The 56876-nt window shown below is 62.9% G+C and carries 54 protein-coding genes (1 of these 54 running past the window's edge); 26 read left to right on the top strand and 28 right to left on the bottom strand.

All coding sequences use genetic code 11. The features are described from left to right. From ACNA1V_RS07695 to ACNA1V_RS07665, 7 genes are all read right to left on the bottom strand, one after another. Positions 1-292 carry the 5' portion of an alpha-2-macroglobulin family protein gene (locus tag ACNA1V_RS07695; protein ID WP_415833009.1) on the bottom strand. It extends 4667 nt beyond the left edge of the window, so the window shows 292 of its 4959 coding nt (coding positions 1-292); it begins with the start codon at positions 290-292; the stop codon falls past the left edge of the window. An 80-nt stretch (positions 293-372) separates the two neighbouring features. Beyond that, positions 373-1377, bottom strand: a complete 1005-nt coding sequence (lipA, locus tag ACNA1V_RS07690; protein ID WP_415833008.1) for a lipoyl synthase — start codon at positions 1375-1377, stop codon at positions 373-375. A gap of 160 nt (positions 1378-1537) precedes the next feature. After that, the gene (lipB, locus tag ACNA1V_RS07685; protein WP_415833074.1) at positions 1538-2194 is read right to left on the bottom strand and encodes a lipoyl(octanoyl) transferase LipB; all 657 of its coding nucleotides are present in this window, start codon (positions 2192-2194) and stop codon (positions 1538-1540) included. Between the two features lie 65 nt (positions 2195-2259). Continuing rightward, on the bottom strand, positions 2260-2529 hold the full coding sequence (locus ACNA1V_RS07680) for a DUF493 family protein (RefSeq protein WP_415833006.1): 270 nt from the start codon (positions 2527-2529) through the stop codon (positions 2260-2262). A 21-nt stretch (positions 2530-2550) separates the two neighbouring features. Further along, positions 2551-3444: a D-amino acid aminotransferase gene (locus ACNA1V_RS07675; RefSeq protein ID WP_415833004.1), complete on the bottom strand. Its 894-nt coding sequence runs from the start codon at positions 3442-3444 to the stop codon at positions 2551-2553. 165 nt (positions 3445-3609) lie between these two features. After that, positions 3610-4824, bottom strand: a complete 1215-nt coding sequence (locus ACNA1V_RS07670; RefSeq protein WP_415833003.1) for a D-alanyl-D-alanine carboxypeptidase family protein — start codon at positions 4822-4824, stop codon at positions 3610-3612. A 256-nt stretch (positions 4825-5080) separates the two neighbouring features. Beyond that, positions 5081-5743: an alpha/beta hydrolase gene (locus ACNA1V_RS07665; protein WP_415833002.1), complete on the bottom strand. Its 663-nt coding sequence runs from the start codon at positions 5741-5743 to the stop codon at positions 5081-5083. Positions 5744-5891: 148 nt separating this feature from the next. Between ACNA1V_RS07665 and ACNA1V_RS07660 the strand changes: the two genes are divergently transcribed. Together ACNA1V_RS07660 and ACNA1V_RS07655 are read left to right on the top strand one after the other, a co-directional pair. Then, positions 5892-6752: a biotin--[acetyl-CoA-carboxylase] ligase gene (locus ACNA1V_RS07660; protein WP_415833001.1), complete on the top strand. Its 861-nt coding sequence runs from the start codon at positions 5892-5894 to the stop codon at positions 6750-6752. Further along, positions 6749-7567 (top strand): type III pantothenate kinase, encoded by an 819-nt coding sequence (locus ACNA1V_RS07655; protein ID WP_415833000.1) that lies wholly within the window; start codon positions 6749-6751, stop codon positions 7565-7567. Before ACNA1V_RS07660 ends, ACNA1V_RS07655 begins: the two co-directional genes overlap by 4 nt. Before the next feature lie 52 nt (positions 7568-7619). Here ACNA1V_RS07655 and ACNA1V_RS07650 read toward each other — a convergent pair whose 3' ends face one another. The 7 genes from ACNA1V_RS07650 to ACNA1V_RS07620 form a co-directional block, all read right to left on the bottom strand. Then, the gene (locus ACNA1V_RS07650) at positions 7620-8909 is read right to left on the bottom strand and encodes a 3-deoxy-D-manno-octulosonic acid transferase (RefSeq protein WP_415833073.1); all 1290 of its coding nucleotides are present in this window, start codon (positions 8907-8909) and stop codon (positions 7620-7622) included. Between the two features lie 258 nt (positions 8910-9167). After that, positions 9168-10172, bottom strand: a complete 1005-nt coding sequence (waaC, locus tag ACNA1V_RS07645; RefSeq protein WP_415832999.1) for a lipopolysaccharide heptosyltransferase I — start codon at positions 10170-10172, stop codon at positions 9168-9170. Positions 10173-10478: 306 nt separating this feature from the next. Beyond that, on the bottom strand, positions 10479-11342 hold the full coding sequence (locus ACNA1V_RS07640) for an endonuclease/exonuclease/phosphatase family protein (protein ID WP_415832998.1): 864 nt from the start codon (positions 11340-11342) through the stop codon (positions 10479-10481). Between the two features lie 36 nt (positions 11343-11378). After that, complete coding sequence (gene aspS / locus ACNA1V_RS07635) at positions 11379-13169, bottom strand: aspartate--tRNA ligase (RefSeq protein WP_415832997.1); 1791 nt, start codon at positions 13167-13169, stop codon at positions 11379-11381. A gap of 311 nt (positions 13170-13480) precedes the next feature. Further along, positions 13481-14743, bottom strand: a complete 1263-nt coding sequence (locus ACNA1V_RS07630) for a putative Na+/H+ antiporter (RefSeq protein WP_415832996.1) — start codon at positions 14741-14743, stop codon at positions 13481-13483. A 108-nt stretch (positions 14744-14851) separates the two neighbouring features. Next, positions 14852-15121, bottom strand: a complete 270-nt coding sequence (locus ACNA1V_RS07625; protein ID WP_415832995.1) for a hypothetical protein — start codon at positions 15119-15121, stop codon at positions 14852-14854. A 373-nt stretch (positions 15122-15494) separates the two neighbouring features. After that, entirely contained in the window at positions 15495-16754 is a 1260-nt protein-coding gene (locus tag ACNA1V_RS07620) for a TIGR03862 family flavoprotein (protein ID WP_415832994.1), read from the bottom strand. A 190-nt stretch (positions 16755-16944) separates the two neighbouring features. Between ACNA1V_RS07620 and trmA the strand changes: the two genes are divergently transcribed. Together trmA and ACNA1V_RS07610 are read left to right on the top strand one after the other, a co-directional pair. Next, a complete protein-coding gene (gene trmA / locus ACNA1V_RS07615; RefSeq protein WP_415832993.1) occupies positions 16945-18033 on the top strand; it encodes a tRNA (uridine(54)-C5)-methyltransferase TrmA in 1089 nt (362 codons plus the stop codon). Positions 18034-18219: 186 nt separating this feature from the next. After that, positions 18220-19158 carry an Rpn family recombination-promoting nuclease/putative transposase gene (locus ACNA1V_RS07610; protein ID WP_415832992.1) on the top strand — a complete coding sequence of 313 codons (939 nt, stop codon included), beginning with the start codon at positions 18220-18222 and terminating at the stop codon, positions 19156-19158. A gap of 85 nt (positions 19159-19243) precedes the next feature. On the opposite strand, the gene ACNA1V_RS07605 is transcribed toward ACNA1V_RS07610, so the two are convergent. The 6 genes from ACNA1V_RS07605 to ACNA1V_RS07580 all read right to left on the bottom strand — a co-directional run bounded on the left by ACNA1V_RS07605 (position 19244) and on the right by ACNA1V_RS07580 (position 25117). Continuing rightward, on the bottom strand, positions 19244-20557 hold the full coding sequence (locus ACNA1V_RS07605; RefSeq protein ID WP_415832991.1) for a TRAP transporter large permease: 1314 nt from the start codon (positions 20555-20557) through the stop codon (positions 19244-19246). A 1-nt stretch (position 20558) separates the two neighbouring features. Further along, positions 20559-21068, bottom strand: a complete 510-nt coding sequence (locus tag ACNA1V_RS07600) for a TRAP transporter small permease (protein ID WP_415832990.1) — start codon at positions 21066-21068, stop codon at positions 20559-20561. A gap of 76 nt (positions 21069-21144) precedes the next feature. Further along, complete coding sequence (dctP, locus tag ACNA1V_RS07595; RefSeq protein ID WP_415832989.1) at positions 21145-22215, bottom strand: TRAP transporter substrate-binding protein DctP; 1071 nt, start codon at positions 22213-22215, stop codon at positions 21145-21147. A gap of 92 nt (positions 22216-22307) precedes the next feature. After that, positions 22308-23048 carry an SDR family oxidoreductase gene (locus ACNA1V_RS07590; protein ID WP_415832988.1) on the bottom strand — a complete coding sequence of 247 codons (741 nt, stop codon included), beginning with the start codon at positions 23046-23048 and terminating at the stop codon, positions 22308-22310. After that, a complete protein-coding gene (locus tag ACNA1V_RS07585) occupies positions 23045-23962 on the bottom strand; it encodes an NAD-dependent epimerase/dehydratase family protein (protein WP_415832987.1) in 918 nt (305 codons plus the stop codon). Before ACNA1V_RS07585 ends, ACNA1V_RS07590 begins: the two co-directional genes overlap by 4 nt. Before the next feature lie 204 nt (positions 23963-24166). Beyond that, positions 24167-25117, bottom strand: coding sequence for a LysR family transcriptional regulator (locus ACNA1V_RS07580; protein ID WP_415832986.1), 951 nt, complete (start codon positions 25115-25117; stop codon positions 24167-24169). Between the two features lie 212 nt (positions 25118-25329). Between ACNA1V_RS07580 and ACNA1V_RS07575 the strand changes: the two genes are divergently transcribed. Then, a complete protein-coding gene (locus ACNA1V_RS07575; protein WP_415832985.1) occupies positions 25330-26121 on the top strand; it encodes an SDR family NAD(P)-dependent oxidoreductase in 792 nt (263 codons plus the stop codon). Here the strand turns inward: ACNA1V_RS07575 and ACNA1V_RS07570 are convergent. Continuing rightward, positions 26118-26816 carry a creatininase family protein gene (locus tag ACNA1V_RS07570; RefSeq protein WP_415832984.1) on the bottom strand — a complete coding sequence of 233 codons (699 nt, stop codon included), beginning with the start codon at positions 26814-26816 and terminating at the stop codon, positions 26118-26120. The genes ACNA1V_RS07575 and ACNA1V_RS07570 overlap by 4 nt on opposite strands. Positions 26817-26902: 86 nt before the next feature. On the opposite strand from ACNA1V_RS07570, the gene ACNA1V_RS07565 reads away from it, so the two are divergent. Continuing rightward, the gene (locus tag ACNA1V_RS07565; protein WP_415832983.1) at positions 26903-27631 is read left to right on the top strand and encodes a DoxX family protein; all 729 of its coding nucleotides are present in this window, start codon (positions 26903-26905) and stop codon (positions 27629-27631) included. Positions 27632-27730: 99 nt separating this feature from the next. Here the strand turns inward: ACNA1V_RS07565 and ACNA1V_RS07560 are convergent, their stop codons facing one another. Both ACNA1V_RS07560 and ssb read right to left on the bottom strand, forming a co-directional pair. After that, positions 27731-28171, bottom strand: coding sequence for an acyl-CoA thioesterase (locus tag ACNA1V_RS07560; RefSeq protein ID WP_415832982.1), 441 nt, complete (start codon positions 28169-28171; stop codon positions 27731-27733). Between the two features lie 241 nt (positions 28172-28412). Beyond that, a complete protein-coding gene (gene ssb, locus ACNA1V_RS07555) occupies positions 28413-28925 on the bottom strand; it encodes a single-stranded DNA-binding protein (protein WP_415832981.1) in 513 nt (170 codons plus the stop codon). A gap of 72 nt (positions 28926-28997) precedes the next feature. On the opposite strand from ssb, the gene uvrA reads away from it, so the two are divergent. The 3 genes from uvrA to ACNA1V_RS07540 are packed head-to-tail and all read left to right on the top strand — an operon-like array spanning position 28998 to position 33683. After that, positions 28998-31859: an excinuclease ABC subunit UvrA gene (uvrA, locus tag ACNA1V_RS07550; RefSeq protein WP_415832980.1), complete on the top strand. Its 2862-nt coding sequence runs from the start codon at positions 28998-29000 to the stop codon at positions 31857-31859. 49 nt (positions 31860-31908) lie between these two features. After that, positions 31909-32808, top strand: a complete 900-nt coding sequence (locus ACNA1V_RS07545) for a 4-hydroxyphenylpyruvate dioxygenase (protein ID WP_415832979.1) — start codon at positions 31909-31911, stop codon at positions 32806-32808. Then, positions 32805-33683 (top strand): sugar phosphate isomerase/epimerase family protein, encoded by an 879-nt coding sequence (locus ACNA1V_RS07540; protein WP_415832978.1) that lies wholly within the window; start codon positions 32805-32807, stop codon positions 33681-33683. The genes ACNA1V_RS07545 and ACNA1V_RS07540 overlap by 4 nt, the downstream gene beginning before the upstream one ends. Before the next feature lie 46 nt (positions 33684-33729). On the opposite strand, the gene ACNA1V_RS07535 is transcribed toward ACNA1V_RS07540, so the two are convergent. The 3 genes from ACNA1V_RS07535 to ACNA1V_RS07525 are packed head-to-tail and all read right to left on the bottom strand — an operon-like array spanning position 33730 to position 36698. Beyond that, positions 33730-34908, bottom strand: coding sequence for a deoxyguanosinetriphosphate triphosphohydrolase (locus ACNA1V_RS07535; RefSeq protein ID WP_415832977.1), 1179 nt, complete (start codon positions 34906-34908; stop codon positions 33730-33732). Next, a complete protein-coding gene (gene aroB, locus ACNA1V_RS07530; protein WP_415832976.1) occupies positions 34905-35996 on the bottom strand; it encodes a 3-dehydroquinate synthase in 1092 nt (363 codons plus the stop codon). Before aroB ends, ACNA1V_RS07535 begins: the two co-directional genes overlap by 4 nt. A gap of 33 nt (positions 35997-36029) precedes the next feature. Then, the gene (locus ACNA1V_RS07525) at positions 36030-36698 is read right to left on the bottom strand and encodes a shikimate kinase (protein ID WP_415832975.1); all 669 of its coding nucleotides are present in this window, start codon (positions 36696-36698) and stop codon (positions 36030-36032) included. 124 nt (positions 36699-36822) lie between these two features. On the opposite strand from ACNA1V_RS07525, the gene ACNA1V_RS07520 reads away from it, so the two are divergent. After that, a complete protein-coding gene (locus ACNA1V_RS07520; RefSeq protein WP_415832974.1) occupies positions 36823-39279 on the top strand; it encodes a penicillin-binding protein 1A in 2457 nt (818 codons plus the stop codon). A 112-nt stretch (positions 39280-39391) separates the two neighbouring features. On the opposite strand, the gene cyaY is transcribed toward ACNA1V_RS07520, so the two are convergent. Continuing rightward, on the bottom strand, positions 39392-39724 hold the full coding sequence (gene cyaY, locus ACNA1V_RS07515; protein WP_415832973.1) for an iron donor protein CyaY: 333 nt from the start codon (positions 39722-39724) through the stop codon (positions 39392-39394). On the opposite strand from cyaY, the gene lptM reads away from it, so the two are divergent. The 3 genes from lptM to ACNA1V_RS07500 all read left to right on the top strand — a co-directional run bounded on the left by lptM (position 39692) and on the right by ACNA1V_RS07500 (position 42461). Further along, on the top strand, positions 39692-39907 hold the full coding sequence (gene lptM, locus ACNA1V_RS07510) for an LPS translocon maturation chaperone LptM (RefSeq protein WP_415832972.1): 216 nt from the start codon (positions 39692-39694) through the stop codon (positions 39905-39907). The two genes, cyaY and lptM, sit on opposite strands and share 33 nt — an antisense overlap. Beyond that, on the top strand, positions 39904-41217 hold the full coding sequence (gene lysA, locus ACNA1V_RS07505; RefSeq protein ID WP_415832971.1) for a diaminopimelate decarboxylase: 1314 nt from the start codon (positions 39904-39906) through the stop codon (positions 41215-41217). The genes lptM and lysA overlap by 4 nt, the downstream gene beginning before the upstream one ends. A 269-nt stretch (positions 41218-41486) precedes the next feature. After that, on the top strand, positions 41487-42461 hold the full coding sequence (locus ACNA1V_RS07500; RefSeq protein ID WP_415832970.1) for a DUF6607 family protein: 975 nt from the start codon (positions 41487-41489) through the stop codon (positions 42459-42461). Between the two features lie 32 nt (positions 42462-42493). Here ACNA1V_RS07500 and ACNA1V_RS07495 read toward each other — a convergent pair whose 3' ends face one another. Further along, positions 42494-43078: an Rrf2 family transcriptional regulator gene (locus ACNA1V_RS07495; protein WP_415832969.1), complete on the bottom strand. Its 585-nt coding sequence runs from the start codon at positions 43076-43078 to the stop codon at positions 42494-42496. A 280-nt stretch (positions 43079-43358) separates the two neighbouring features. Here ACNA1V_RS07495 and ACNA1V_RS07490 point away from each other — a divergent pair, with 280 nt between their 5' ends. The 13 genes from ACNA1V_RS07490 (at position 43359) to ACNA1V_RS07430 (ending at position 56661) form a co-directional block, all read left to right on the top strand. Further along, on the top strand, positions 43359-43784 hold the full coding sequence (locus ACNA1V_RS07490; protein ID WP_415832968.1) for a PAS domain-containing protein: 426 nt from the start codon (positions 43359-43361) through the stop codon (positions 43782-43784). Positions 43785-43789: 5 nt separating this feature from the next. Next, positions 43790-45334 (top strand): flavodoxin domain-containing protein, encoded by a 1545-nt coding sequence (locus ACNA1V_RS07485; protein ID WP_415832967.1) that lies wholly within the window; start codon positions 43790-43792, stop codon positions 45332-45334. A 156-nt stretch (positions 45335-45490) separates the two neighbouring features. Then, positions 45491-46570, top strand: a complete 1080-nt coding sequence (locus ACNA1V_RS07480) for an Rpn family recombination-promoting nuclease/putative transposase (protein WP_415832966.1) — start codon at positions 45491-45493, stop codon at positions 46568-46570. A gap of 59 nt (positions 46571-46629) precedes the next feature. Beyond that, entirely contained in the window at positions 46630-47253 is a 624-nt protein-coding gene (yihA, locus tag ACNA1V_RS07475) for a ribosome biogenesis GTP-binding protein YihA/YsxC (protein ID WP_068367617.1), read from the top strand. A 135-nt stretch (positions 47254-47388) separates the two neighbouring features. Continuing rightward, positions 47389-48405: a porphobilinogen synthase gene (gene hemB, locus ACNA1V_RS07470; RefSeq protein ID WP_415832965.1), complete on the top strand. Its 1017-nt coding sequence runs from the start codon at positions 47389-47391 to the stop codon at positions 48403-48405. 383 nt (positions 48406-48788) lie between these two features. Continuing rightward, on the top strand, positions 48789-49907 hold the full coding sequence (locus ACNA1V_RS07465) for an aromatic ring-hydroxylating dioxygenase subunit alpha (RefSeq protein ID WP_415832964.1): 1119 nt from the start codon (positions 48789-48791) through the stop codon (positions 49905-49907). Positions 49908-50032: 125 nt separating this feature from the next. Further along, a complete protein-coding gene (locus ACNA1V_RS07460; protein ID WP_415832962.1) occupies positions 50033-50812 on the top strand; it encodes a GntR family transcriptional regulator in 780 nt (259 codons plus the stop codon). Between the two features lie 26 nt (positions 50813-50838). After that, on the top strand, positions 50839-51846 hold the full coding sequence (locus tag ACNA1V_RS07455) for a PDR/VanB family oxidoreductase (RefSeq protein ID WP_415832961.1): 1008 nt from the start codon (positions 50839-50841) through the stop codon (positions 51844-51846). A gap of 145 nt (positions 51847-51991) precedes the next feature. Then, a complete protein-coding gene (locus ACNA1V_RS07450) occupies positions 51992-53185 on the top strand; it encodes an ABC transporter substrate-binding protein (RefSeq protein WP_415832960.1) in 1194 nt (397 codons plus the stop codon). A gap of 108 nt (positions 53186-53293) precedes the next feature. Continuing rightward, a complete protein-coding gene (locus ACNA1V_RS07445) occupies positions 53294-54172 on the top strand; it encodes a branched-chain amino acid ABC transporter permease (RefSeq protein WP_415832959.1) in 879 nt (292 codons plus the stop codon). Beyond that, positions 54169-55185 (top strand): branched-chain amino acid ABC transporter permease, encoded by a 1017-nt coding sequence (locus tag ACNA1V_RS07440; RefSeq protein ID WP_415832958.1) that lies wholly within the window; start codon positions 54169-54171, stop codon positions 55183-55185. Before ACNA1V_RS07445 ends, ACNA1V_RS07440 begins: the two co-directional genes overlap by 4 nt. Further along, positions 55182-55964, top strand: a complete 783-nt coding sequence (locus ACNA1V_RS07435) for an ABC transporter ATP-binding protein (RefSeq protein ID WP_415832957.1) — start codon at positions 55182-55184, stop codon at positions 55962-55964. Before ACNA1V_RS07440 ends, ACNA1V_RS07435 begins: the two co-directional genes overlap by 4 nt. After that, positions 55957-56661, top strand: a complete 705-nt coding sequence (locus ACNA1V_RS07430) for an ABC transporter ATP-binding protein (protein WP_415832956.1) — start codon at positions 55957-55959, stop codon at positions 56659-56661. Before ACNA1V_RS07435 ends, ACNA1V_RS07430 begins: the two co-directional genes overlap by 8 nt. Positions 56662-56876: the final 215 nt, after the last annotated feature.

Raw genomic sequence — 56876 nt, 5'->3', positions numbered from 1 at the left:
GCTGCGGATCCAGCGGCACGGAAAATGTCACCGACAGCGTTGCGCCGCCATCCTGCTGGATTTCAGAGATATCCAGCACCTCCAGCTTGCGCCCGGCATAGACGCGTGCCAGTTCGGCGCGTTCTTCTGCCGTCAGGGCACCTTTCTGCGCCGGGGCAGCGCCAGCAGCCGTCGTGGGCGCGGCGTCGGCCGCCGCACTGGCCGGCGCCGACGGCGCACTGCTCTCGGGCGTACGGTCGCAAGCGGCCAGAATCAATAACGACAGGGCTACAGCAAGCGTCCTGAGCGACATGGCGGGCAATTCCAGAAAAAGAAGGAGATCCAGTTTCTGGCCGCCATGGGCGGCCAGAAATCAGGAGCGACAGGAAGTCATCAATTCACGCCAGCAGCATTCGCCTGCTGGTCGGCATGGTAGGAAGAACGAACCATGGCGCCGACGGCAGCATGGCTGAAGCCCATGTCATACGCCTCGCGCTCGAACATGGCGAAGACATCCGGATGCACATAGCGCAATACCGGCAGGTGATGCTCGGAAGGCTGCAAATACTGGCCGATGGTCAGCATATCGACGTTGTGCTCACGCATGTCACGCATGACCTGCAGGATTTCCTCGTCGGTTTCCCCCAGGCCCAGCATCAGGCCGGACTTGGTCGGGATGTGCGGCTGGCGTTCCTTGAACTGGGCCAGCAGCTTGAGCGAGTGCATGTAGTCGGAGCCCGGGCGCGACTGGCGGTACAGGCGCGGCACGGTTTCCAGATTGTGGTTCATGACATCCGGCGGCGCGATATCGAAGATATCCAGCGCGCGCTCCAGGCGGCCACGGAAATCCGGCACCAGCACTTCGATGCGCGTATTGGGCGACAGCTCACGGATACGCTGGATGCACTCGACAAAGTGCGCAGCACCGCCATCGCGCAGGTCATCGCGGTCCACCGAGGTGATGACCACGTAGGAGAGCTTCATGGCGGCGATGGAACGCGCCAGGTTCAGCGGTTCATTGACGTCCAGCGGATCGGGGCGGCCATGGCCGACATCACAGAACGGGCAGCGCCGGGTGCATTTGTCGCCCATGATCATGAAGGTCGCCGTGCCCTTGCCAAAGCACTCGCCGATATTCGGGCAGGAGGCTTCTTCACAGACCGTGAACAGATTGTGTTCACGCAGGATCTTCTTGATTTCATAGAAGCGCGAACCGGGCGTCGCCGCCTTGACGCGGATCCACTCCGGCTTTTTGAGCCGCTCGACAGGCACGATCTTGATAGGGATACGTGCCGTCTTGGCCTGCGACTTCTGTTTCTGGGTGGGGTCGTACACCGGCTGCGCTGCACCAGCGGCAGCCGGCACGGCGGTGTTGACGGTTTCTGCGGATTGGCTCATGCGTCGGATCTTTTGCAGTGCAGCAAGCAAATGGCCGCACCGCGCAGGAAGAAAGAGGAATATCGCCAGTTTACTACCCCTGGCCGGCGATACCAGCCCCGGGGATCGTTACACAAGATTATAAGGCCATTCCCGCCAGCGGCCGCCCCGGCGCCGGGTGTCATGCATGCAAGCTCTGCCACAGGCTGAGGGCCAGTTCATCGCCCGCTGCCTGGATCTCGCGCCGAACCCCGAAATGCGCCAGATCCACGGTACGCAATCCGGCGTAGCCACAAGGGTTGATACGCTCGAAAGGCGCCAGGTCCATCGCCAGATTCAAAGATACACCGTGATACGCCCTGCCATTGCGTATCTTCACGCCCAGCGCTGCCACCTTGCCCACATTGGCTGCGGGCTGGCCTGGCAAGGCTGGCAACGGCGGCTGGCCATCCAGCGGCACATAAATACCCGGCGCCCCTGCCTGCCGGCAAGCGTCTGAAACGCCCCAGCGCGCCAGGACATCCAGCACCCCCTGTTCCAGCCGGTAAACATAGTCCCGCACATGAATGCCCGCGCGACGCAGGTCGAACAACACATAGGCCATCAACTGCCCGGGGCCGTGGTAAGTAACCTGCCCGCCCCGGTCGCACTGCACCACCGGAATGTCGCCAGGACACAACAAATGCTCCGGCTTGCCGGCCTGCCCCAGCGTATAGACCGGCTCGTGTTCGGTCAGCCAGATTTCGTCAGGGGAGCCGGCATCGCGCATGTCGGTATAACTGCGCATGGCCTCCCAGACCGGAAGATACGCTACCGGACCGGGCAGGCGCCGCGTCATGCATTCGGGGACGACGAGGCCGCCAGCCCCTGAAGGCGCTGCCGATGCTGCCGCGACTTCGTGCATCACAGCAGATAGACCACCATGGGATGCCCGTGCAGGGCGCGGTACAGATTGTCGAGCTGCTCACGCGAGTTCGCCCGTACGGTGAAGGTCAGCCCGACGTAATTGCCCCCGCTGCTGGCGCGCTTCTCTACCGTCGCAGGGTCAAAATCGGGGGCATGCTCAAGCACGACTGCGCTCAGCAGGTCTTCCAGTTCAGGGTGCTGGCGGCCCATCACCTTGATGGGAAAATCCAGCGGGAATTCAAGAGCAGGTTGCTGCGGGGTCGTCATGACTACGGCTCCAAAATAATTTCAATCGGCTTGAACCGGCGCTTGCGCCATCAAAGCCTCGATACGGGCATCATACGCCTGCGCCAAGCGGCGGAATACCGGGCCGGGCGTGCCTGCGCCCACGGCCACGCCGTCACGCTGCAGGACGGGCAGAACTTCCTTGCTGGCGGACGTCAGCAGCAACTCGTCGGCGGCCTCCACTTCTGCCCGCGTGAGATCGCGGGCCTCGAAGGCAATCCCGGCTTCCTGCGCCAGCTCGACCATCAGCCCATAGCGTATGCCTTCCAGCAACCGTGGCCCCAGCGGCGGCGCCAGCAAGGTGCCATCACGCACCACCCAGGCATTGCACGAGGAGGCCTCCGTCAGCAAGCCATCGCGATACTGCAGCACTTCGTCCACCCCGGCATCCACTGCGGCCTGCTTGGCCAGGACATTGCCCAACAGAGAAATCGACTTGATATCGCAGTGCAGCCAGCGCTCGTCGGTAATGCTGACCACCGCCAGCCCGCGCTCCCGCGTTGCGGCATCGGGCCGCTTGAACGGGGTGGCCATGGCAAAGACGGTCGGCGCCGGTGCGGGCACCGGGAATGGATGGTCGCGACGCGCCACGCCACGCGTCACTTGCAGGTACACAATGCAATTTTCAGCTGGCTGACGGGCGATCAGGGTGTGGACGATCTCACGCACCCCTTCCATGCCCATAGGCAGTTCCAGCCGGATCGCCGCGAGGCTGCGGGCCAGACGCGCCAGATGTTCGTCCATCCGGAACGGGCGGCCACGGTAAGCGGGCACCACTTCATAGATGCCATCGCCAAAAATGAAGCCTCGGTCCAGGACGGAAATCTTCGCTTCCCCGACAGGCAGGTACGCGCCGTTCAAATAAGCCAGGGTATCGGCTGCCATGCCAGGAATCATCGCTACTCCTCGCGGCCTTTCCTGCCGCGCCAACGGAAACGGGCCGCGGCAAACTGCCGCGGCCTCGCAGGGGATACCGGAATATCAAAGCAGCACGGCCGCCTCGGCCTCCGGTAAACAGCGGCGCGGGCCCCTTCCTGCCCGCACCTGCCGTCACTGGCTGACTCAGTCGAACCAGGACTTGACGTTATCGACCATACGACCAAAGAAGCCGGCACGTTCAACGTCCTGCTTGACCACCAGCGGCGCAGTCGTCAGCACCTTGTCGTCCAGCGACAGCGAAACGGTACCGATTTCCTGGCCCACATGCAGCGGTGCCAGCAAGGGATCCGGACGCGCGGCAACAGGTTTGACGTCCTGGGCGCGGCCACGCGGCACCGACAGCCACAGCGGCTCTGCCGTCCCCAGCTGCACCGTATCTTCCTTGCCTTCGCGCACCGGCACCACCAGGTTAGCGCTGTCGTCGGCAAACACCTTCACGGTATCGAAGTTCTGGAAGCTCCAGTTGAGCAGCTTCAGGCTTTCCTCGGCACGGGCGGCATCGCTGTCCGTTCCCACCACGACGGTCAGAATGCGGCGGTCGCCACGCATGGCGGTGGCGATCAGGCAGTAACCAGCAGCATCCGTGAACCCCGTTTTCATGCCATCGACCGACGGATCGGCCCACAGCAGGCGGTTGCGATTGGGCTGCGTGATGTTGTTGTAGGTGAATTCGCGCTGTTTGTAGAAGCCGAAATACTGGGGATAGTCACGGATCAGCGCCGTCGCCAGCGTTGCCAGATCCCGCACCGTCGTAATGTGCTGCGGGTTGGGCAGGCCGGTGGCGTTCATGAAATGGCTGGCATTCATGCCCAGGCGCTGCGCTTCCTTGTTCATCAGGTCAGCGAATACCGTTTCGCTGCCCGCCACGGTTTCGGCAATGGCGACAGAAGCATCATTGCCGGACTGAACGATCATGCCCTGCAACAATTCGTTGAAGGTCACCGGCTTGCGCGGTTCGATGAACATGCGCGAACCGCCGGTTTTCCAGGCCTGTTGCGATACCGCGACCTGTTGCTCAGGCGTCACGCGCTTTTCATCCAGCGCAGCAAAGGCCAGATAGGCCGTCATGACCTTGGTCAGCGATGCGGGCTCGACCTGCATGTCGGGCTGTGACGCAGCCAAGACCTGGCCGCTGGTCACGTCAATGGTGATCCAGGCGCGCGCGGCGATCACCGGCGCAGGAATGGACGACAGCTCGGCCACTGCCGCCGGGGCGCCGGGCGCCTGTGCCGCAGTGGTCTGGGCCGTGGCCAGCAGTGGCGCAGCGGCCAGCGCCAGCGTCACCAGGGTACGCCGCACGGGACGCCATGGGGATTTCTTGTGAAAAGCAGCTGTCATGGATAAAACACGGAAAAACGAATCCGGCGCCAGGCACCAGGCCAACGGCCTGTAAATACCCGCCCCGGATGGGGTTCAGGGTGGAAGCGGTTATTGTCTCACCTTCCCGCCAGCGCAAGAAAGCAAACGGCGGAAACCCTCTGTAACGACACAGCAACCGCAGGCGTAGCTCAGGTATAGAGCGGATGTAGCAGGGATATTGCACACTTGGCGTGTGACCCGACAATACCGGGCAAAGTTCCGGCGCCCTGCCGTTTCAGCCGCACAAGCGGGCAATATGCGCTTCCGCCAGGCTGCGCAGGGTAATCAAGTGCCCGTGAAAGAAATGCCCCGCACCCGGCACCACCATCACCGGCACGCCCTCGGGCCGCAGCCAATCGAACACTTCCGCCAAGGGCACGACATCGTCCACTTCGCCATGCACCAGCAAAGTCCGGTCCAGCGGCACCCGGCGCGGCTGTTCCTGCCCTTCCAGGGGAAAACGCGCCACTGCCGGACCGGCCAGCAGCAAAGCATCCGGCATGCGCTCGCGCTGTGCAAAGGCATCATAGACATGCGCTGCCACCGCCGTGCCGAAAGAAAACCCGCCCAGCGCCCAGGCGCCGGCAGCGGCCTCCGGATAGCGCTCATGGAACTGTTCAACCAGCGCGATCATGTCGCGCGTTTCGCCACGGGCATGATCGAAACTGCCTTCCGACTGCCCCACCCCGCGAAAATCCGGGCGTACGGCCACCAGCCCGCGCTGGTTCGCCGCACGCGCCATCGTCGTCACCACCTTATTGCCGCGCGCACCGCCATGCAGAGGATGCGGATGCAACACCAGCGCCCAACCCCGCACCTCGCCATCCGGCCAATCCAGTGCGCAATCTATGCGCCCGGCCTCGCCTTCGAATATGACGGTTTCCGTCCTTGCTGCCATGGTTCGTCCTCCTGTTCCCGCCAATGGGAATCCATACAGGCCAGATCATACCGGCGCAGCCGCGCGACATACAGGCCGGGCAGGCTGCCAGGCGCCGCTTTCGCCCGCCCAGCAGGCGGCCGCAGACAATTCCTATAAAATCGCCGCCATGAGTATGCCCACCGCCCTCTTTTCCCTGCCTGCCGCCGCAACGCTGCAATCTCAACTGGCCCCCAGGCTGGCTGACTTCGGCATGCTGCGCTGGGTCGAGGAGACCGGCTCGACCAACGCCGACCTGATGATGCAAGCCCGCGAAGCGCAGGCGCCCGCCCTGCCCTGGCTGCTGGGCGCGCATTTGCAGGTACAGGGCCGCGGCCGCGCCGGTCGCCCCTGGAATGCTGCGCCTGGCGCAGCACTGATGCTGTCCTGTGCGTTCGAGACCACGGCCGCGCCCGCCCTGCTGCCCAGCCTGTCCCTGGTTGCCGGCATTGCCGCCTGCGAAGCGCTGCGGCGCCACGCAGGTGACAATGCCGGCCAGGTGCTGATGAAATGGCCCAACGACCTGCAATACGGCGACGCCAAGCTGGCCGGCATTCTGGTGGAAACCACCCGCCAGCCGGCCACCGGGCAACGCATCGTCGTGATGGGCATGGGCCTGAACCTGCGCGACGCCGCCGCCATCAGCCAGCATTTCTGCCGTGCCGTCGCGGATTGGGGCCAGGTCATAGGTTCCGTGCCAACCTGTTCCCAGGATTGGCTGAACATGGCAAGCACGCTCGCGGCGGATATCGCGCGCGCCTGGCAAAACGCCATACGCTTGCATGCCACCGAAGGCTTCCAGCCGTTCCTGGCGCGCCACGCCAGCATGGATGCCCTGGCGCAACGCCCGATCAATGTCCTGGAAGATGGCCGCCTGCTGCTTGCGGGAACCGCCTCGGGGCTGGACGACCTGGGCCGTCTGCAGGTCCGCCACGATCAGGGCGTCACCGCCATTACCGTCGGTGAGATTTCCGTCAGGGCTCAGGCATGAAATTATTGATAGATGCCGGCAACACCCGGATCAAGCTCGCCGCCTGGAGCGCGCCCGACGGCCGGGCCAGGGATGTGCTGTCACTGGCCCACGAAGATATTCCCACCGTCCTGCCCGGCTGGCTGGCGGCGCAGCAAGCGCCGTTCCGGCAAGCCTGCGGCGTCAATGTGGCCGGCACGGCCCTGGGGCAACGCCTGACGGCCACCCTGGCCGACGCCGCCTGCACCCTGGCATGGCTCAAGCCCACCGCCAGCGCGCTCGGGCTGCAAAACGGCTATGACACGCCGGAACAATTGGGCGCCGACCGCTGGGCGGCCCTGCTGGGCATCTGGCACAAACACCGCCAGAGCGGCGCGCCCCTGTTGCTCGCCACCTTCGGCACGGCCACCACCATTGATGCCATCCACCCGGATGGCAGGTTTCTCGGCGGCCTGATCCTGCCCGGCGCAGCCATGATGCGGCGCAGTCTGGCCCAGGGGACAGCCCAGCTACCGCTGGCCTCAGGCGATCTGCGCCCTTTCCCCACCAATACCCATGATGCGATTTCCAGCGGCATGGCAGCGGCGCAGGCAGGTGCGGTCCTGCGCCAATGGCTGACGCTGCGCGAGCACTGCCGCGCCACCCCTCAGCTGTTCGTCTCAGGTGGCAACTGGCCCCAGTTGGCCGGCGAAGTGGAAAAACTATTACAAGACCTGGCCCAGCTGGCCGGCCTGGCGCCCATCGTGCCTCAAGCCGTTCCGCATGCCGTGCTGGACGGCCTGGCCTATCTGGCCGGCCACGCCTGCCTCCCGGCCACCCCGCAGACGGCGGACTGATCGCCCCCCGAAGGCCAATCAACAACCGCAAGGGGCGTTACGCCCCGCCTGCTCAGCGCGCCAGCCCCAGTGCGGCCATCATGCGCCCCGTGGCGCCGGTATGACTATCGGCCCAGTGCCGCGCACGGGCCGCCATGGCGGTACGGCGCGCGTCGTTACAGACCAGATCCCAGGCCAGGCGTACGGCCGCGTCGGCATCCCCTGCCCGCAGACAGGCGCCACAGGCCAGTGCGTCTTCCACCGCATCCTTGAAATTGAAGGTATGCGTGCCCACGATAACAGGCGCGCCCGCCAAACAGGCTTCGATCAGGTTATGCCCCCCCATGGGCTCGAAACTGCCCGCGACGATCGCCACATCTGCCGCGGCATAGAAAAACGGCAGTTCTCCCATGGAGTCTCCCAGCAGCACCGCCGTCTCCAATCCCGGCAAGGGAACTTCTTCGCTGGCGCTGCGCCGCAAATAGGGCAACTCCCGCTCCGCCAGAATGGCAGCCGCCGAATCGAAACGCTGAGGATGCCGAGGCACCAGGACAAACAGACAGTCCGCCGCCTGCAGATGGGTGCGCCGCAAGGCGGCTATCGCCTGCGCCATCAGTACGTCCTCGCCTTCCCTAGTGCTGGCGATCAGAATGACCGGCCGCCCCAGGCGGATACGCCATCCCCGGCCTGCCTGCAACTGGCGTGGCGGCACCTGCTGATCGAACTTGAGATTTCCCACCACCTGCACATTCCTGGCGCCTGCCAGCGCCAGGCGCCCGGCGTCGGCTTGCGTCTGCGCCAGCACCGGGGCCAGCCCTCGCAAGGCAGGACGGATCAACCAGGCGAACCGGCGCGCCTGGCGCAGGGACTTGCCGGAAAAACGGGCACTGGCCAATGCCATGGATACCCCTTGCCGACGCGCCGCTGCCAACAGGTTCGGCCAGATTTCCCGTTCGATCAGAATCCCCTGGGCCGGCTGGTGATAGGCCAGAAAACGGCGTGTCGCGCCCAGGAAATCATAAGGCACCCAGGTTTGCTGCAACTGCCCCGAAGCGATGGCAGCCGCAAACAGGCGCTCCCCTTCGGCCCGACCGGTTGCCGTCATATGCGTGAGCAACACTGGATGGCCGGCATCCAGTATCTGCTGTATCAACGGTTGTGCTGCCCGCGTTTCACCGACACTGACGGCATGCACCCACTGCGCACCCGTGCGCGCCGGCGCAGGCTGGCCACGATACCAGCCGAAGCGCGCAGCCCCCAGGACTTCCCAGCGACCGCCAGCGCGGCGGCCGCGCCGCGCCAGCATCAGCCAGACCAGCGGGGCCAACAGATACAGCAACAGGCTGTAGGCCAGACGAGCCAGGCACTCCACACTGGTTTCCGAGCCTTGCGGCGCATCGGGCAAGCGGCCGTCCCGCGGCTGTGCTGCCGCGCCGGCAGCCGCAGGCGCCGGCTTGTCCGGACTGACCGTGCCGGCTTCCACAACCGGCGCAACCTTCGTGGCGGCATCGGCCTGATCGGGCTGTACGGGCACCTGGGGCGCTGAATGAATATTGCCTCGCGGCCCTTCGGCCTGTGGGCCTGGACCTGCGCTTGGGCGCGTGCTCATGACATCTCCGGATTAAATCGGCAGGCTCACTGCCGGCCCCATTGCTTGCTCGATGGCGCGCCGCACCGCTTCATAATCCGGCGGCTGGCCTTTGTCGCCCAGGCTGGCGGTATAGGCAGTGCCTACCAGCCCACCCCGTCTGGGCGTGGAATCCGTATAGATTCCGATGGTCGGGCGTCCCAATGCGGCTGACAAATGCGTCAAGCCGGTATCCAGGCCCAGCATCACCCTGGCGCCAGCCTGCAGCTGCGCCACTTCCGTCAGGCCCATGCGAGGCAGAACCGTCACGCCTTCCACCCCCTGCACCAGCGCCTGCGCCCATTCGAACTCCGCCTTGCTGCCTGATACCACCCGCAGCTGCAGGCCGGCCTGACGCAACTGGGCAAACACCCGATGCCAATTGGCATCGGCCCAACGCTTTTGCGGACGGCTGGCCGAAGGCATGATCACGGCATAGGGCGCTTCGCGCTGCTCGTAGGCCTCGACAAACGAAGCCGGTGGCTCAGGCTTGACCAGAAAACGCGACAAACCGAAATCCGGCGCGGCCTCCAGGCCATAGCCGAATGCCTTGGCACCCAGCTGGCGCTGCCGCAATACACCGGGCTGCCAGAACTCGATTCGATGTTTCACATCGTAGAACAGCGACGCCAATGGCTCGCGCGCGGATTTCCAATCCAGGCCATGCCGCCGCCCTTGCGTCTGGCGCACGACCCAGACCGTCTTGAGCATGCCCTGCATATCCAGCACCACATCGTAGTGATGCCGCCCCAGGCGCTCATGCAGGGCTTCGCGCTCTGCCTTGACCTCAGGCGCCCACCAGTTCTTGCGCCAACGCCTGTGGGCCACCTTGATCACTTCATTGACGCCCGGATGCCAGGCCGGGATCTCGGCAAACGCCTCTTCCGCCACCCAATCTATCGTGGCGCCAGGGAAATGACGCTGAATATCCGAAACTACCGGCAGCACGTGAATCATGTCCCCCAGGGACGATGTGCGCACTAGAAGAATACGATTCATGCAGTTTCCGGCCGTGCAAAAAGGCCTCCTCACCACACGCCAGGCAGGCCGCTCTCAACCAGCGTCCGGGCCCGGGCATGGCCCGGCGGCAAAAAACAGGAATTCAACCACGCTAGCCAGCATGGCAACATTTGAAAACAGGTATGTCTTGCAGTGTACCGAAAAAAACGCTGCATGCAGAACGCAGCGTCTCGACCCTGCCAAGTGGCCGCTTTGCACTCGTACGTCCTGCCTCCGGCACCCGCCCCCTGCCGCCACTGTGGCAGCGGCTGGCAGCCAGGCCCGTACCAGGCCCGCCTGCACGACTCAGGGCAGTTCCAATTCCGTCAGAATCGGCGAATGATCGGATAGTTTTCCCCAGGGCTGCCCGCGCAACACCTTGGCGCTGCGTACAGCAAAGCCGCGCTGATAGATACGATCCAGGCGGAACCAGGGAAACACTGCGGGGAACGTACGCGGTGGCGGCGTCAGGCGCGCGGAGTTGCCCATGCCCAACTGATTGACGCGATGCTCCACGCCGTCAGGCCCCCGACCCTGCCCCCGCAGCGTATTGCTGATGGCGCGCACCGATTCACGCAAGCGCGGCAGGCCGACGCCCTGCGCCCGTGGCGCATTGGCAAAGACTTCGTAAACACCGAGTTGTTCGACAAACAGCGGCGACAGGCTGTTCTGCCAATCATTGAAATCACCCGCGATCAGGAGCGGGGAATCGCCTGGCACCTGGGTCTTGATGCGTTCCATCAAGGCCTGTATCTGCCGCACCCGACTGCCAGCGAACAGGCCCAGATGCACCACGAAACAATGCACTTCATGGCCGCCCAGTTCCACCCGCACATGCAGCAAACCGCGCTGCTCCAGCTTGTGGTCGGAGATATCCTGGTTTTCGTGGCCGATGATGGGATAGCGCGACAACAATGCGTTGCCATGCTCGGAATGATCGCGGATGGCGTTGCGCCCATACGCGACCTGCAGATCCAGGCCTGCCGCCAGAGACTCGTGCTGCGCATCGAGCACCCCGGACAGGTCATTGCGGCCCTGGACTTCCTGCAGGAAGACCAGGTCCGGACTGAGTCCATGCAACCCCAGCCGCAAGTCATAGAGTGATTCCCGACTGCCCAGCGCCGAACGCCCTTTGTGGATGTTGTAGCTGACAACCCGGATCACTGACATGCTCACGCCTCCCGAGGCTTCATAGAGACTGACAGCTTACTTCACTTCTGTCTGACGCAGACGGATATGAAGCTCACGCAACTGCTTTTCATCAACCGCAGACGGTGCTTGCGTCAGCAGACACTGGGCGCGCTGGGTCTTGGGGAAGGCAATCACATCACGGATGGACTCGGCGCCAGTCATCATGGTAACGATGCGATCCAAGCCGAACGCCAGGCCGCCATGGGGCGGCGCGCCATACTGCAGCGCATCGAGCAGGAAGCCGAATTTCTCGCGGGCTTCTTCCGGGCCGATCTTGAGTGCGCTGAACACCTTGCTCTGCACTTCTGCACGGTGGATACGCACCGAACCGCCACCGATTTCCCAGCCGTTCAGCACCATGTCGTAGGCCTTGGCCAGCGCCTTGCCCGGATCGGTTTCGAGCAAATTCTCGTGGCCGTCCTTGGGGCTGGTGAAGGGATGGTGGGCCGCCACGTAGCGATCGTCTTCCTCGTCGTATTCGAACATCGGGAAATCGACTACCCACAGCGGCTTCCAGCCACTTTCGAACAGGCCGTTGTTGCGGCCGAATTCGCTGTGGCCGATCTTGACGCGCAAGCCGCCAATGGCGTCGTTCACGACCTTGGCGCGGTCGGCGCCAAAGAAGATGATGTCGCCATCCTGGGCACCGCTGCGCTTGACCAGTTCGGTCAGCGCGGCATCGTGCAGGTTTTTGACGATGGGCGACTGCAGGCCTTCGCGACCCTTGGCCACTTCATTGACCTTGATCCAGGCCAGACCCTTGGCGCCGTAGATACCGACGAACTGGGTGTAGCTGTCGATTTCGCTGCGCGACAGGGCCGCGCCGCCCGGCACGCGCAGTGCCACGACACGGCTGCCCGGCGCGTTGGCGGCAGCGGAGAACACCTTGAAATCCACATCACGCATCACATCGGTGACATCGGTGAATTCCAGCTTGACGCGCAGGTCGGGCTTGTCCGAGCCATAGCGACGCATGGCTTCGTCCCAGGTCATCGTGGGGAAGCTTTCGGCCAGGTCCACGCCTTGCACCGACTTGAAGACCGAGCGGATCATGCCTTCAAAGATCGCGCGAATCTCGACTTCGTCGAGGAAGGAGGTTTCGCAGTCGATCTGGGTGAATTCAGGCTGGCGGTCGGCGCGCAGGTCTTCGTCGCGGAAGCACTTGGTGATCTGATAGTAACGGTCGAAACCGGCCACCATCAGCATCTGCTTGAAGAGCTGCGGTGATTGCGGCAGCGCGAAGAAGTGGCCGGCGTTCACACGCGAGGGCACCAGGTAGTCGCGCGCGCCTTCCGGCGTGCTCTTGGTCAGCATCGGGGTTTCGATGTCGATGAAGCCCAGGCTGTCGAGGTACTTGCGCACTTCGATGGACACGCGGTAGCGCAGCATCAGGTTGCGCTGCATCTGCGGGCGGCGCAGGTCCAGCACGCGGTGCGTCAGGCGGGTCGTTTCGGACAGGTTGTCATCATCGAGCTGGAACGGCGGCGTCACCGAGGCGTTGAGGATTTCGACCTCGCGGCACAGGATTTCGATTTCGCCGGATTTCAGGTCTTTATTGACCGTGCCTTCGGGGCGGGCGCGCACCAGGCCGGAGACTCGCACGCAGAACTCATTGCGCAGGCGCTCGGCAATGGCAAAGGACTCGACGCCATCGGGATCGAACACCACCTGGGCCAGGCCCTCGCGGTCGCGAAGGTCGATGAAGATCACGCCACCGTGATCACGACGACGATGCACCCAGCCGTACAAGGTGACGGTCTGGCCGAGGTGGTCGCGACAAACCTGGCCGGTGTAGCAGGTACGCATGCGAGGAAACTCCGTGTATGAACGTGTGTGGTTCGGACTGTCCGCCGGGGCGGGCGTGGCGAAATGCGCAGCAGGCCCGGGCGCATGATGCGGCACCCTGGGCGCCGCCACGCTGGCGCCAGCCCCCGCCCAAAGGAGAGGCCAGCCGGAAAAACACGATTTTAGCGTCTTTTGGGCAGGTGGCCGTGACAGACATGGACAAGTCTGCGCCGGCCGCCCTCATCCGGCCTGCAGGCGACGTCGGATTGCGCATGATCTCAGGACAAAGCGCAGCGCCTGGCAGGCCCGCCCTGACGCCGGGCCTGCCAGTTTCAGACCGGCAACAGGAACATGGCTGCGGCCACGGCTGTCGGCACCAAAGCGGACAACAGCAAGCGCCCGGCGGAAATGCTGCCATCCGGGAACGCATGCTTGAGGATGGCATAGCCCGCCGGATTGGGGGCATTGGCGATGACCGTCAGCCCCCCGCCCGTCACGGCGCCTGCCACCAGCATATAGCGCCAGGCATCAGAGGTGCCATCCACCAACGACCCCAGATAGGTCAAGGCCGCATTGTCCGTTACCGCCGTGAGCAGCGTCGCGCCCCAGAACAGCACCTGGGGCGACAGGCCGCCCAGCAGATCCTGCAACCACCATTTCTGCATGCCGCCCAGCACCACCAGGCCAGCCAGGAAAAAGCCCACCATCAGCCCTTCCTTGAGCATCAGCGGCGACTGGAAACGCTTGTAGGCCTGCGTATAGCCCATGAACATCAGGAAGAGGCCCAGGAACACAGCAGGATGGTGGGCCGTCACGACAATGCAGACGAGGAAAGCCAGATGCACCAGCGTGCATATCCAGGGCACCTGCACAGCCTCCTGCTTGCCGGCCTGCACTTCCCCGGCCAGCAGCACCCGGCGGCAGACCAGGGTCAGCAAAATGGCATTGATCACCACGGCCAGCGCGGCACGCCAACCGAAGTGCGCCGCCATGAAAGCGCTATCCCAGCCGAAGGTGGAAGCCACCATCAGGACGGGCGGCGCGGCATAGGAGGTCAGGACGCCGCCGATGGAGACGTTGACGAACAGCACGCCCAGCGTCAGGTACTTGAATCCGGCCTGGCCCGGACGCCGGAAATAGGCGTCGCGCAACAACAGCGCCGCCAGCGTCATGGCGGCAGGCTCGGTAATGAACGACCCGGCCAGGGGGACGGCCGACATGGTGACGAAGAACAGCGCCAGTTCACGCGGCACCGGCAGCAGGCGCGCCAGGGCACGCACCACGACACCCACCAGTTCAATGATGGGCCGGCTGGAAGCCACCACCATGATGACGAACACGAACAGCGGCTCGGTGAAGTTGCGCGTGTCCATGTATTCGATCATCGGACCGGCGCCCTGCAGCGCCGCCATGCCGACCAGAAAGGCAAAGGCCCACAGGCCGAAAACGGCCTCGACCTCGGCGAACATGTGCCACAACCCGGCATGCGGGCCGTTGCGGTGCGCCAGCCGGGCAAATACCGGCACTGAGAAAGTATGAATGATGGCGATGGCGAACAAAGCCGTCGCCAGGATTTCCAGAGTTGAAACCTGCATGGGGGATGATCCGTAATCTATGCCCGCCAAAGCGCGATCGGTCGGCCTGGCCGGGCGGGTTGTCTCTTGTTGTTGGTATGCGCAGGCGGCGCAAGTGCCGCAGACAGATCAGCGGCGCAGATCAGGCGGCCGCAAGCGCCGCGCGCGCCAGAACCCGGCACACGACAGCGTCAACGCCACCACGCGCCCGGGCATGCTGCCGCTGGCGACGGCCAGGGCAATCCGATGCGGCAAGCGTGGGGATACGGGATGGTAACGGCCCGACAAGGCAGTACGGCTGAAGGCAGTACTGTCGAATGGCAGGAAGTGCCGCGCCGGACACGGGCGCGAGAAGAAAAGGGCATTCACGGGCAAGGGCTCACCGGTAAGGTCACGCACGCGATCTCGGACACAGATCACGGACGCAATCACACCGCGTGGCGGCCCGACCAGCGCGTGTTACCTGTCTCGCCGCAAGCCGCGGCTAACACCCTGGTACGTATTCTACCTAGCGCCGCCAGGGATCGCCATCATTTTCCGCCCTTGAACGGGACGATCAGGGTCAACCCCGATCCCCGCCCCAGCCTCCCATCCCGGCGAACCCGGGATCAGGTTTCCCCCAAGCTGGCCCATTCACACGGAACGATCAACAGGGATCCATTAATACGGACCTATTATTTCGAGCTGGCCCACCCCTGCCTGGTGCCGACCAGGCTATTGGTACCAAATGGGAGCGTCTGCCACCGATCGTCCTCCTGATCGCCGTGTCCGCTCAACGCTGCAGCCAGCGGCTGACCCCCTGGGCCGCAACCACGCCGCTGGCAAGGCAGGCGGTCAATAGATAGCCTCCGGTAGGCGCTTCCCAATCCAGCATTTCGCCGGCGCAGAACACACCAGGCAGACGCTGCAACTGGCCATGGCCATCCACTTCCGAGAAGCTGACGCCGCCCGCGCTGCTGATGGCTTCCGCCACCGGCCGCATGCCAGCCAGACGCACCGGCAACCTCTTGATGGCCGCCGCCAATGCCTGAGCGTTCATGAACACATCGGCAGGCAGGCATTCGCGCAGCAAAGCCATCTTCACGCCCTTGAGGCCCAGCCGGCTTTGCAAGTGCGAGGACCAGGAACGCGCCCCACGCGGGCGCGCCACTTCCGCTGCGACCCATGCCGCCTGGCGCTGCGGCAGCAGGTCCAGCCATAGCTGTGCATGCCCCTGCTCCACGAGTTGCTGACGCAAGGCCGCGCCATGAGCGTAGATCAGCCCTCCTTCCAGGCCATAGCGCGTCACCATGCACTCGCCACGGCGCCAGTTCAGTGCTGCCTCAGCCGCGCCGGTATCCGTCGCAGCAGCAACAGCCAGCGCGATATCTTTCAAGGGCTCGCCCGCGTGGCGCTCTGTAAAGTGCGTGCTCCAATCCACCAGGAATCCCGCATTGGCCGCTTGCCAGGGCTCAAGGACAATCCCGCGCTCACGCAAGCAGCCTGCCCAGCTGCCATCCGTCCCCATACGCGGCCAGCTTGCGCCACCCAAAGCCAGGATAACGGCCTCAGCAGTGATGGTGCGTTCGCCCTCCGGCGTGGCAAACCGCAAACTGCCATCACCGGCCCAGCCCAGCCAACGATGCCGCACATGCAGCCTCGCCCCTTGTGCCGCCAGACGCGCCAGCCACGCGCGCAGCAGCGGCGCAGCTTTCATGCCGGCAGGAAACACCCGCCCGGATGATCCTGCAAAGGTTTCCACCCCCAGCCCTTCCGCCCACTGCCTGACCGCAGCCGCATCGAACTGCGCCAGCCAGGCACCAAGCTCTGCCGTCCTGGCGCCATAGCGTTGCACAAATGCGTCGGCGGCCTCCGTGTGCGTCAGGTTCAGGCCACCGCGGCCCGCCAGCAGAAACTTGCGGCCCGGCGACGGCATGGCCTCGTAGATATCCACGGCCACACCCTGCGCGGACAGGCGTTCTGCGGCCATCAGGCCTGCCGGCCCGGCGCCTATGATCGCTACCTGCCCAACACGTGTTTCTGCATTCATCATGATCATCCCGGCAGCCCGCCGCCTGCAGCACCCGGGCCTTGTCCGCACCCCCCAATGGCCACGGAAACCGCGCGATTGTAAACCTGCGCGATGCCGCGCCCGTGCTCCGGCCGGGACAGGCCCATCCGCCCGACACCCATGCCTACTGCGCTGGGTTACGATACCGCCGGATCATCGCCAGGCCCGCACCATGTCGCACAACTACCAAGAATCCGAATACCAGACCCAGCTCGACGCCAAGCGCGCGCGCCTGACACAATTGCTGGCGCCGTTTGACGCCCCGGCACCCGAGGTACATGACTCACCGCGCCAGCACTACCGCCTGCGCGCCGAATTTCACCTTTGGCGCGAAGGCGAATTGCGCCACTACGCCATGTTTGCGCCCGGCGAAGGCAAACGCACCCCCATCCTGCTGCAACAGTTCCCGCCCGCCAGCCAGCTCATCAATACGCTCATGCCCCCACTGGAAGCCGCATGGAATGCCGACCCGGTGCTGGGTGAGCGCCTGTTTCAGGTGGAATTCCTCACCACTCTGTCTGGCCAGGCGCTCGTTACGCTGTGCTATCACCGCAAACTGGATGATGCCTGGGAACACACGGCCAGCGCCCTGGCGGCCCGACTGGGGATCAGCCTCATCGGGCGTTCACGCGGCCAGCGTCGTGTGATTGGCAAGGATCATGTCACGGAAACACTGCGCATCCTGGGCCGGGAGTTCCATTACCAGCAACCCGAAGGCGCCTTTACCCAGCCCAATGGCACGGTCAACATCAAGATGATCGAATGGGCATGCAACGCGCTGGGGCAACGGCATGATGACTTGCTGGAACTGTACTGCGGCAACGGCAACTTCACCTTGCCTTTCGCCACCCAGGTTCGGCGCGTCCTGGCGACCGAAATCAGCAAGACCTCGGTGGCGGCAGCTCAGGCCAATATCGCAGCCAATGGCATCGGCAATCTGGTCATTGCCCGGCTGTCGGCGGAAGAATTCACGCAGGCGCTCAACCAGGTAAGGCCATTCCAGCGGCTCAGGGATATCGACCTGGGCAGCTACGACTTCGGCACATTGTTTGTCGATCCGCCGCGTGCCGGCATGGATCCTGACACCTGTGAGCTGGCGCGCCGTTTCGAACGGATCCTGTACGTCTCCTGCAACCCCGAGACCCTGGCGCAGAACATCGCCCAGCTGCACGACACGCACCGCATCACACAATGTGCGCTGTTCGACCAGTTCCCCTGGACGCATCATATGGAAAGCGGCGTACTGCTGGAGCGACGCTAACCGGCAGCACGCCGGCGGCGGCACCTCGGCAGCAGCCGCGCCAGCGGCTGCTCCTGCCCCATGCATGGCGCAGGGCCGGCTGGGTATAAATCCCCTTGTCTGAACGGGATAAATTCCGCCCTGCCGCCGCCTGCTTCACCCTCAGACTGTGCCTGTCCCGTTTCTTCATACAGGCACAGCACGCTCATGACGACGCCCCCTCGAGAATCCCGCCCTCACACCGCCACGGCACCGCCCTTCAACGCCCGCCGGGCACTGCCACTCAGCAACGATCTGGTATTCAAGACACTATTCTCGCGCCAGCTGCATCTGCTCACCGATCTGATCAATGCCGTGCGCTATCGCTACCCGCCCATTCAGGTCGTGCAAGTACGCAACCCGAATATTCTGCCCTCTGACGTATCGAGCAAACAGATTATTCTGGATATCCTCGCGCAAGATACGCAAGGCAGTCTGTTCAATGTCGAAATGCAATTGCGCCACTACCCGCAATGGCCGCAGCGCAGCCTGTTCTACCTGACCCGCATGCTTTCCGACCAACTCAATACTGGTCAGGAATATCAAGCACTTAAGCCCGCGGTCAGCATCAGCCTGCTGGGCCATGACCTATACCCAGACTACCCTGCCCAGGCTGACTGGCACTTCACTTTGCGTGATGCCCGCCACCCCGCCGTTCAGTTGGGCCAGGCCATGCAGGTACATATAATCGAACTCACCAAGGCAGAAACGCTGCATGCGTTTCCCCCAGCGCTGACTGCCTGGATCACCTGCCTGCGGCACAACCAGGAAGAGACTCTCATGAACCCCATCGAATACGCCCCCGTTCGTGAAGCCATGCAGCATCTGGAAGACATGTACACCGAACGCGACTTGCGGCTCATTGCCGTGCGCCGGGAGATGGCCGTCGCCGATTACTGGTTGGGACTGGAAGATGCGCGCCAGAAGGGGCATGAGGCAGGCCATGCCGCCGGCCTGAGGGCAGCGCTGCAACGAATGTTGAATCATAAATTCGGCACTATCGAGCCGGACAGCATGCAGCACTTGGAAAACGCCAACGCCACCCAATTGGAACAATGGACAGAACGCCTGCTCGACGCCAATTCACAGGCTGAAGTCTTTCACTGACCCTGCCGTACATCAAAGCGGGCGCCTGGGGGCACAGCTGAAAACACCCCCCAGGCGCCCAGGCGCTGACGCAACACCGGTTGCGCTAGCGCATGCTGTGTACCAGCCCCATGGCAAGGTTCGGGTAGGCAATGATCAAACCCAGCACCACCGCCATCGCGACAACAAAAGGCACGGTACTGGCGAACACCTGCGTGATCGGGCCTACCCGATGTGCGCCATCCAGCCGGGTGCGCAAGCCCTGCATCACGAACAGGTTCATCCCTACCGGCGGCGTAATCAGCGACATCTCCACCAGGATGACCGCAATGATGCCGAACCAGACCAGATCCACGCCTGCCATTTTCAGGATGGGCAGCAGAATCGGCATGGTGCACACAATCAAGGCCATGCTTTCCATGAATGTGCCCAGCAACACCAGGATCACGGCGATCAACAGGATCAATTCCAACTGGCTCAAGCCCAGGCCTGCGATCCAGTTGGACACCGCTGCCGGCACACCCCCCAGGGACAATACGAACTGCAGCACGAAGGCAGTGACTACCACCAGCATTACCATGCTTGTGGTGGACGCGGTAGCCAGGAAGACATCCCGCAACATGGCCCGATTGACCCGGCGACGCAACAACGCCAGCAGAAAAGCCCCAACCGACCCGAAGCCCGCCGCCTCGGTTGGCGTTGCGATACCGGCATAGATGGTCCCCAGCACCATGAACATGAGTACCAGCACGGGAAGAATCGCCCGCAGGCCCCGGATGCGATCTCTCCAGCTTGCCGAAGCCTGCAGACGGGGCGCCTTGGAAGGTGCAACCAGCGCAGCGATGAAAATCACCACCATGAACGCCACCATCATCAGCAGGCCAGGAACAATCCCCGCCATATACAGTTGCGCAATGGAAACTTCCGCCATGATGGCGTAGATGATCATGATCACACTGGGCGGAATCAGAATGCCCAGCGTGCCGCCGGAAGCAATCGAACCCATGGCCAGCTTTTCGTCATAGCCGTGCCGGCGCATTTGCGGCAACGCCACCGCACCTATGGTGGAAGTCGTCGCCACGCTGGAGCCGCAGATCGAGGCAAACAGGCCGCTGGCCAGTACATTGGAATGCAGCAGACCGCCTGGTACCCGCCCCATCCATTTGGACAGCGTTTCATACAGGTCTTCGGTCACACCGCTGCGCAGCAGCAGTTCTCCCATCAGAATAAAAAGCGGCACCACGATCAAACCGCTGTTGCTGATGTTGTTCCAGGGAATCTGGGCAAAAAAGCTCCAGATATCCCCCAGGAACAAAGAGCCGGTAATGGCGGCTGTCAGCCCCAATGCGCTGGCCACATGAAAGCTCAGCATGAAAAAGGCGAACAGCACCAGCAGGGAAGTCGTTACGACAGCAACCATATCAGGCACCTCCGTCTTCATCGGCGCCCGCACGACCCGCGATGGCAATCAGCAGCGCCAGCGTCGAAGTCAGGGCAAAAATCAGGAAGCCGAACGTTGAGATGGCTTGCGGGATGTAGAGCTGCATTTCCACGATGGACTGCGGCAACATGGCACCGATTTCATAAGACTCCAGGGCCATGATGTAGAAATTGCAAGTCAGTATCCACGCCAGGGCCGTCAGGCCGATCAGCGCAAAAATGCCAAACAGCCGCTTGAGCGGCGCCGGCAGCAAAGGCAGCAGAATGTCGGAACGAACATGGGTGCCATTATTCACACCCATGGCCAATGCCCACGACGCCCCGAGCGCCAGCGTCAGCGATGCGACCTGATCCGCCACACCGGTAAACGGACCGCCCAGCGTGCGGCTGAGCGCATCCGCCGTCATATAGAACGCCAGCAGCAGAAACAACAGGCCGCTGACCCAGGCCATGGACTCCGCCAGGCGGGCCAACAAATTACGTAGAACCATCACGTTCTTCCCCTAGGAACGACACTCCCCCATACGGCAGCACCGCCAGGGGAGCCAGGGTTGGCAGGAAAGCCGCTCAACTCAGCGTGTAGCCGACGATAGGCGCCAGGAATTCGTTGAAGTTTTTCTTGGCTTGCGGCCCCGCACGTCCCGCCCACCAGGGCACGATGTCCTGAGAGGAAATCCGTGTCAGTTCCGGCACCCAATCCGGCTTGGCTTCCAGGGTCAGCACCATGTCTTTTTCCCGCGCATACTCGAATCCCAGCACATCGTTATCGCGCCCAAGCTTCCAGCCCAGATCCGTCAGCGCCGGGCCGATATCGACAAAAATCTGCTGCAAATCCGCCGGAAGCCTGGCCCAGGAACGCGAACCCAGCACGATGTAGGAACCCATGGGCGGAATATTGATGTTGGTCATATAGCGCGTGACTTCCCACAGGCTGCTGGCTTTCACATGCTCGGTGCCGGTAATGGCGCCGTCGATGATGCCGCGCTGCAGGGCCGGATACATATCGGCGGTTGTCATGCTGACCGGTTCCGCGCCCAAGGCCGTCAGGAAACGTGCCTGTGCCGGCGCAAAGACCCGGATCTTCCGTCCCTTGAAATTCGCCAGCGCATCCAGTGGGAACTTGGTGTACATGAACATCGTGGACCAGCAGAAAGAACTGATGACCTTGCCGCCCAGCACCGCTTCATGCCTGGCAACAACCTTGCTGGTCCAGACGTCGTACATCTGGCGCGACTGGTCAAAGCTCTTGGAAATACCTGGCAAATCGCAGGCCTCGATCATCGGGAAATCGCTTGCGACATAACCCGGCAGGACTTCAGCCATGTCGATGACGCCGCTTTTGAGTACCCGCAACATCTCCGAGCCCCCCAGGCCCAGCTCACCGATGGTGGTGATCTCGATCGCCAACCTGCCATCACTGCGCTGCTCCACCTGCTCCTGTAGCCAGGCCCACTTCTTGTACGACTCGCCATTGCGATGCTGCACCACCGCCTTGAGCGTGATGGGCTTGGCCTGGGCCAGCGCCGGCAGCGACCAGCCGGCCGCCACACCAGCAACCGTCGCCCCGCCGCAGGTTTTCATAAACCGGCGACGGCCCGCCGGGGTGTCCTGCGTCATGCGCGGATCGTCTTTTTTCATGTCTGTCTCCTTGGATTTTTATGATGTCGCCGCACCGGCTTCACGCGGGCACAGCGTGGCTGCTGCATTGCCCCTTCGGGCATAGGCCGGTCTCAGAACGTCGCCCGGCCACCGGATAGATCAAAAGTCGCCCCCGTGGAAAATGAACATTCGGTCGAAGCCAGCCAAGACACCAGCGCGGCGACTTCCCGGGGCTCGCCTGGCCGCCCCATCGGAATACGCGACAACACGGCCGCTTTCACGGCCGGGGTCATCTGATCGGCCAGCGGGGTCTGTATGACAGCGGGCGCAACGCCATTGACGCGGATACCGGTAAGCGCCAGCTCCTTGCCTTGCGACTTGACCAGGGCCATGACGCCCGCCTTGGCGGCCGAGTACGCCGATTGCTGGGCATTGCCTTCCTTGCCTGCGATGGACGCTATATGCACGATGCGGCCATAGTCATGCCGCAGCATGGGCATCACGACGGCGCGGGAGCATAAAAATGCGCTGCGCAGATTGACTGCCATGATGCGATCCCAGTCCTCCACCGGCAGCTCATGCACCGCCAGCGACGCACCGATCAGACCCACGCTATGCACCAGAATGTCCAGCCGTCCGAAATGCCTTGCCACCTGTTCGACGGCCCGGCCGACTTCTGCTTCATCAGTCAGGTCACAGCTCAACGCCAGGCTGCCCGGCAAGCGCTCTGCCAAAGCCTCGACTTTCTCCGATTCCCTATCCAGCAGGGCCAGTACCGCGCCTTCACCTGCCAGGCGCTGCGCCACCGCGACCCCTATGCCACCCGCGGCCCCGGCGATCAAAGCGACCCGTCCTTTTTTATCCTGGGTCATACCGATGGCTCCTGTTGCCGTGCCGCTGTCCGGTAATAGGCAATCGTGCGGGCCAAGCCATCGGCCAAGGCCGTGCGTGGCCGCTCCGGGAACCAGTCATCCAAGCCCGCATCCCCCTGCCCTGTCGCAATCGGCAATGGCGGCCCCTCGGCCCGCAACTGCGCATCGGGCACCTTGGAGCGGATCAGATTCAGCAGGACTTCGACAGGGACATCCTCACCACCCATATTGAAAACCTGCGCCCCGGACGTCGGATGCAAGGCGGCCTGCACAAAGGCGGCCGCCACATCCTCGACATACACCAGGCCGCAAGTACCGGTGAAGGGATGCACATAGGATGTCGCCAACGCAGCCGCCTGGCAGGCCAGCGTCGGACCGGCGCTCAAACCACTCTCGCGCCCCGGCCCATAAACGACAAAAGGCCGCAGGCCCACACTGGCCATGCCATGATCCAGCCAGTAAGCGCGGGCAGCGCCCTCGCAGGCCAGCTTGTAGGTGCCATAGAACGTGGCCGGTAGCGGCGCATGATTGTCCTGCGGTCCATAGACGCCTGCACTGCTGGCATAGGCCACCTGCGGCATCCCGAAAGCGCGCGCTGTTTCAAACACATTCAGCGTACCCATCAGGTTCACTTCTGCCCCCAGCAGCGGATCTGCCGAACAGGCAGGCGTAAGCATTCCCGCCAAATGGATGATGCGCTGGCAGCCCTCGGCGGCCACCATCACATCTTCACGGCGTCGGATATCTCCCACCACCCACACCAGCTCCCGCGCCAATGCCGCCCCAGCCACCTGCACCACCTTGTCGCGGCTGCGGGATCTGTCGAACACCACGGGAGTCGCCCCTGCAGCGGCCAACTGGCGCACCACCCATGCTCCCAGAAAGCCACTGCCACCGGTCACCAGTACCCTCATGCCTGCCTCCTCGTTTTTTTGCGAATTCTAGGAAGCCGCATTCAGGTTGGCATTGGGACGCAGGCAAAGTGCATGTTTGTCTTTCGCAAACATGCCTGGGCGCCAGAGAGAAAATCCCCGCGCCCCGGCACGCTCCAGCCGTGTTCGCAAACGTCAGGGTTCAGCTTGGCGCCACCACGCGCGATGACGCAAAAACACCGCCAATCAAGGCGCTGCGGGAGTACGCGTACGATCCGCGCAGACCTCGTGGATCACCTGCCTGAACCAACGATGACCCGCATCAAGATGAACGCGCTCATGCCAATATTGCATGACGGTAAAGGCAGGCACAGGCACAGGACATGGGTAAATACTCAGTCCGGAGCGACGCGCAAGCGTATGTCCGGTCAGGCTTGGCACCGTCGCAATCAGGTCACTGCAGGAGATGATGGCCGGCATGCCCAGGTACACCGGGATCTCCAATGCCACCTGGCGCGCAATCTGATGCCTGGCTAGTGCATCTGCCAGCATGGCATGCCCGGTTCCCTCCGGGATTTCGATGTGCCGCGCCTGGGCATAGGTCGCCAGATCCAGGCGCTTGCTGATGACGGGATGATCCGGGTTGACCAGGCAAACCCAGACCTGGTCAAACAAGGCTTGCTGGTAAAAACCGGTAGCCAACGTAGGAACAAAACCCAGCGCCAGATCCGCATCGCCATTTTCCAGCAACCGGGGCGTACGGGCGCTGATCTTGATGGCCTTGAGTTTGACCTGGGGTGCCCGCAAGCGCAGATGCGCCAGGATACGCGGCAGTAGGGTCAGCATACTGCCATCGGTCATGCACAGGCGGAATTGCCGCTGTGCCGTTTCCGGGTTGAAGGCTTCGGGCCCCGCCACGATACCGCGCAACGATGCCAGCGCCGTGCGCACCAGCGGGATGAGCGCCTCTGTACGCGGTGTCGGCTGCATGCCTCCCGGCGTACGGACAAACAGCGCGTCATGCAGTTGTTCACGTAGCGCCGCCAGCCAGATGCTCATGGTCGGCGCGCTCTGGCCCAGTAGCTCCGCCGTCCGGCTCAACCGTCGGGTGCGATAGAGCGTATCGAGAAAGCGCAGGTATTTGACATCGGGCAGCGGTTCATCTTGTTGCACCAGCGGGGTCGTATTCGGTTTCACGGGCCATCCATCCAGAAGACGCCTGAGAGCGCCAACAACACTGCCGGTTTCCAGGGGGCTACCAGCCGCGCAGCGCAGCTGCCCCGCTCCCGACACGGAAAGACGCGGCTCCTGCCATCCTGCCGCACAATACTGGAACATGATTCAATATTGGAATCCTATTTCTATCATAAATGGCATTCAGCCTGCAAAAAAAACAAGGAGACAAAGCCATGCCTGTACCTTCCACGATTCTGATCACTGGCGCAGCCAATGGTATCGGTTGGGCTACCGCCTGCCATATGGCCCAACAAGGCTGGCGTGTGGCCATTCTCGATCTGGATGCCACCCTGGCCAGCCAGCGCGCCGCAGCACTCGGTCCGCAGCATCTGGGACTGGGTTGCGATGTCAGTCAGGAAAACAGCGTGCACCATGCAGTCAACGCTGCGGCGTCCTACTTCGGCCGGATCGACGCCCTCATCAACAACGCCGGCATCGGCGAACAGACCGTGCCCACGCTGCAACAAACAGCGGCAGGTTTCAACCGCCTGCTGTCCATCCATCTGGGAGGAGCTTTCCTAATGAGCCAGGCCGTCGCTGCGCATATGCTGCGCCAGGCTCCTGACGCACGAGGCAATCGCGGCGCCATCCTGAATACCGGATCCATCGCCAGCTTTGTCGGCATCCCTGCCCGCAATGCCTATAGCGCGGCCAAAGCCGGGCTGCTGGGCATGACGCGCGCGATGGCAGTGGAATGGGGCGCCCAGGGCATACGCGTCAATGCCATTGCGCCGGGCTATGTCGCCACCGCCCTGACGCTGGCGCTACAGCACAAGGGTGTCCTGAATTTGGAAGCCATCCAGGGGCATACCCCTTTGGGCCGTTTGGCCGACCCTGAGGAAATTGCCGCTGCCGCCGCTTTTCTGGTGTCGCCCGCCGCCAGCTACATCACAGGCACGACCTTGGCCGTGGATGGCGGCTGGGCGATCAAGGGCAATCCCGACACCGTGCAAGACGCCTCTTAATCCAGGAGCGGCAGAATTTCCTGCGCCAAGAGTTCGGTCATTTTCTCCAATAGCAAACGGCCCTTCTCCGCAGTCGCCCGCGACGGAAAACCGATGATGCCCTGTTCTGCGTAATGACGCATGCCATGAAAGGTCAGCAACGGCCGTTGCGGCGCGGCATGATCCCGAATCCTGTCGGTACGGACGGCCTGAGGCTGGATATGCAGCAGCAATGAGGTTTCGATTTCACCGCCATGCATATCAGCGCTCGGGCTGCTTGCCACGCCTGCATGCGCCACAGCGGCTTCCCAATGCTGGCGCGCCGGCAGCAGCAGGAGACGCGGGCAACGCACGTTGCGCTCCTGCGCCACATTGGACAGGACATAGTTGCCCCCATGGCAGTTCAGTACCACGACCAGGCCGAATCCTGCCGCTTCAAGAGAATCCGCCATATCATTGATCTGCATGGCGAGCGTCGTGGCCGATACCGAAACCGTGCCTGGGAACCCCGCATGTTCATGCGAGCAGCTTACCGTCACCGGACTGACGAGCATGCCGCCCGCCCGCTCGCAGACGGCAGCGCCGATCGCCTGGGCAATCAGGGTATCCGTGGTCACGGGCAGGTGAGGCCCATGCTGCTCGAATGCGCCTACCGGAATCAAAGCGAACCGGGGGGCACGCTCAGCAATCTCGGCACTGCTGAATGTACTTATCATTTTTAACTATATGAAAGCCTGCAAGAGGGAAGCATTGCGTATCCAGGCATCCGTTTTCCGCTGTCATTCGTATAAAAAATGATCGCTTGGGCCGCTACCCTGGCCTGGCTGGCGCAGCGCCAATAAAGCACAAAAACAGATACTTTGATAAGAAAGCCAAGAGTATTATAAAAATTGGTATCAAAATGGCGGGGATATTCTGCCGCTGGTCTTTCCTTCTTCATACCGAGAGAGCAATGAAAACACCGCTGGATTTCAATGTATCGCCAGACCAGCTGATTATCCCCAGACTGGCTGGTTTCTATAACCAATTCGCCCAGCCGCTGGGCTGGCTGCTGCTGCGTGTTGCACTGGGCGGCTGGCTGCTGATCGAGGGTTGGCCCAAGATCCTGGACCCATTGGGTCAAGTCGGTTTTGTGGAGAATATCGGGTTCCATCCCGGCTGGCTATTTTCACCTTTGCTCGCCATTATTCAGGTTCTGGGTGGTTTGGCGATTGTGCTCGGGCTCTATACACGCGCATTCGCCCTGGCCAACGCCGTGATGCTGTTCACAACGGTGTGGTACCACTTGCATTTTCCCTATGACATCGAACCGCTGCTGAGCGCGGACGGCATCGCCGCGATCAAGGAAGCGACGACGCTGGTGACCGCCAATGGCGCACGCCGCCTTGCCGATGGCGGCGTGGCCTTGCTGTCCACGCTGCAACACAAGGCGGTTCAGCTCTCCAGTCTGTGGGCCTTCGGCTGCCTGTTTTTCGCGGCATTCGGCGGTGGGCTGATTTCTCTGGACCGTAAGCTGCGCAAGACTTTCTGAACATCTTTGATCTGGTAGTGGCATGGTGTGCCATGCCACTACCAGGCAGGCTGGTGCCGGCCCTGCGCCGGTCATCCACGCCTGGTGCCCTGTCGCCGGTCAGGCGTCCGATGTGCTAGCGGCGCGCCGATAAGGGGAAATCAAAGCCCTGAAATCAGGCGGGATTTCGACCGGACTCAGTTCTGCGATCGAGGCAAAAACGACAATGGCTTTACCTTCGACCCGTACAGCGCCATCCAGGCCACAGAGGTCTATGTTCAGATGCATGGAGCTGCGGCCCATTTTTTCTACCGTCAGGCGGCCCGTCAGGTGCTCACCCAGACGGCTAGGCGCTTTGAATTCCACATGCAAACTGGCTGTCGGAATCCCCAGCCCATACTGGCCGTGCAGATTTTCATAGCCTATGCGCAAACCGTGATTGAACCAGTGCTCGACAATGTCGTGCAGGATTTCGACATAGCGCGGGTAAAACACGATGCCTGCCGGGTCACAATGCCTGAACAGCACATCTATGGGAACAGCATGCACTTGGTGCGACATTTTTGTCTCCTGATATATTAGTTCGGCCAGGCGTTCGCCCCGCTCGTCAGCCCACTCAGCCCGACGCCGCTCTGCCAGCCTCTGCGCGGCATCAATGGATCCACGGCAGCAGGTTCAGATGGCGTCAGCCTGCACCGGCAATTGTTCTTGCCCCCGCCTGCGCAAGCCAGACCGGCACAGCCGGCCTCCTGCTGGCATGGCCAAAAAAATGGCCGGCGACAAGGCCGGCCATTTTGCAGGATCAGAACGGAATATCGTCGTCCATATCCGCCAGGTTCGCGGCCTGGCTGGGGCGCGGCGCCGCTTGCTGCGGTGCCTGGCGCTGTTGTGTCATCTGGCGCGGCGCAGGCGCGGCATCGCCGTAATCGGAGCCGCCCGAACGGCCACCGCCATAATTACCACCACCGCCGCCGCCATCTTCGCGGCCACCCAGCATCTGCATTTGGTCAGCCACGATTTCCGTGGTGTAGCGTTCGATGTTGTCCTTGTCCGTCCACTTGCGGGTTTTCAGACGCCCTTCGAGGTAAATGGAACGGCCTTTCTTCAGGTATTCACCAGCGATCTCAGCCAGCCGGCCATAGAACACCACGCGGTGCCATTCGGTTTCCTCGCGGCGGTCGCCGCTTGCCTTGTCCTTCCATTGAGAAGTCGTTGCCACGGATACGTTGCAGATTGCCGCGCCATCCGCGCTGTAGCGGACTTCGGGGTCGCGCCCCAGGTTGCCCACGATAATGACCTTGTTGACCGACGCCATGCCGTTCTCCTCTACGCACTACATTGAAGGGCGCTATAGTACCAAGTTGGCCTACGCATCTGTGACTACCGGATGGACGAAATTCGCATACGCGGCGCACGCACCCATAACCTGAAAAACATTTCCCTGGACCTGCCCCGCCACAAGCTGGTGGTGATGACCGGCGTCTCGGGTTCTGGAAAATCCTCCCTGGCTTTCGACACTTTGTATGCCGAAGGCCAGCGGCGCTACGTCGAGAGCCTGTCGGCCTACGCGCGCCAGTTCCTGCAGCTGATGGATAAGCCTGATGTCGATCTGATCGAGGGTTTGTCGCCCGCCATCGCCATCGAGCAGAAATCCGCCGGCCACAACCCGCGTTCCACCGTCGGCACGGTAACAGAAATCCACGACTATCTGCGCCTGCTGTATGCCAGAGTTGGCACACCGTATTGCCCGGAACATGGGCAGCCACTGGAAGCGCAAAGCATTGCCCAGATGGTCGATGCCATCCTGGCCATGCCCGAGGAAAGCCGCATCGCCATTCTCGCGCCCGTGGCGCACGATCGCAAGGGCAGTTTCGAAGCCGAATGTGCCAACCTGCAAGCCCAGGGTTATGTACGCCTGCGGCTGGATGGCGAGATGACAGACATCGACAGCATGCCGGCGCTGGATCCGAACGCCCGCCATAGCCTCGATGTGGTGGTCGATCGCCTGCGGGTGCGCAACGGCGTGCGCTCGCGCCTGGCAGAAAGCCTGGAAACAGCGCTGACCTTGTCCCAGGGACGCATCCTGGTGCTGGATATGGACAGCGATAGAGAACAGGTGTTTTCCAGCCGCTACGCCTGTCCGGTCTGCAGCCGCGGCCTGACGGAACTGGAGCCGCGCCTGTTCAGTTTCAACAACCCCATGGGCGCCTGCCCCTGCTGTGATGGCCTGGGCCAGGTCGGCGTGTTCGATGCCAAGCGCATCGTCGCCTTTCCCGAGCTGAGCCTGGCGGGCGGCGCCATCAAAGGCTGGGACAGGCGCAATGCCTTTGCCTTCAATATGCTCAACAGCCTGGCAACGCATTACGGCTTCGACCTGGAAACCCCGTTCGAGGCCTTGCCAGAAGACGTCCGCCGGATCGTCCTGAACGGTTCCGGCACCGAGGAAATCGAATTCGCCTACCTGAACGAGAAAGGCCGCAGCACCGTGCGCAGCCATCCGTTCGAAGGCATCATCCCCAATCTTGAAAGACGCTGGCGCGAAACCGATTCTTCCGCGGTGCGCGAAGAACTGGAAAAATTCCGCAGCATCCAGACCTGCCCGGATTGTGGCGGTTCCCGCCTGCGCGCAGAAGCCAGGCATGTCCGTATCGGCAACGACATGCCGCCGGGCGAGCGTCTGGGCCAGGAGACCGGCCTGGCGATCTATGAAGTCGAGGCCATGCCGCTGGCTGCCTGCCAGCACTGGTTCGAAAACCTCGCCCTGGAAGGGGCGCGCCAGGAAATCGCCGCGCGTATTGTCAATGAAATCAGCGCCCGGCTGCGCTTTCTGAACAACGTCGGCCTGGGGTATCTGTCGCTGGATCGCAGCGCCACCACGATTTCCGGCGGCGAAGCCCAGCGCATCCGCCTGGCCAGCCAGATCGGCTCGGGCCTGACGGGCGTCATGTATGTGCTGGATGAACCCTCCATCGGCTTGCACCAGCGTGACAACGACCGCCTCATCAGTACGCTCAAGCACTTGCGCGACCTGGGCAATAGCGTCATCGTCGTCGAACACGATGAAGATATGATCCGCGAAGCCGACTGGGTCGTGGACATGGGGCCGGGTGCAGGCGAGCACGGCGGCACGGTCACGGCACAGGGCACGCCCGCCGACATCCAGGCCCAGCCCGCCTCCCTGACCGGCCAGTATCTCAATGGCACGCGCGCCGTCGCCATCCCGCAACGCCGTACCGTCGATGCAGACACGCGCTGGCTGGAAATTTCCGGCTGCACCGGCAATAACCTGAAGAACGTCGAACTGCGCCTGCCCGTGGGTAAACTGGTCTGCGTTGCCGGCGTTTCCGGTTCAGGCAAATCCACGCTGGTCAACGATACCCTGGCCCGCGTGGCCGCCATGGCCTTGAACCGGGCCCAGGAAGAGCCTGCGCCCTATGGCGCCGTCAGCGGCCTGGAGCATTTCGACAAAATCATCACCGTCGATCAAAGCCCCATCGGCCGCACGCCGCGTAGCAACCCGGCGACCTACACCGGCCTGTTTACCCCCATGCGCGAGCTGTTTGCCGGCGTGCCCGAAGCCCGTGCGCGAGGCTACGACCCCGGCCGCTTCAGCTTCAACGTCAAGGGCGGCCGCTGCGAAGCCTGCCAGGGCGACGGCGTGGTCAAGGTCGAAATGCACTTCCTGCCGGATATGTACGTGCCTTGCGATACCTGCCACGGCAAACGCTACAACCGTGAAACCCTGGAAATCCGCTACCGGGGCCGCAACATCAGTGAAGTGCTGGATCTGACGGTAGAACAGGCGCTGGAATATTTCGACGCCGTACCCGCCATCGCACGGCGCCTGCAAACCCTGGCGGATGTCGGGCTGTCCTATATCCGCCTGGGGCAAAGCGCCACCACGCTGTCGGGCGGCGAGGCCCAGCGCGTCAAGCTTTCGCTGGAACTGGCTCGGCGTGGCACCGGCAAAACGCTGTATGTCCTGGATGAGCCGACCACCGGCCTGCACTTCCAGGATATACAGATGCTGCTGCAAGTTCTCAACCAATTGGTCGAAGCGGGCAATACCGTGGTAGTGATCGAGCACAATCTCGATGTCATCAAAACTGCGGACTGGGTGATCGACATGGGGCCGGAAGGCGGCCAGGGCGGCGGGCAGATTGTGGCCCAGGGCACGCCCGAGTCCATTGCCACGACGGATAGCCCTACCGCCCCTTATCTGCAACGCGCGCTTTCCATGGCAATATAGTGCCGGCGCGCGCCTGCCCTTCTCTCATTCGCAACAGGAGCTTTACCCTATGAACGGTATTTCGGATCGTGAAGCCATCGGCGAGCTGCGCAATACCCTGGGGCTGGATTGCGTTGAGTTCATCGAATACGCCACTACCCGCCCGCAGGCATTCGGGCAGTTGCTGGAAAAACTGGGCTTTCACCTGGCCGGACGCCACCGTTCCCGCGAAGTGCTGCTATATCGTCAGGGCGGCATGAACATTATCGTCAATGCCCATACCCAGGAAGGCCTGAGCACCGCCTACCCCTCAGCCATGCCTGAAATCGCCGCCATCGCTTTCCGCGTGCGTGATGCTGGCACGGCCTGGCGCGCCGCCACGGCACGAGGCGCCTGGCCCGTCGCCCCCCAGGTCGAGGCCATGGAATTGAATATTCCCGCCATCCGTGGCGTGGGCGCCAGCAAAATCTATTTCGTGGATCGCTACGAAGAATTTTCCATCTACGACGTCGATTTCGTACCGGTAGATGTTCCCGCCGCACGCCGCACGCTCCCCACGCCGCTGCGTTTTTTCGGCATCGTGCAATATGTCGGCATCGGCCGCCTGGACGACTGGATCGCCTTTTACGAAAACCTGCTCGACTTCAGCGCCCTGCCCCCTGGCACGCGCTTCGGCAACCTGCCCAGCGGCCGTGTGTTGCAAAGCCCCTGCCGCCGTTTCTTCCTGCAATTGATCGAGCCCACGCCAGACGCGGCCAGTGCCCATCCGGTCGAACAGCTGCACCGCCTGGCCTTCGCCACGCCAGATGTCCTGGCCAGTGTGGCGGAAATGCGCCGCAACGGCCTGGATTTCGTGGAATCGTCGCTGCTGCACAGCGATGAGCGCGGCGCGCTGACGCAGGCCTACCTGGATGGCGTGCATTTTGAACTGGTGCGCGAACTGGAAGACAGCCCAGGAGCGGTGTCATGAACATCGGACAATTCGGCATAGACAGCGTCTCGCTGGCCGGCCCCCTGCAAGCCAGGCTGGCCGCGGCCCAAACGGCCGGCTTCACCCGTATCAGCCTGTCGGCGCAGGACCTGGTTGAACACCCGCAGGGCCTGGACGATGCCATCCACCTGGTGCGCTGCAGCGGCCTGGAAGTCACCGCCCTGCAGGCGCTACGCGATTATGAAGGCCTGCCCGGCCTGCTGCGTGAATACAAAACGGACATCGCCAAGCATCTGCTGGAACTCTGCCAGGCGCTGGATTGCCGCATGCTGATCGCCAGCGCCTCGACTTCCGGCCATGCCAGCCAGGATCAGGACATCATCGCCACCGACCTGCGGCGCCTGGCCACGCTGGCCATCCCGCTGAACATCCGCATTGCCTACGAAGCCATTTCCTGGGCACGCACCGTCAATGACTACCGCCTGGCCTGGCATATCGTCGAAGCCGCCGACAGTCCCAATCTCGGGCTGGTGCTGGACTCCTACCATATACTCGCCACGGCAACGCCGCTCGCCGCCCTGAGCGATATTTCCCCGGAAAAAATATTCCTGGTGCAGCTGGCGGATTTTCTCTGGCACAGCGTGGATACGGTCAGCGAACGCCGCGCCGCCGCCCGGCACTTCCGCGTTTTCCCCGGCGAAGGCCCGCACAATGCCCAGTTGACCGACATCGTGATGCAGATGCACGAAATCGGCTACACCGGCCCCTACAGTTTTGAAGTCTTCAATGATGACTACCGGCAGCTGCCCGCCAGCCTGGTCGCAAAACGCGCCCATCGCGCTGCCGCCTGGTTGAGCGAAGCCGTGCTGCGGCAGTCGGCGCCCATGCCGGTCTTCAATCGCCACACCCGCTGATACGCCATGACTGCCGGGCAGAACCTGCCCGGCCAGCGCGACCGGCTTATTCCACCCGGCGCATATCGAACAGCCGCTCATGTTCGCGCATGGCATAGCGATCTGTCATGCCGGCGATATAGTCGGCAATGGCTCGCGCCTGTTCCGTCTTGCCCTGGCGACGGTAATCAGGCGGCAGCAGTCGCGGATCATCCAGAAAGGCAGCATAGAGTTCCCGCACGATACGCCGCGCCTTGCCGGTCATGCGCATGACCTTGTAATGACGGTACAGGTGCTCGAACAGGAAACGTTTCAGCTCGTCGCTTTCGCGCCGCAGGGCTGGCGAAAACCCTGCCAGCAAGGGCGCCGCACGGACGGCATCGACACTCGCTGGCGCATGTTCGGCAATACGCCCTGCCGTCGCAACGGTCAGATCCAGGATCAGGGTGCCTATCATCTGCCTGATGGTTTCCGCGACCAGCCGCCGCTCGGGCAAATCCGGGTAACGGGCGCGAGCCTCGGCATAGTGGCGCCCGAAAACCGGCACCTCGAGCAACTGCGGCAACTGCACCAACCCGGAACGCAGGCCGTCGTCGATATCATGGTTGTTATAGGCAATTTCGTCGGCCAGATTGGCCAATTGCGCTTCCAGCGAAGGCTGTGTACGTGCCAGAAAGCGCTGACCGACGTCACCCAGCTGGCGGGCATGCGAAACCGAGCAGTGCTTGAGTATGCCTTCGCGGGTCTCAAAGCAAAGGTTCAACCCTTTGAAGGCCGCATAGCGCTCTTCCAGCTCGTCCACCACCCTCAGGCTTTGCAGGTTATGTTCAAAGCCGCCGGCCTCGGGAGACAGCTCCCGCATGCAGGCATTGAGTTCATCCTGCCCGGCATGGCCGAAGGGCGTGTGTCCCAGATCGTGCGCCAGCGAGATGGCTTCTATCAGGTCTTCATTGAGATGCAGGCTGCGCGCCAGCGTACGCGCAATCTGCGCCACTTCCAGGCTATGCGTAAGCCGGGTGCGGAACAGATCACCTTCGTGGTTGATGAAAACCTGGGTCTTGTATTCCAGCCGGCGAAAAGCACCGGCATGGATGATGCGATCACGGTCGCGCTGAAACTCGCTGCGGTTCGAGGGCGGCGCTTCCGCCACACGGCGGCCCCGTGTCTGGCCGGGGTCGCATGCGTAGGCGCCCAGGCCGTTGGTGCCCGGCGCGGGCAAAAGCCTGGCCAGGCACGCGGCGCTCATGCCAGCGTCCCGCAGGCGACCGTACGCGACAGTACCGCACGCACCGCCTCGTCCGGCGCCGTACGCGTGATGGCACGGCCGATTTCCGGCGTCAGCACGAAGCGGATTTCCCCGGCCGCGGCTTTCTTGTCCACCTTCATCAATTCGAACCAGCGCTGCTCGCCCAGGTCCGGCGCCTGCACCGGACAACCCAGCGCCGCCACGACCTTGCGTACGCGCTCGACATCCTCGCGCGGCAAGCCTTCCACCTCGGCCGACAGTTCGGCAGCCTGCACCAGCCCGCAGCCCACGGCTTCGCCATGCAGCCATTTGCCGTACCCCAGGCCCGCCTCAATGGCGTGGCCAAAGGTATGCCCCAGGTTGAGGATGGCGCGCAGGCCGGATTCCCGCTCATCCTGCGACACCACCCAGGCTTTCAATTCGCAGGAACGTCGAATGGCATACCCCAGCGCTTGCGGATCCAGCGCGCGCAACGCCTGGGCATTGGCTTCGCACCAATCGAAGAACTCGCGGTCGAGGATCAGGCCATATTTCACGACTTCGGCCAGACCGGCGGAAATTTCCCGGGCCGGCAGGCTGCGCAGCACATCCGTGTCGATTTCCACCGCCACCGGCTGATAGAAAGCGCCAATCATGTTCTTGCCCAAGGGATGATTGATACCCGTCTTGCCACCTACCGAGGAATCCACCTGCGCCAGCAAGGTAGTGGGCACCTGCACGAAACGGATGCCCCGCATATAGGAAGCCGCGGCAAAGCCGGCGATATCCCCCGTCACCCCGCCCCCCAGCGCCACGATCACGGCGCGCCGGTCGCATTTCTGTCGCAGCATGGCATCAAAAATCAGCTGCAGCGTTTCCCAGGTCTTGTATTGCTCGCCGTCGGGCAACAAGACATCAAACAACGGCTTGCCACTGGCTGCCAGTGCCTGGCGCACGCGATCACCGTAAATCGCATCTATGGTCGGATTCGTGACCAGCACAATGCGTGTCGCGTCCGCCGGAATCGCCGACGCCAGCGCATCCAGCCGGCCGGGAGCGATGGTGATGGGGTAATGGCCGCCAGGGGTATCAACGGAAACGACGTTCATGGATTTTTCTCAAATGACAGTTCTGTTTTCTTCTTACTTGCCGCCAGGGGCCAGGCTGGCCTGAGACGCCGCGGGGCTCACCTCGGGTGGCAGCGCGCCGATGTCCTTTTCGATGCTCTGCAACAGCGGCACCAGGTTCTTCAGCACCTGGGAAATGGATACGCTGCCCGTATCGACGACGATATCGGCCACTTCTTCATAGATAGGTTCACGCCGCGCCAGCAGATCACGCAAGGTGGTGCGAGGGTCGCTGGTCGCCAGCAGGGGACGGTTGCGGTCCGTGCAGGTGCGGCGCCACAGCTCGTCAACCGAGGCACGCAAATACACCACAATGCCGCGCTGCTTGAGCAGCGCGCGATTTTCCAGCGCGACAGGCGCACCGCCCCCGGTGGCAAGAATGATGCCACGCTGGCGTGTGCATTCTTCCAGGGCAGCAGTTTCTCGGCGCCGGAACCCCGCTTCGCCCTCGATCTCGAAAATGACGGGCACGCGTACGCCGCAGCGAGCTTCCAACTCATGATCCAGGTCGAGGAAATCCCTGCCGCAGGCACGTGCCAGCCGCTTGCCTATGGTGGTTTTGCCCGCGCCCATCATCCCTACCAGAAAAATAGGCAGGTCATGATGCAACCAAGTTACGCGTTCGCCATCTAAGGATGAGGCCGCCGGTGACGAATCCGGCGGCAAGGAAGAAATTGCATTCATTCGCACATTATCCCATCGCGACGCGCGTCGCGGGGGCTAAACTGCGCGATCGGGACAGCATATCCGGGCGCCGTAACGAAAATTTGCCCGTTCTGTCGCCGCCTGCCCTTTAAAATCCCCGGTCATGAGTAAAACCGTCAATTCGAAATCCTCCGACAAGCCCCGCCGCAAGTTTTCCTTGGGCCGTTTCCTGACGAAAGCTGCCGTGCTCTGCGCCGGCCTTGGCCTGGCTGTCGCACTACTGGTTGGCCTGGCGCTGGCCCTGGCCTGGCCCAACCTGCCAGAACTGCACGCGATGACCGACTACCGGCCGCGCGTGCCACTGCGCGTCTATACCGCCGACAACGTCCTGATCGGGGAGTTCGGTGAAGAACGGCGCAATGTGCTGCGCATTGACGAAATCCCGGACGTCATGAAGTCCGCCGTGCTCGCCGCCGAAGATGACAATTTCTATCATCATGGCGGGATCGACTGGCGTGGCGTGGCCCGTGCGGGCCTGACCAATATGGTCAACATGTCCAAGAGCCAGGGCGCCAGCACCATCACCATGCAGGTGGCACGTAACTTCTATCTGTCCTCCGACAAGACCTACTCGCGCAAATTCTACGAGCTGTTGCTGACGTTCAAGATCGAGGCCAATCTGACCAAGGATCAGATCCTCGAACTCTATATGAACCAGATCTACCTGGGCCACCGCTCCTACGGCTTTGCCGCGGCGGCGCGCACCTACTTCGGCAAGCCGCTGTCCGAAATCACGACCGCCGAAGCCGCCATGCTGGCCGGGATTCCCAAGGCGCCCTCGCGCATCAACCCGATCGCCAACCTGGCTCGCGCCACGACGCGCCAGCACTATGTGCTGAACCGCATGCGCCAGCTCGGCTATATCACCGAAGCCGAATACCAGACCGCCATGGCGCAGCCGATCGAACTGCGCTCCATGCAGGGCTCGCGTTCCGGCGGTTATGCCGTGCACGGTGAATATGTTGCCGAACTGGCCCGCCAGCTGCTCTTCGACATCTACCAGGACGACCTCTATGGCCGCGGCCTGAATGTCTATACCACCGTTACCTCGCAGGAACAGGAACAGGCCTACCGCGCCCTGCGCAACGGTGTGCTGGACTACACCCGCCGTTCGCGCTACCCCGGCCCCGAGGCTCAGCTGGATCTGCCTGAAGGCCTGGAAAACAACGCCACCGCGTTTGACGAATTCCTCGACGGTGTGATCGAACAATACCCGGACAGCGATGACCTGCTGACCGGCGTGGTGCTCTCCGCCAGCCCGACGGAAATCCGCGTGGCGCGCAACGCCTCGGAAATCCACACGATCACCGATAAAAAGACCCTGGCCATCGTCGCCCGCGCCCTGGCCAGTACCGCCAAGCCGGATGAACAGCTGCGCCGAGGTTCGGTCGTGCATCTGCACAAGACCGGAGATGGCTGGGAAGTCATCAACCTGCCTGCGGTGCAGGCCGCCTTCGTTGCCATTTCGCCGGACGACGGCGCCATCCGCGCCATGGTCGGCGGCTTCGATTTCGATCGCGGCAAATTCAACCGGGTCACCCAGGCCTGGCGCCAGCCCGGCTCCGTCTTCAAGCCCTTCATCTACGCCGCTGCCCTGGAACGTGGCCTGACGCCTGGCACACAGGTTTCCGACCAGCCCTTCACGCTGACTGCGGCACAGACCGGTTCGCGCCCATGGAGCCCGAAGAACTACGGCGGTGGCTATGAAGACATGCTGACCATGCGGACTGCGCTCTACAAGTCCAAGAACATGGTGTCCATCCGCATCCTGCAGGCCATCACCCCGGCTTACGCACAGGAATACATCGCCCGCTTTGGGTTCGACCCGGCCCGCCATCCCGCCGTCCTGCCGATGGCGCTCGGCGCCGGTTCCGTCACGCCCCTGCAACTGGCCAGCGCCTATGCAGTCTTTGCCAACGGCGGCTACCGCGTTGAACCCTATCTGATCCAGCGTGTGACCGATAGCGAGGGCAAGGTGCTGATGCGCGCCAACCCGGCCGTCGCAGGCGACGTCCAGGCCCGTGTCATCGACCCGCGCACCGCCTATGTCATGGACGACCTGCTGCGAGGTGTTGCCACCTCCGGTACTGCCGCCCGCGCCAGGGCCGCCTTGCAGCGCAACGACATCGGCGGCAAGACAGGCACGACCAATGAATCCCACGACGCCTGGTTTGCCGGCTACACCCCGCACCTGGCAGGCATCGCCTGGATGGGCTTTGATAATCCCCGTTCGCTGGGTTCGCGTGAAACCGGCGGCGGCGTGGCCATGCCGATCTGGGTCAGCTTCATGTCGCAGGCGCTCAAGGGCAAGCCCGAAACCCGCCTGCCCAAGCCTGATGGCCTGATCAGCGAAAACGGCGACCTGTTCTTCGCGGAATTCCCGCCAGGACAATCCATCGCCAGCGTGGGCCTGCCGACGCCGGATACGCTGGGCGAGTTCCTGATGAACCTGCCCGCTGCAGAAGGTGAAGCCATCCCCATCCAGGCAGACAACAACCAGCCTTCCATGAGCAACGATGAACTGGGGCAGTTGCTGAACCGCCTGGAACGCAACAACTAAGCACGCGAAAACGGCCAGACAATGATTGTCTGGCCGTTTTTATTTGGCCTGCGTCCCTGTGAGCCCAGGCCTGCCCGCCAGCTTCGGCAAGCAGAACCCAGGTGCAGGCCACTTAGAGTTTGAGCACCAGCGTTTCACCGCTGGCATTCGAACAGATCTGCGACACGGCATCCTGCAAATCGGGGCCGCCACGCGTGTCCTGCCAGGTTTTATCGTCCACCAGGCGATAATGGAAGCCGCCACTACGTGCTGCTACCCAGATTTCCCGCATGGCTGCCTGGCTGTTGATCACAACCTGTTCGCCGTTTTCAAAAACCAGCGTCAGCACATTGCCGCTGAAACTGGCTTCAATATCAACATCGGCAGTGGCATTCCAGTCATCCACCTGCCGTTCTATGGTTTCCAGCACCGCATGGGCTCGCGCCAGGAATTCAGTTTCAGTCATAATCGTACCTTGCACGCATTAACGGAGTTTCCAGTGTTCACATTGGCCCGCTTACGCTCGGCCTGCCGCATTTTAGCCAGCATCGCCCTGATCGGGCAGTTGCTCGCTTGCGGTTACAAAGGCCCCCTGTATCTGCCATCCCCGCAATCCCAGACTGCGACCACCACTTCCTCTGCCACATGAGCCAACATTCCAGCGTTCCCGCCACTCTGCCCGAACCCGTCGGCGCCCCCTATTTTCACTACGAGCACGGCGAACTGTACGCCGAAGGCGTGTCGGTCAATGACCTGGCGCGTCAACATGGTACGCCGCTCTACGTCTATTCCCGCGCTGCCCTGCGCGCGGCATGGCAACGCTTCGCCGACGCCATCGACGGCCGCAATGCGCTGGTCTGCTACGGCATGAAAGCCAACTCCAATCTGGCGGTGCTGCGTGAGTTCGCCCGCCTGGGTGCGGGTTTCGATATCGTATCCGGCGGAGAGCTGGCCCGTGTGCAAGCAGCAGGCGGCGACCCAGGCAAAGTCGTATTTTCCGGCGTCGGCAAGCAGACCTGGGAAATGGAAGCTGCCTTGCGCGCCGGCGTACGCTGTTTCAACGTCGAGTCCATCGCCGAACTGCGCCACCTGTCCGCCACCGCCATCCGGCTGGGCCTGACTGCCCCGGTATCGCTGCGCGTGAACCCGGATGTTGACGCCCATACCCATCCGTATATCTCCACCGGGCTGAAAGAAAACAAATTCGGCATCGCCATTGAAGAGGCCGAAGAAGCCTACCGCCTGGCGGCGGCACTGCCGGGCCTGGAAATCGTCGGGGTGGATTGCCATATCGGCTCCCAATTGACGGAAATTTCACCCTACCTGGACGCACTGGACAAGCTGCTCGACCTGATCGACGCCCTGGCTGCAGATGGCATTCGCCTGCATCACCTGGATATCGGCGGCGGCGTAGGCATCCGCTATCGCGACGAACAGCCGCTGTCGCTGCGCGCCCTGCTCGATGAAGTCTTCCAGCGCCTGGCTGCTCGCGGCCATGGCGACTTGCAACTGGTCATGGAACCAGGCCGCTCGCTGGTTGGCAACGCTGGCATTCTGGTCACCGAGGTGCTGTACCTGAAACATGCCGAGGCCAAGAATTTCGCCATCGTCGATGCCGCCATGACCGACCTCATCCGGCCGACGCTGTATGACGCCTGGCACGGTGTGCTGCCGGTACGCACGCCATCGTCAGGCTGTAGCGCCAACCGGTACGACATCGTCGGCCCCGTTTGCGAAAGCGGCGACTGGCTGGCGCGCGACCGTGAACTGGCACTGCGCCAGGGCGACCTGCTGGCAGTGGAATCCGCCGGTGCCTACGCCTTTGTGATGAGCAGCCAATACAACACCCGTCCGCGTGCCGCTGAAGTGCTGGTGGATGGCACTCAGGCCCACCTGATCCGCGAACGCGAACAGGTACAACCGCTGTTCGCTGGCGAAATCCTGCCGCCAGACGCCTAAAACCCGACACCCGCGCCCTTCCGGGCGCCGTTCTCGAACCGGCAGCCCCTGCCGGTTTTTTTATTGTCGGGCAGCCGCTTGCGACGCCTGTGCCGCCCCTGGCGGCACAAGGCAGCATGCTCACCGGAGGATCCCGTTTATCATATGGCCGGGATAATGAGAACGCTTTTTCATAGCGTTCTCCCGATTCTCTCCATGACATGACGCCCCGGCGCAACCGCCGACCGGCGCGCCATGTTCCTTCCGGCATCACCTGGACATCAAGAAGCATGCTACGTCTGGCCTCCCTGCTCGCTGCTGCGTTATCGCTCAGCGGCTGTCTCTCCACCTCCGGTATCAAAACCATCGACGATCCCGCAAAGCTACAGGCCATCTCGGCCCAGCAAGGGCTGGAACGCGACCGTCAAGCCATTCTGGCGATGCAGGGCGAATATGAAGTCACCTTCGCCTTCGATGAAACCGACCCTGCACCGGGCTATGAACCCAAGCCGCCCAAGCGCAGCGGCGCCTTCGAACTGGTATTGGTCGAAGAAGACAACGGCAAGGACATCATCCTGCAGCATCTGCTGGTACACCGCACCATGGGCTTCGTCATCAAGCACTGGCGCCAGGACTGGCACTATGAAGCGCCCACCCGCCTGGTATTCACCGATGACCAGACCTGGCGCCAGGAAGCCATTCCCGCCGAATTGACAGCCGGAGCCTGGACGCAATGCGTATATGAAGTCAGCGACGCGCCGCGCTATTGCGGCACTGGCAAGTGGACTTACGACAGCGGCGAACCGCTGTGGACGTCCGACCCCGGCTGGCGGCCGCTGCCGCGCCGCGAATACAGCACCCGCAGCGACTACAACGCCGTGGGCATGGTCAACCGCCACCGCATTACGCGCGACGGCTGGCTGCACGAACAGGACAACCGCAAGGTCGTCCGCGAGCACGGCAAAGAAGTCGCCACGCTGGTGCAGGAACATGGCGTCAACACCTACAAGCGCATTGAGGGCTTCAATTTCAATAGTGGCTACCGTTACTGGAACGACAATAGCCGCGACTACTGGAAACGCATCCGGGCCGAATGGCAGCGCCGCGCCGACATGAACGACGGCATTCGCCTGTTGTATCCGGTGGACGGCATGGACATGATCTGGAAGATGTACTGGCAGTCCGAAGCGGCCCGCCAAGGCAATCGCGAAGTTGGCACGGACGAAATCGTGGAACTGTTCGAACCCTGGGTGGCGGCACCCTGAGCCTTTGGCTCACTACCTGCCGTCCGCGCCGCTCATGAAGGCTGGCGCGGCGTTTGCCCCGTATCGCCGGGTTGCCCCGCCGCGCCAGCAACCGTACTGCCAGACGCATCGGCAACCGTGGCCGGCGCGGACGTGCTCCCGGGCCGCTGCGCCTGAATCTCGCGCATCACATCCTGCAGGGGAATCATGCCTTCCGCACGCTGCGCGGCAGCATGGCCCAGCATATCCGCCAGGCTATGCGCGTCCAATGTTGCCATGAAGGCTCGCAGGGCCTGGTGCAACAGGTCCTGCAGGCTACAGGAATCAGTCAGCAGGCACGCGCGGTCGGGCTCCTGCGGGCCGAAACAGGCAACCAGCGCCATGTCGTCTTCCATGGCCCGCACGACATCGCCAATGATGATGTCAGACGGCTGGCGCAACAGGCGGATGCCCCCGCCCTTCCCGCGCAAGGTTTCGATAAAGCCCTTGCGGCCCAGTTCGTGCACGACCTTGACCAGATGGTTCTCGGAAATGCCATAGAACGCTGCCACTGACGCAATGGACGTCAGACGGCCACGCTGCTGTCCCAAATACATCAGCGTGCGCAAGGCATAGTCCGTTTTCAGCGTCAATCTCATCAGTGTTCCATGGCTTCGGGCCGGCCAAACGCGGCACAGCCCGACAGTTCCAAGGGTACTCAAATCACCCGCCAGGCGCCAGCGCCTCACCAGGGATGTGGCCGCTGCACATCAAAAGATGTATTTTTCTTGCATCTTAAAACGCACCCGCTATAAGATATATAAAAAATGCATCTTATGATGCAGCGTGCCTCAAAAATCTTTTCACCGGCCGCGGCGGTGCGGGCTTGAATCCCGTCCTGGCGTGGCAGCTGTCACCCACCCCAAGCAAGGAACTACCATGAGCCAAACCCTCGATTCTTCCAAACTGCTGGCCGCCCTGGAAAACGTCGCCGTCATTTCCACCACCGACCTGCAAGGCAACATCACCTACGCCAACGACCTGTTCTGCAAGCTGACGGGCTATGCCCGCGAGGAACTGCTCGGCCAGCCGCACAGCCTGGTACGCCATCCGGCCGTGCCCAAGGCCGTCTATAAGGACATGTGGGACACCATCAAGGCCGGCAACATCTGGACCGGCATCATCCCCAACGTCGGCAAGGGCGGCGGCGTCTATGTCGTGGACACCACCGTACAGCCGCTGTATGACGAGCAAGGCAATATCAATGCCTACATCAGCATCCGCCGCGTCATCAACGACCTGATGCAGGATTTCGAGTCGGTAGAATTCTCCAAGGAACAATTCGACGAGTACTACGACAAGTAAGCATCATGCCCGCCATCATCGAACATCTGCTGATCGGCTACGGCTCGGAATCCGGCAACGCCCGTACCCTCGCCCGTCGCCTGGGTGATCTACCCGCGCTGCAGGCCTATGCGCCTGAGGTGCGAGCGCTCAACGACATCGAGCCCACCCGTCTCCCTGCCGGCACCCTGCTGGCAGTCATTTCCAGCTCTTTCGGTGATGGCGACCCGCCAGGCAACGCCGAAACCTTCCTGGCCCAGGTACAGCAGGCCGAGCGCCTGGATGGCCTGAACTACGTGATTTTCGGACTGGGCGACACCGCCTACCCGAATTTCTGCGGCTTCACCAAAACGCTGGATCAGGCACTGAGCGAACGTGGCGCGCACGCCGGCATTCCGCGCGTGGATGCCGACGCCTGCTACGAAGACTTCTTCGAACGCTGGACACCGGTGCTGCAGCAGGTGCTGGCAGGCAACGCGCAAGCCGGCCAGGCATTGCGGCTGCAAGTGACCGCCTACGGCGCCAACACCGCATTTCCCGCCCGTATCCTCGAACGCCGCCAGCTCAATCAAAGCCTGCCCGGCGCCTGGCATATCCGCCTGGACATCACCGGCAGCGGCATGGTCTATCGCGCGGGCGACAATCTCTATGTCATGCCGGAGAATGACCCGGCACTGTTGCAAGGCCTGGCGGATTGGTACGGAACACCTGAGGCGGCAGAAGCACTGGCAGGCAAGGAATTGCGGCAGCTCGGCAAGGGCCTGTTGCGCGAACTGGCCCGGCTGTCTGGCAATGAACAATTGAAGGATTTGCTGAAAATCAGCCAGCGCAAGGAACTCGAAAGCTATCTCTGGGGCGCCGACCTGCTCGATCTGCTGCAGGATTTCTGCACCCCGCAGACCGTGCCGCTGGCAGCCCTGCTGAACTGCGCCCTGCCGGCCTGCCTGCCGCGCGCCTATTCCATTGCTTCCGCTGGTGGCGAGCATGTCGATCTTTGCATCCGGGAAGTCATCCATGAACGCAATGGCAGGACACACCGCGGCTGCGCCACCAACTGGCTGCTGCACAGTGACAATCCAATACGCGTCTTCTGCCGCGCCAACCCCGGCTTCCACCTGCCGCGCGACACCAGCATTCCACTGATTCTGGTTGGCACAGGCACCGGCATCGCGCCCCTGATGGGCCTGCTGCGCGACATACGTATCAGTGGCAAGCGGCGCGACACCTGCCTGATCTTCGGCGAAAAATGCAGTGACAAGGATTTCCTGTATCGCCAGGAACTGCGCGCCATGCTCGACGATGGCACGCTGTCCGACCTCTATACCGCCTTTTCACGCGATGGCGGCGCCAAATACTATGTCCAGCATGCCATGGCCGACCAAAGCGGCTACCTGCGCAACATGCTGGCTCAGGGCGCCCATCTGTACCTGTGCGGCAACAAGCGGCACCTGGAACAGGCTGTCGCCGGTGCGGTGGACAACATCATGGAAGGCCTGCCCGGCCTGGGCGAAAACGAAACCGGCTGGCAACTGCTGGGACGCACGGGCAGACTGCACCGGGAACTGTACTAGCGCTGCAGGCTATCCGGCGGCACAGACTAGCAACGGCGGCCAGGCAAAACCAGCCTGGCAAGGCGCAGAACCCGCCCTGGACAAACCCTTTCACAACGGCAACGCCAGCCGCGCCGCCCCGGCTATGGTGGGCATCCCTGTTCACGGGACACCCACATGGCCCTCTCCGACCACGGCTACAAACTGCTGTTCAGCCAACCCTGCATCGTCAGCAGCCTGCTGCGCGATATTGTCTCGGCGCTGGATGGCGGCTGGACTGATATCCTGGCCCTGGAACACATGGCACCGGTGCGCAGCGAACTCCTCAGCAACACCCTGCAGCGCCGCCATGGCGACCTGATCTGGCGTATTCCGCGCAAAGACCGGCATGAGCTGTTCCTGGTACTCATGCTCGAATTCCAGTCGCGCACCGACCACGCGATGGCCTTGCGGCTGACGACCTACCGCAGCCTGCTGTATGAAGACCTGCTGGCCAGAACCCCCCTCAAGGCCCGGCAAACCCTGCCCGCCGTAGTGCCGCTGGTCATACACACGGGTGTGCGTCCCTGGCATGCGCGCCGCGACCTTGCCGAGCTCATCGACCCGGTGCCGCCCCCCCTGACCCCCTATCAGCCACGCCAGCGCTACCTGTTGATAGACGCCCGGACCCAAGCGCATAATCAATCACTACCCGCTGATAGCCTGGCCCGCCTGATCTTCCGGCTGGAGCACAACCATGGCTTGCATGACACCACCCGCATCATCGACCGCCTGGGCCGATTGATGCAGGCCCCCCAGTACCAGGAAGCCCGCCGCGCCATCCTGGCCTGGCTACAGCACGTGCTACTGCCCCGCAACCTGCCGGATCAAGCGATACCCCCATTCGAGGATCTGATGGAATTGAACACCCTGCTGCGTACCAAACGCTACACCTGGAAAGAATACGAGGAACTGAAAGCCCACCGGCTGGGCATACGGCGAGGCCGGCGAGAAGGCCGGCTGGAAGGGCGAACATTGGGCCGAAACGAAGGAAGGATTGAAGGCCGAGCCGAAGGCAAGATTGAGGGCCGAGCCGAAGGAAGAATTGAAGGCCGCACCGAAGGAAGCGTCGCCATCCTGCAACGGCTTCTTCAACGAAAATTCGGAACCTTGCCTCCGGACGTGTTGGCAAAGCTGGGCCAGGCACCCATCCCAGTGCTGGACCAATGGTCCGAACGATTACTGGATGCCCAAACCCTGGAGGAAGTCTTCGACTGATCCGGCAGCAGGCGCTGGCCGGACTACAATACGCACTATCCCTTTTTCCAGGCTTTCCCGTGTCCTTATTGCATCGTGCCGCCTTTACGGTTTCCGCCGCCCGGCTGGACCAGCTCCCGCCGCCCGGCCCACCCGAGGTCTGTTTCGTGGGCCGCTCGAACTCCGGCAAATCGTCCTCCATCAATGTGCTGACGAATCAACGCCGCCTGGCCTTTTCCAGTAAAACGCCGGGCCGCACGCGGCTCATCAATCTGTTCGGCATCCCCGACCCGCTGGAACCCGGCGCCCAGCTGGGTTATCTGGTTGACCTGCCGGGCTATGGCTATGCCGCCGTTGACAAAAAATCCCGTGAAGAGTGGGCCGATGTCCTGGGCGGCTACCTGCACACCCGCACATCGCTGGCGGGCGTCGTGATGCTGATAGACATCCGCCGCGGCGTCACCGAACTGGATCGGCGTCTGGTGAACTGGATCGCCCCGACTGGCCGGCCGGTACTGGCGCTGCTCACCAAAGCTGACAAACTGCCCTATGGCCAGCGCATCAAGGCCGTCTATGCTGCGCGCAAGGACCTGGCCGACATCGGCGCCCTGCATACAGTGCCGTTTTCCGCCCCCGAGCGCATCGGCCTGGAAGAAGCGACGCTGCTGATCCAGAACTGGATTTCCCCGACCTTCGTGCCCTGAACACGGCTATTTACCCGCCGGTGCGATCATCGTTTCCGCGCACCGGCCGCCTCACACCGCACAGGCTGCCGCCGCCGTGCTTCTCCGGTGCCCCAGCCTGCCACCATGAACCCATGGTCTCACCTGGAGCCCGCCATGACGCACACCCCCGCCTACACCGCCGACTTTCCCCTGTCCCGCCCGCGCCGCCTGCGCCGCGATGACTTCTCCCGCCGCCTGGTCCGTGAACACAGCCTGAGTGTCGATGACCTGATCTATCCCGTCTTCGTGGCCGACGGCAATGGCCCGGACGAACCCGTGCCCTCCATGCCCGGCGTCGTCCGCCATACGCTCGACAGCCTGCTGCGCACGGCCGAAGAATGCGTCAGGCTCGGCATTCCCGTCCTGTCGCTGTTTCCCGTCATCGACCCGGCGCTGAAAACCCCTGACGGCGTAGAAGCCGCCAACCCTGACGGCCTGGTGCCACGCGTTGTCCGGGCCCTCAAGCAACGCTTCCCGGAACTGGGCATCCTGACCGACGTTGCCCTGGACCCTTACACCAGCCACGGCCAGGACGGCCTGATCGACGAACAGGGCCACATCCTCAATGACCCCACCGTCGAAATGCTCACGCGCCAGGCCCTCACCCAGGCCCACGCTGGCGTGGACATCGTCGCGCCCAGCGACATGATGGACGGCCGCATTGGCAACATCCGCCAGGCGCTGGAAGACACTGGCCACATCAACACCCGCATCATGGCCTACTCGGCCAAATTCGCCAGCGCCTTCTACGGCCCCTTCCGCGACGCCGTCGGCTCGGCCGGCAACCTGGGCAAATCCGACAAGAAAACCTACCAGATGGACCCGGGCAACATCGACGAAGCCCTGCGCGAAGTCGCCGCTGACCTGCGCGAAGGCGCCGACATGGTCATGGTCAAGCCCGGCATGCCCTACCTGGACGTCCTGCGCCGCGTCAAAGACGCCTTCCGCGTCCCCACCTTCGCCTACCAGGTCAGTGGTGAATACGCCATGATCAAAGCCGCCGCCCAGAACGGCTGGCTGGATCACGACAAGGTTGTCATGGAATCCCTGCTGGGCTTCAAGCGCGCCGGGGCCGATGGCGTGCTGACATACTTCGCACTGGACGCCGCGCGCTTGCTGCAACGCGCCTGAGGGCGGCGGCCATCGGGCCGCCTGGCCGCAGATCGCATCACCTGCGGCTGCCCCCGGCCCCCCCTTGTTTGCCGGTACCCGCTGGCGGCCCGCCACGGGCTGTCCCACTTATGCAACTCAGCGAGACCTCACACCAACAGTATGTATACATAAACATATAAATAGACATCTATAGCTTAGAAAAACCGGTAGCTCAGGCCTCCCTATCCTTTTACCCGCCCCCCTCCAAAGACATCAAAAAAACCTCCTTTACCAACAACAAACAGCAAGGTTTTCCCTAGCACTCGCTTACCCTGATTTCCACCTAGAACCCATTGCCACGCCCGGACAGGCTGAATACATTATGTATACAACACATCCAATACCCTTCCGGGAGACAAAACATGAGCGAACGCAAGCCGGCCTTTCCCCTTAATGCCTGGTATGCCGCCGCCTATGACGTGGAGATCACGCACGCGCTGCTGGCCCGCACCATCTGCAAGCAGGATATGGTGTTCTACCGCCGCACCGATGGCGTGGTGGCCGCGCTGGAGGATGCCTGTTGGCACAGGCTGCTGCCACTGTCCATGGGGCGCCTGGAAGGCGATGAGCTGGTGTGCGGCTATCACGGCCTGGTGTTCAATTCAGCGGGCCGCTGCACCCATATGCCCAGCCAGGAGACCCTGAACCCGTCGGCCTGTGTGCGCACTTTCCCTGTGGTGGAGCGCCACCGTTTTGTCTGGGTGTGGCCCGGCGACCCGGCCAAGGCCGACCCTGCACTGATTCCCGATCTGCACTGGAACCACGACCCTGAATGGGCTGGCGACGGCAAACGCATTTCGGTGAAGTGCGACTACCGCCTGGTGATCGACAACCTGATGGACCTGACCCACGAGACGTTTGTGCACGGTTCCAGTATCGGCAACCGCGCCGTGGCGGAAGCGCCGTTTGTCGCCACCCACGGCGACCGCACCGCTACCGTCACGCGCTGGATGGAGAATATTGAAGCGCCACCGTTCTGGGCCGGGCAGATCAAGCAGGCGCGCGGCTATGTCGGCCCGGTGGACCGCTGGCAGATCATCCGCTTCGAGGCTCCCTGTACGGTCACCATTGATGTGGGCGTTGCCGAGACTGGCACCGGCGCCATTCCGCCCGGCGGCAATGCAGGCGACCCGAATGCCGGGGATCGCAGCTGCGGCGTCAATGGCTTCGTGCTCAATACCATTACGCCTGAGACGGACGGCACCTGTCATTACTTCTGGGCCATCACCCGCAATTACCTGACGGACGAACAGCGCCTGACACACCAGATGCGCGAAGGAGTTTCTTCGATTTTCCGTGAGGATGAGGTGGTGCTCGAAGCCCAGCAGCGCGCCATCGACGCCCGCCCCGGCCACAAGTTCTACAACCTGAATATCGACGCCGGTTCCATGTGGGCGCGGCGCCTGATCGACGGTTTGATCGAACAGGAAGCCACGGGCAGCAAACGCGCCAGCGTGGTCCCCATCCGCCAGGTGGCGTGAACAACACATGCGCACGGGTATCGTGCGGCAGGACAGGCAGGCAAAATAGCTGCGCCATCCATGGAATCGCCACGCCCAGGCGGTTACCCTGCCAACCGGCTTACCTTACACCGCAGGAATGAAACATGCCCACCGCTCTCCGTAACCCTGGCGATGACACTGCCGCCAGCACTTCGCAAACCGTCAAGGCGCAGCGCCAGATTCGGGAGCTTATCCTCGCCGGCGCCCTGCCCGGCGGCAGCCGTATTGCTGAACTGACCATCGTGGAAAAGCTTGGCATTTCCCGCACGCCCATCCGCGCCGCGCTGATGCGCCTGGAACAGGAGGGTTTGCTGGAAACGCTGCCCAGCGGCGGCTACGCGGTCAAGATTTTCTCTGAACGCGATGTGACCGATGCCATCGAGCTGCGCGGCATGCTCGAAGGACTGCTGGCACGCCTGGCCGCCGAGCGCGGCGTGTCCGGCACCTTGCTGCAGGAAGCGCGCCGCTGCCTGGTGCATATCGACGAATGGCTGCGTGCGCCTACGCTGAGCGACGATACCTTCTCTCAGTACGTGGTCATGAATGAACGCTTCCACGCCCTGCTGCATGAAATGGCCGACAGCCCGACCATCGTGCGGCAATTGGAGCGTGTCATCAGCCTGCCGTTTGCCTCGCCGTCCGGATTTGTCATCGCCGAGGCCGAATCGCCCAATGCCCGCGACCTGCTGGCTGTCGCCCAGTACCAGCACTGGCGGGTACTGGACGCCATCGAGGCACGCGAAGGCGCTCGCGCGGAAATCATCATGCGTGAACACTCCCGCATCGCCCAGCACAATTTCCAGCGCGTGCTGCACAACCCCGACGCCGTGCCGGCGCTGTCTCCGCAAACCATAGGCGTACCGCTGATACGCCGCAAGACCTGATTTTCCGTCCTGGCAGGAAGCCCACCATGAAAACCCATGACAGCACGCCCATCCCCGCCGTCGTCGCCGGCATTGCAGACCTGACGCCCACGATCCGCGAATTCCTGATCCAGCCTCAGGATGGCGCCGTCATCGAGCATGAACCGGGCGCTCACCTGCCCGTGCAGGCCATGGTGCCCAATGCCGATGGCCTGCTGCAACCGCAACTGCGGCACTATTCGCTGGTCGGCGAACCCGACGCCGCTGGCTACCGCATCGCCGTCAAGCGGCAGGATGACGGCCGTGGCGGTTCGCTGTCCATGTGGCGCCTGGAAACAGGCGACAGGCTGTCCATTTTCTCGCCTGCCAATCATTTCCCGCTGGATCTCAATGCCGGCAGCTACCTGCTGGCCGCTGGCGGCATCGGCATCACGCCGCTGGTGTTCATGGCGCAACGGCTGCAAGCGCGCGGCGCCCGGTTGCGCATGATCTACAGCGCCCGTACGGCTCAGGAGCTGGCTTACGCCGATACCTTGCACGCCCTGCTGGGCGACGCCCTGCAGCTGCACGACGGCAGCGGCAATCTGCCCGACTATGCCGCTGCCATCGCCCAGTTACCCCCCGACGGCCTGATGTACACCTGTGGCCCGGCGCCCATGCTGGAGGCGCTCAAGCGCAGCTGGTCGGCCAGCGGCCGGCCGCTGGCAAACCTGCGCTTCGAAACCTTCGGCAGTAGCGGCAACCATCCCGCGCAGGCCTTTACCGTGCGTATTCCCCGCCACGGGCTGGAAGTCACCGTGCCTGTCGGCACCAGCCTGCTGGATGCGCTGGAAGCTGCCGGCGTCGCCACGATCTACGACTGCCGTCGCGGCGAATGCGGCCTGTGCGCCATGGATGTCCTGGGGGTGGACGGCATCATCGACCACCGCGACGTGTTCCTGTCCGATGAAGAAAAACACAGCAATACCCGCTTGTGCGCCTGTGTCTCGCGGGTAGTGGGCAGTGTCTCGCTGGATACGGCCTATCGGGTTGATACCCTGCCAATTCCAGCCTAGCTCATATTTATCATGAAATATATTCATAATGTATGGATATAAATACGGCTTCAAGCCAGCTTAAGAACTGGTGCTATCCCTTTATATTTAGGACAATTGCATTCCCTGCCTGATTCATCCGCTGTTCCGCCGGAGACTTCTTAACATGAAAAAACGTCATTTTCTGGGTGCCCTGCTGGGTGCTGCCGCCTTCGCCGGCATCGTTCCTTCCGCCATGGCGCAGGAAAAGCCTTTCAAAGTGGGCCTGTTGCTGCCCATGACGGGCCAGTTCGCCACGACGGGCCGCCAGCTCGAAGCTGCCGCCAAACTGTACGTTCAGGAACATGGCGATGTCGTCGCCGGCCGCAAGGTCGAACTTATCATCAAGGACGACACCGGCGTGCCGGATATCTCGCGCCGCCAGGCCCAGGAGTTGCTGGTCAAGGACAAAGTGGACGTTCTGGCTGGTTTCGGCCTGACGCCACTGGCGCTGGCCGCCGCCCCGCTGGCGACGCAATCCAAAACACCTGAAGTCGTCATGGCGGCAGGCACTGCCAGCATTACCGAGGCATCCCCCTACATCGTGCGCACCAGCGTCACCCTGCCGCAAGGCGCAGCCACCATGGCCAAGTGGGCCCCGGAAAACGGCATCAAGAAGGTTGTCACGCTGGTGAGCGACTACGGCCCCGGTATCGACGCCGAACAGTCCTTCATCGAAGAATTCAAAAACCGTGGCGGCGAAGTCGTGGAAACCCTGCGCGTGCCGCTGCGCAACCCGGATTTCTCGCCCTTCCTGCAGAAAGTCCGCGATATCCAGCCTGATGCCGTGTTCGTTTTCGTACCGTCCGGCGCTGGCGCGGCCCTGGTCAAACAGTTCGTGGAACGCGGCATGGACAAGGCGGGCATCCGCCTGATCGGCACCGGCGACCTGACCGACGACGACCTGCTCAACGGCATGGGCGACGACGCACTGGGCATCATCACCGCCTATCACTACTCCGCCGCCCACCCGTCGGAAGCCAATAAGCAATTCGTGGAAGCCTTCAAGAAGGCCAACAACGGCATGCGCCCCAACTTCATGGCCATTGGCGCCTATGACGGCATGCACGTGATCTACGAAGCCATCAAGGCCACCGACGGCAAGGGCGACGGCCCCGCGCTGCTGGCCGCCATGAAAGGCCTGAGCTACGAGAGCCCACGCGGCCCGGTCACCATCGACCCGGAAACGCGTGACATCATCCAGAACATCTACCTGCGCGAAGTCAAGCGCGACCCGGCTGACGGCGAACTCTACAACATCGAGTTCGATGTCGCCGAAGCCGTGAAAGACCCGTACAAGGAAGCCAAGAAAAACAAATAAGACCGCGCCCGCCATCGGCCGGGATCCTCCCCGGCCGATGTGCCACCCAGCACGCACGGCCTTGCTGCCACCGCCTTTCCCGCTTCCCTCCGCTACGCCCCGCCCCCTATGCTGACCATACTTTTCGACGGCATCGCCTACGGCATGCTGCTCTTCGTATTGGCTGTCGGCCTGGCAGTCACCATGGGCCTGATGAACTTCATCAACCTGGCCCATGGCGCCTTCGCCATGGTTGGCGGCTATGTCACTGTGATTCTGATGCAGCGCCACGGTGTTCCCTTCCTCGCCTGTCTGCCGGTGGCCTTCATTGTGGCCGCCGCCCTCGGCGCCCTCCTGGAGCGTACGCTCTACCGGCATATGTATGGCCGCCCCCACCTGGATCAGGTGCTGTTTTCCATCGGCCTGACCTTCATGGCCATTGCCGCTGCCGACTACTACATGGGCTCGTCCCAGCAGCTCATCCAGATGCCGGCCTGGCTGCGCGGCCGCACCGAGATCGACATCGGCCCCTGGACCCTGGGCATGGGCTATTACCGGATATTCATCATCGTGGTTTGCGCCGCGCTGACGCTGGTGCTGCAGTACCTGCTGTCCCGCACCCGCTTTGGCAGCCGCCTGCGCGCTGCAGTGGACGATCAGCGCGTGGCTGCCGGCATGGGCATCAACGTTAACCGTGTGTTCCTGCTGACCTTTGCCGCCGGCTCCGGGCTGGCCGGGCTGGGTGGTGCCATGGGCGCCGACCTGATGGGCCTGGACCCGACCTTCCCGCTCAAGTTCATGGTGTATTTCCTGATCGTGGTGGCCGTGGGCGGCACCGCATCCATTACTGGCCCCCTGCTCGCAGCGCTGCTGCTGGGCATTGCCGATATCGCCGGCAAGTACTACATCCCGCAATTGGGCGGTTTCATCGTCTATGGCGTCATGATCGTCATCCTGATCTGGCGTCCCCAGGGCCTGTTCGCCCGTAAAGGAGGCAGAAAAGCATGAGTTCCTCCACACTCCTCTCCCCCGCGCAGGCGCTGCGCCGCCAGGGCGCCTGGCGCCTCTGGGAAGCGCCTTTCTGGCTGGTGGTGTTCCTGCTGCCCTGGCTGGCCAGCGACTATGCCATGCTGATCAACGAGATCGCCATCGTCGCGCTGTTCGCGCTGTCGCTGGACCTGATCCTGGGCTATGCCGGCATCGTTTCGCTGGGGCATGCCGCCTTCTTCGGCATGGGCGCCTACAGCGCCGGCCTGTTCGCCCTGCACGTGTCGCCTGACCCGCTGCTGGGCCTGGCCTTCGGCACCGTGTGCGCACTGCTGCTGGGCCTGCTGTTCAGCCCGTCCATCATGCGCGGCACGGATCTCAGCCGCCTGATGGTCACCATCGGCGTCACGCTGATCCTGTACGAACTGGCCAACCAGATGGCCTGGCTGACGGGCGGCGCCGATGGCCTGCAAGGCATCATGATGGGACCGCTGTTCGGCACCATCGAGTTCGACTTCTACGGCCAGACGGCGGCCTGGTATTCGATCACCGTCCTGCTGCTGATGCTGGCCCTCATGCGCGTCCTGGTGAATTCGCCCTTCGGTGCCACGCTGCAGGCCGTACGCGACAACCCCTTGCGCGCCTCGGCCATCGGCATCCCCGTGGCAGCCCGCCTGGCGGTCGCCTACACCCTGTCGGCCGGCATGGCAGGCATGGCGGGTTCGCTACTGGCGCAGACCAACGCCTTCGTTTCGCTCGATGTGTTCGACTTCGCGCGTTCGGCCGATGTCGTCCTGATCCTGGTGATCGGCGGCGCCGGCTGGCTCTACGGCGGCATTTTCGGTGCCATCGTCTTCAAGCTGATGCACGACGTGCTCTCGGCCATTACGCCGCAGTACTGGATGTTCTGGCTGGGCCTGTTCCTGGTTGTCCTGACACTGGTCGGCCGCGACCGCCTGCTGCGCCCCTGGACCTTGCTGCGCCGCCCCGGCAAGCGCGCCAGCGCCTCGAACGCTGCGGGAGAAACCCCATGAGCCACACCACTCCGGACACCGCCCCCATCGTCCTGCAGGCTGAAGGGCTGGCCAAGAAATTCGGCGGCATCGTCGCCACCAACAACGTCTCGCTGGCGCTGCACCGTGGCGCCCGCCATGCGCTGATCGGCCCCAACGGCGCGGGCAAGACCACGCTGATCAACCTGCTGACGGGCGTACTGACGCCCACCAGCGGCCGCATCCTGCTGGAAGGCGAAGACATCTCCCGGCTGCAGCCCTACAAGCGCGTGCAGCGCGGCCTGGTGCGCACCTTCCAGATCAACCAGTTGTTCGACAACTTCACACCGCTGCAAACCTTGGCGATGACCCTGAGCCAGCACCGCGGCCTGGGCTCACGCCTGTTCGGCAAGCTGGGGCGCGACCCCGGCATTGCGGAACGCTGCGAGGAACTGCTGCAACGCTTCCACCTGAGCAGCGTCATGCACCAAAGCACACGCACCCTGCCCTACGGCAAGCGCCGCCTGCTGGAAATTGCCATCGCGCTGGCCTGCGAACCGCGCGTGCTGCTGCTCGATGAACCCGTGGCAGGAGTACCGGCGGGCGAACGCGAAGAACTGTTGCGTACGGTAGCAGAACTGCCCGAGGACGTTTCGGTGCTGCTCATCGAGCACGACATGGATCTGGTGTTCAGCTTCGCCAAGCGCATGACGGTACTGGTCAATGGCACCGTCCTGACTGAAGGCTCGCCCGAGGAAATCGCCAACGACCCCGAAGTCAAGGCGGTCTATCTCGGCCATGGAGAAGACGCACATGCCTGAATTACTGCAAGTCGAGAACCTGAGCGCAGGTTACGGCGAAGCCATCATCCTGCAGAACCTGAGCTTCACACTCGCCGAAGGCCAGACACTGGCTTTGCTGGGGCGCAACGGCACGGGCAAGACCACGCTGATCAGCACCCTGGTCGGCGCCACCCGGCGCCATGCCGGCAGCATCGTGCTGGGCGGCGTGCCGGTGCACAACCGGCCTTCGCACGAACGGGCCGCCGCCGGAATAGGCTGGGTACCGCAGGAACGCAATATCTTCAAATCCCTGACGGTGCATGAAAACCTGACGGCCGTGGCACGCCCCGGCAAGTGGACGCCAGATCGCATCTACGCCATGTTCCCCAGGCTGGCCGAACGCAAGGAAAGCATGGGTACGCAGCTCTCCGGCGGCGAACAGCAAATGCTGGCTGTAGGGCGGGCACTGGCACTCAACCCGCGCCTGCTGTTGCTGGACGAACCCCTGGAAGGCCTGGCGCCCATCATCGTCGAGGAACTGCTCAAGGCCATCCGCCGCATCACCCGTGAAGAAGGCCTGAGCGCCATCATCGTGGAACAGCACCCACAGGCGATCCTGGCGATTTCCGACGACGCCATCGTGCTGGACCGCGGCAGCATCGTGCATCGCGGCACGGCGCAGGCGTTGAAGGACGACGAGGAACTGCTGGATTCGCTGCTGGGCGTGGCGCGCTAAGACCGGCCACAACCCGCCTGGCCATGTACGGTTCCTCTCTCGACCGGCATGACCAGGCGCCTGCCCCACCGTCGGCTGCCTGCCGTTACCCGCAGGCGTCGGCAACGTAGCGCCACATCCAGGCACCGGTCTCAGTCACATCACCTGATGATCCTCATCTCCTTGTCCCTGGCGCGGCCCCCCTCATGGTCGCCGGATTCCCCCCTCTTTTGCCT

The sequence above is a fragment of the Kerstersia similis genome (assembly GCF_965139615.1).
Classification (GTDB): Bacteria; Pseudomonadota; Gammaproteobacteria; order Burkholderiales; family Burkholderiaceae_B; genus Kerstersia; species Kerstersia similis.
This window is presented reverse-complemented; position numbering and strand designations above follow the sequence as displayed.

Bases quoted from the DNA above. Each gene is read 5' to 3' on its own strand.
- ACNA1V_RS07655 (WP_415833000.1), top strand. From the start codon at position 6,749: ATGAAATTATTGATAGATGCCGGCAACACCCGGATCAAGCTCGCCGCC.
- aroB (WP_415832976.1), bottom strand. From the start codon at position 35,996: ATGAACGTCGTTTCCGTTGATACCCCTGGCGGCCATTACCCCATCACC.
- lptM (WP_415832972.1), top strand. From the start codon at position 39,692: ATGGGCTCGCGCCAGGAATTCAGTTTCAGTCATAATCGTACCTTGCAC.
- ACNA1V_RS07545 (WP_415832979.1), top strand. From the start codon at position 31,909: ATGAACGGTATTTCGGATCGTGAAGCCATCGGCGAGCTGCGCAATACC.
- ACNA1V_RS07525 (WP_415832975.1), bottom strand. From the start codon at position 36,698: ATGAATGCAATTTCTTCCTTGCCGCCGGATTCGTCACCGGCGGCCTCA.
- ACNA1V_RS07435 (WP_415832957.1), top strand. From the start codon at position 55,182: ATGAGCCACACCACTCCGGACACCGCCCCCATCGTCCTGCAGGCTGAA.
- ACNA1V_RS07465 (WP_415832964.1), top strand. From the start codon at position 48,789: ATGAGCGAACGCAAGCCGGCCTTTCCCCTTAATGCCTGGTATGCCGCC.
- ACNA1V_RS07590 (WP_415832988.1), bottom strand. From the start codon at position 23,048: ATGACCCAGGATAAAAAAGGACGGGTCGCTTTGATCGCCGGGGCCGCG.
- ACNA1V_RS07450 (WP_415832960.1), top strand. From the start codon at position 51,992: ATGAAAAAACGTCATTTTCTGGGTGCCCTGCTGGGTGCTGCCGCCTTC.
- ACNA1V_RS07490 (WP_415832968.1), top strand. From the start codon at position 43,359: ATGAGCCAAACCCTCGATTCTTCCAAACTGCTGGCCGCCCTGGAAAAC.
- waaC (WP_415832999.1), bottom strand. From the start codon at position 10,172: ATGAATCGTATTCTTCTAGTGCGCACATCGTCCCTGGGGGACATGATT.
- ACNA1V_RS07560 (WP_415832982.1), bottom strand. From the start codon at position 28,171: ATGTCGCACCAAGTGCATGCTGTTCCCATAGATGTGCTGTTCAGGCAT.
- cyaY (WP_415832973.1), bottom strand. From the start codon at position 39,724: ATGACTGAAACTGAATTCCTGGCGCGAGCCCATGCGGTGCTGGAAACC.
- ACNA1V_RS07430 (WP_415832956.1), top strand. From the start codon at position 55,957: ATGCCTGAATTACTGCAAGTCGAGAACCTGAGCGCAGGTTACGGCGAA.
- ACNA1V_RS07445 (WP_415832959.1), top strand. From the start codon at position 53,294: ATGCTGACCATACTTTTCGACGGCATCGCCTACGGCATGCTGCTCTTC.
- ACNA1V_RS07520 (WP_415832974.1), top strand. From the start codon at position 36,823: ATGAGTAAAACCGTCAATTCGAAATCCTCCGACAAGCCCCGCCGCAAG.
- ACNA1V_RS07575 (WP_415832985.1), top strand. From the start codon at position 25,330: ATGCCTGTACCTTCCACGATTCTGATCACTGGCGCAGCCAATGGTATC.
- ACNA1V_RS07495 (WP_415832969.1), bottom strand. From the start codon at position 43,078: ATGAGATTGACGCTGAAAACGGACTATGCCTTGCGCACGCTGATGTAT.
- ACNA1V_RS07610 (WP_415832992.1), top strand. From the start codon at position 18,220: ATGACGACGCCCCCTCGAGAATCCCGCCCTCACACCGCCACGGCACCG.
- ACNA1V_RS07680 (WP_415833006.1), bottom strand. From the start codon at position 2,529: ATGACGACCCCGCAGCAACCTGCTCTTGAATTCCCGCTGGATTTTCCC.
- ssb (WP_415832981.1), bottom strand. From the start codon at position 28,925: ATGGCGTCGGTCAACAAGGTCATTATCGTGGGCAACCTGGGGCGCGAC.
- uvrA (WP_415832980.1), top strand. From the start codon at position 28,998: ATGGACGAAATTCGCATACGCGGCGCACGCACCCATAACCTGAAAAAC.
- lysA (WP_415832971.1), top strand. From the start codon at position 39,904: ATGAGCCAACATTCCAGCGTTCCCGCCACTCTGCCCGAACCCGTCGGC.
- ACNA1V_RS07665 (WP_415833002.1), bottom strand. From the start codon at position 5,743: ATGGCAGCAAGGACGGAAACCGTCATATTCGAAGGCGAGGCCGGGCGC.
- ACNA1V_RS07640 (WP_415832998.1), bottom strand. From the start codon at position 11,342: ATGTCAGTGATCCGGGTTGTCAGCTACAACATCCACAAAGGGCGTTCG.
- ACNA1V_RS07585 (WP_415832987.1), bottom strand. From the start codon at position 23,962: ATGAGGGTACTGGTGACCGGTGGCAGTGGCTTTCTGGGAGCATGGGTG.
- ACNA1V_RS07500 (WP_415832970.1), top strand. From the start codon at position 41,487: ATGCTACGTCTGGCCTCCCTGCTCGCTGCTGCGTTATCGCTCAGCGGC.
- ACNA1V_RS07485 (WP_415832967.1), top strand. From the start codon at position 43,790: ATGCCCGCCATCATCGAACATCTGCTGATCGGCTACGGCTCGGAATCC.
- ACNA1V_RS07455 (WP_415832961.1), top strand. From the start codon at position 50,839: ATGAAAACCCATGACAGCACGCCCATCCCCGCCGTCGTCGCCGGCATT.
- ACNA1V_RS07660 (WP_415833001.1), top strand. From the start codon at position 5,892: ATGAGTATGCCCACCGCCCTCTTTTCCCTGCCTGCCGCCGCAACGCTG.
- ACNA1V_RS07620 (WP_415832994.1), bottom strand. From the start codon at position 16,754: ATGATGAATGCAGAAACACGTGTTGGGCAGGTAGCGATCATAGGCGCC.
- ACNA1V_RS07600 (WP_415832990.1), bottom strand. From the start codon at position 21,068: ATGGTTCTACGTAATTTGTTGGCCCGCCTGGCGGAGTCCATGGCCTGG.
- ACNA1V_RS07670 (WP_415833003.1), bottom strand. From the start codon at position 4,824: ATGACAGCTGCTTTTCACAAGAAATCCCCATGGCGTCCCGTGCGGCGT.
- trmA (WP_415832993.1), top strand. From the start codon at position 16,945: ATGTCGCACAACTACCAAGAATCCGAATACCAGACCCAGCTCGACGCC.
- ACNA1V_RS07440 (WP_415832958.1), top strand. From the start codon at position 54,169: ATGAGTTCCTCCACACTCCTCTCCCCCGCGCAGGCGCTGCGCCGCCAG.
- ACNA1V_RS07570 (WP_415832984.1), bottom strand. From the start codon at position 26,816: ATGATAAGTACATTCAGCAGTGCCGAGATTGCTGAGCGTGCCCCCCGG.
- ACNA1V_RS07675 (WP_415833004.1), bottom strand. From the start codon at position 3,444: ATGATTCCTGGCATGGCAGCCGATACCCTGGCTTATTTGAACGGCGCG.
- ACNA1V_RS07630 (WP_415832996.1), bottom strand. From the start codon at position 14,743: ATGCAGGTTTCAACTCTGGAAATCCTGGCGACGGCTTTGTTCGCCATC.
- ACNA1V_RS07540 (WP_415832978.1), top strand. From the start codon at position 32,805: ATGAACATCGGACAATTCGGCATAGACAGCGTCTCGCTGGCCGGCCCC.
- ACNA1V_RS07460 (WP_415832962.1), top strand. From the start codon at position 50,033: ATGCCCACCGCTCTCCGTAACCCTGGCGATGACACTGCCGCCAGCACT.
- dctP (WP_415832989.1), bottom strand. From the start codon at position 22,215: ATGAAAAAAGACGATCCGCGCATGACGCAGGACACCCCGGCGGGCCGT.
- ACNA1V_RS07605 (WP_415832991.1), bottom strand. From the start codon at position 20,557: ATGGTTGCTGTCGTAACGACTTCCCTGCTGGTGCTGTTCGCCTTTTTC.
- ACNA1V_RS07480 (WP_415832966.1), top strand. From the start codon at position 45,491: ATGGCCCTCTCCGACCACGGCTACAAACTGCTGTTCAGCCAACCCTGC.
- hemB (WP_415832965.1), top strand. From the start codon at position 47,389: ATGACGCACACCCCCGCCTACACCGCCGACTTTCCCCTGTCCCGCCCG.
- aspS (WP_415832997.1), bottom strand. From the start codon at position 13,169: ATGCGTACCTGCTACACCGGCCAGGTTTGTCGCGACCACCTCGGCCAG.
- lipB (WP_415833074.1), bottom strand. From the start codon at position 2,194: ATGACGCGGCGCCTGCCCGGTCCGGTAGCGTATCTTCCGGTCTGGGAG.
- ACNA1V_RS07535 (WP_415832977.1), bottom strand. From the start codon at position 34,908: ATGAGCGCCGCGTGCCTGGCCAGGCTTTTGCCCGCGCCGGGCACCAAC.
- lipA (WP_415833008.1), bottom strand. From the start codon at position 1,377: ATGAGCCAATCCGCAGAAACCGTCAACACCGCCGTGCCGGCTGCCGCT.